This is a genomic window from Serratia sp. B501 (assembly GCF_051172315.1).
In the GTDB taxonomy this organism is placed as follows: Bacteria; Pseudomonadota; Gammaproteobacteria; order Enterobacterales; family Enterobacteriaceae; genus Serratia; species Serratia ureilytica.
This window is the reverse complement of the sequence record NZ_JBPIZB010000001.1, coordinates 670,794-728,464: the sequence shown is the minus strand read 5'-3', so window position 1 is coordinate 728,464 and position 57,671 is coordinate 670,794. Positions and strand designations below refer to the sequence as shown.

48 protein-coding genes (2 of these 48 cut by a window edge) are annotated in these 57,671 nt (G+C 59.1%); 29 read left to right on the top strand and 19 right to left on the bottom strand.

Features of this window, described 5'->3' with window-relative positions; all coding sequences use genetic code 11:
* From ACSBQV_RS03695 to ACSBQV_RS03680, 4 genes are all read right to left on the bottom strand, one after another.
* Window positions 1–440, bottom strand: partial view of a PLP-dependent cysteine synthase family protein gene (locus ACSBQV_RS03695; RefSeq protein ID WP_285160292.1) — the 5' end (the start) only. It extends 589 nt beyond the left edge of the window; the window shows 440 of its 1,029 coding nt (coding positions 1–440); its start codon is at window positions 438–440; its stop codon lies beyond the left edge, outside the window.
* 42 nt (window positions 441–482) lie between these two features.
* The gene (locus ACSBQV_RS03690; RefSeq protein WP_434991415.1) at window positions 483–1,211 is read right to left on the bottom strand and encodes a thioesterase II family protein; all 729 of its coding nucleotides are present in this window, start codon (window positions 1,209–1,211) and stop codon (window positions 483–485) included.
* A complete protein-coding gene (locus tag ACSBQV_RS03685) occupies window positions 1,208–2,812 on the bottom strand; it encodes an AMP-binding protein (protein WP_434991414.1) in 1,605 nt (534 codons plus the stop codon). The genes ACSBQV_RS03690 and ACSBQV_RS03685 overlap by 4 nt, the downstream gene beginning before the upstream one ends.
* Window positions 2,813–3,112: 300 nt before the next feature.
* Window positions 3,113–3,337 (bottom strand): hypothetical protein, encoded by a 225-nt coding sequence (locus ACSBQV_RS03680; RefSeq protein ID WP_033643087.1) that lies wholly within the window; start codon window positions 3,335–3,337, stop codon window positions 3,113–3,115.
* A gap of 136 nt (window positions 3,338–3,473) precedes the next feature.
* Between ACSBQV_RS03680 and ACSBQV_RS03675 the strand changes: the two genes are divergently transcribed.
* Both ACSBQV_RS03675 and ACSBQV_RS03670 read left to right on the top strand, forming a co-directional pair.
* A complete protein-coding gene (locus tag ACSBQV_RS03675) occupies window positions 3,474–5,615 on the top strand; it encodes a TonB-dependent siderophore receptor (protein ID WP_197785244.1) in 2,142 nt (713 codons plus the stop codon).
* Window positions 5,615–6,754 carry an ABC transporter substrate-binding protein gene (locus tag ACSBQV_RS03670; protein WP_434991413.1) on the top strand — a complete coding sequence of 380 codons (1,140 nt, stop codon included), beginning with the start codon at window positions 5,615–5,617 and terminating at the stop codon, window positions 6,752–6,754. The genes ACSBQV_RS03675 and ACSBQV_RS03670 overlap by 1 nt, the downstream gene beginning before the upstream one ends.
* 4 nt (window positions 6,755–6,758) lie before the next feature.
* On the opposite strand, the gene ACSBQV_RS03665 is transcribed toward ACSBQV_RS03670, so the two are convergent.
* Window positions 6,759–7,367 (bottom strand): TetR/AcrR family transcriptional regulator, encoded by a 609-nt coding sequence (locus ACSBQV_RS03665; RefSeq protein ID WP_033643085.1) that lies wholly within the window; start codon window positions 7,365–7,367, stop codon window positions 6,759–6,761.
* Window positions 7,368–7,488: 121 nt separating this feature from the next.
* Between ACSBQV_RS03665 and ACSBQV_RS03660 the strand changes: the two genes are divergently transcribed.
* Together ACSBQV_RS03660 and ACSBQV_RS03655 are read left to right on the top strand one after the other, a co-directional pair.
* Window positions 7,489–9,087, top strand: coding sequence for an MFS transporter (locus tag ACSBQV_RS03660; protein WP_434991412.1), 1,599 nt, complete (start codon window positions 7,489–7,491; stop codon window positions 9,085–9,087).
* A 2-nt stretch (window positions 9,088–9,089) separates the two neighbouring features.
* Window positions 9,090–10,475, top strand: a complete 1,386-nt coding sequence (locus ACSBQV_RS03655; protein ID WP_197799613.1) for an MmgE/PrpD family protein — start codon at window positions 9,090–9,092, stop codon at window positions 10,473–10,475.
* 24 nt (window positions 10,476–10,499) lie between these two features.
* Here ACSBQV_RS03655 and ACSBQV_RS03650 read toward each other — a convergent pair whose 3' ends face one another.
* Window positions 10,500–10,814 carry an ArsR/SmtB family transcription factor gene (locus ACSBQV_RS03650; RefSeq protein ID WP_197774899.1) on the bottom strand — a complete coding sequence of 105 codons (315 nt, stop codon included), beginning with the start codon at window positions 10,812–10,814 and terminating at the stop codon, window positions 10,500–10,502.
* 187 nt (window positions 10,815–11,001) lie between these two features.
* Between ACSBQV_RS03650 and ACSBQV_RS03645 the strand changes: the two genes are divergently transcribed.
* Window positions 11,002–11,424, top strand: coding sequence for an MAPEG family protein (locus tag ACSBQV_RS03645; protein ID WP_197774900.1), 423 nt, complete (start codon window positions 11,002–11,004; stop codon window positions 11,422–11,424).
* Window positions 11,421–11,777 (top strand): thioredoxin family protein, encoded by a 357-nt coding sequence (locus ACSBQV_RS03640; RefSeq protein WP_089191757.1) that lies wholly within the window; start codon window positions 11,421–11,423, stop codon window positions 11,775–11,777. The genes ACSBQV_RS03645 and ACSBQV_RS03640 overlap by 4 nt, the downstream gene beginning before the upstream one ends.
* Here ACSBQV_RS03640 and ACSBQV_RS03635 read toward each other — a convergent pair.
* The 5 genes from ACSBQV_RS03635 to ACSBQV_RS03615 all read right to left on the bottom strand — a co-directional run bounded on the left by ACSBQV_RS03635 (window position 11,758) and on the right by ACSBQV_RS03615 (window position 18,240).
* Window positions 11,758–13,293 (bottom strand): phospholipase D family protein, encoded by a 1,536-nt coding sequence (locus tag ACSBQV_RS03635; protein WP_033643080.1) that lies wholly within the window; start codon window positions 13,291–13,293, stop codon window positions 11,758–11,760. The genes ACSBQV_RS03640 and ACSBQV_RS03635 overlap by 20 nt on opposite strands.
* 86 nt (window positions 13,294–13,379) lie before the next feature.
* Window positions 13,380–14,171, bottom strand: coding sequence for an AraC family transcriptional regulator (locus ACSBQV_RS03630; RefSeq protein ID WP_033643079.1), 792 nt, complete (start codon window positions 14,169–14,171; stop codon window positions 13,380–13,382).
* 357 nt (window positions 14,172–14,528) lie between these two features.
* On the bottom strand, window positions 14,529–14,846 hold the full coding sequence (locus tag ACSBQV_RS03625; RefSeq protein ID WP_033643078.1) for a cupin domain-containing protein: 318 nt from the start codon (window positions 14,844–14,846) through the stop codon (window positions 14,529–14,531).
* Window positions 14,847–15,079: 233 nt separating this feature from the next.
* Window positions 15,080–17,050, bottom strand: a complete 1,971-nt coding sequence (locus ACSBQV_RS03620; RefSeq protein ID WP_434991411.1) for an FAD-dependent oxidoreductase — start codon at window positions 17,048–17,050, stop codon at window positions 15,080–15,082.
* 17 nt (window positions 17,051–17,067) lie between these two features.
* On the bottom strand, window positions 17,068–18,240 hold the full coding sequence (locus ACSBQV_RS03615) for an MFS transporter (protein ID WP_241900208.1): 1,173 nt from the start codon (window positions 18,238–18,240) through the stop codon (window positions 17,068–17,070).
* A 181-nt stretch (window positions 18,241–18,421) separates the two neighbouring features.
* On the opposite strand from ACSBQV_RS03615, the gene ACSBQV_RS03610 reads away from it, so the two are divergent.
* Window positions 18,422–19,291, top strand: coding sequence for a LysR substrate-binding domain-containing protein (locus ACSBQV_RS03610; RefSeq protein ID WP_033643077.1), 870 nt, complete (start codon window positions 18,422–18,424; stop codon window positions 19,289–19,291).
* A 90-nt stretch (window positions 19,292–19,381) separates the two neighbouring features.
* Here ACSBQV_RS03610 and ACSBQV_RS03605 read toward each other — a convergent pair whose 3' ends face one another.
* From ACSBQV_RS03605 to ACSBQV_RS03595, 3 genes are all read right to left on the bottom strand, one after another.
* A complete protein-coding gene (locus tag ACSBQV_RS03605) occupies window positions 19,382–21,160 on the bottom strand; it encodes a bifunctional diguanylate cyclase/phosphodiesterase (RefSeq protein WP_099783095.1) in 1,779 nt (592 codons plus the stop codon).
* Between the two features lie 4 nt (window positions 21,161–21,164).
* A complete protein-coding gene (locus ACSBQV_RS03600; RefSeq protein WP_099783093.1) occupies window positions 21,165–23,045 on the bottom strand; it encodes a diguanylate cyclase domain-containing protein in 1,881 nt (626 codons plus the stop codon).
* A gap of 196 nt (window positions 23,046–23,241) precedes the next feature.
* A complete protein-coding gene (locus ACSBQV_RS03595; RefSeq protein WP_089194745.1) occupies window positions 23,242–23,649 on the bottom strand; it encodes a MerR family transcriptional regulator in 408 nt (135 codons plus the stop codon).
* Between the two features lie 70 nt (window positions 23,650–23,719).
* On the opposite strand from ACSBQV_RS03595, the gene ACSBQV_RS03590 reads away from it, so the two are divergent.
* The 3 genes from ACSBQV_RS03590 (at window position 23,720) to ACSBQV_RS03580 (ending at window position 28,316) form a co-directional block, all read left to right on the top strand.
* Window positions 23,720–24,940, top strand: a complete 1,221-nt coding sequence (locus ACSBQV_RS03590; protein ID WP_099783091.1) for an NADH:flavin oxidoreductase/NADH oxidase family protein — start codon at window positions 23,720–23,722, stop codon at window positions 24,938–24,940.
* A 505-nt stretch (window positions 24,941–25,445) separates the two neighbouring features.
* Window positions 25,446–26,828, top strand: coding sequence for a diaminobutyrate--2-oxoglutarate transaminase (locus ACSBQV_RS03585; protein WP_071845182.1), 1,383 nt, complete (start codon window positions 25,446–25,448; stop codon window positions 26,826–26,828).
* Window positions 26,829–26,846: 18 nt separating this feature from the next.
* Window positions 26,847–28,316, top strand: coding sequence for a pyridoxal phosphate-dependent decarboxylase family protein (locus tag ACSBQV_RS03580; protein WP_042785705.1), 1,470 nt, complete (start codon window positions 26,847–26,849; stop codon window positions 28,314–28,316).
* Between the two features lie 77 nt (window positions 28,317–28,393).
* On the opposite strand, the gene ACSBQV_RS03575 is transcribed toward ACSBQV_RS03580, so the two are convergent.
* Window positions 28,394–28,921, bottom strand: coding sequence for a carboxymuconolactone decarboxylase family protein (locus ACSBQV_RS03575; RefSeq protein ID WP_099783087.1), 528 nt, complete (start codon window positions 28,919–28,921; stop codon window positions 28,394–28,396).
* 3 nt (window positions 28,922–28,924) lie between these two features.
* On the bottom strand, window positions 28,925–29,713 hold the full coding sequence (locus ACSBQV_RS03570) for a cyclase family protein (RefSeq protein WP_033643068.1): 789 nt from the start codon (window positions 29,711–29,713) through the stop codon (window positions 28,925–28,927).
* A 126-nt stretch (window positions 29,714–29,839) separates the two neighbouring features.
* Here ACSBQV_RS03570 and ACSBQV_RS03565 point away from each other — a divergent pair, with 126 nt between their 5' ends.
* Together ACSBQV_RS03565 and ACSBQV_RS03560 are read left to right on the top strand one after the other, a co-directional pair.
* Window positions 29,840–30,646: an AraC family transcriptional regulator gene (locus ACSBQV_RS03565; RefSeq protein ID WP_099783085.1), complete on the top strand. Its 807-nt coding sequence runs from the start codon at window positions 29,840–29,842 to the stop codon at window positions 30,644–30,646.
* Between the two features lie 67 nt (window positions 30,647–30,713).
* The gene (locus ACSBQV_RS03560; RefSeq protein WP_197774916.1) at window positions 30,714–31,619 is read left to right on the top strand and encodes a LysR family transcriptional regulator; all 906 of its coding nucleotides are present in this window, start codon (window positions 30,714–30,716) and stop codon (window positions 31,617–31,619) included.
* Window positions 31,620–31,659: 40 nt separating this feature from the next.
* Here the strand turns inward: ACSBQV_RS03560 and ACSBQV_RS03555 are convergent, their stop codons facing one another.
* A complete protein-coding gene (locus ACSBQV_RS03555) occupies window positions 31,660–32,301 on the bottom strand; it encodes a TetR family transcriptional regulator (protein WP_099783081.1) in 642 nt (213 codons plus the stop codon).
* Between the two features lie 94 nt (window positions 32,302–32,395).
* On the opposite strand from ACSBQV_RS03555, the gene ACSBQV_RS03550 reads away from it, so the two are divergent.
* The 9 genes from ACSBQV_RS03550 (at window position 32,396) to ACSBQV_RS03510 (ending at window position 42,423) form a co-directional block, all read left to right on the top strand.
* Window positions 32,396–33,058 carry an O-methyltransferase gene (locus ACSBQV_RS03550; protein ID WP_033650409.1) on the top strand — a complete coding sequence of 221 codons (663 nt, stop codon included), beginning with the start codon at window positions 32,396–32,398 and terminating at the stop codon, window positions 33,056–33,058.
* 81 nt (window positions 33,059–33,139) lie between these two features.
* Window positions 33,140–34,189, top strand: coding sequence for a dipeptidase (locus ACSBQV_RS03545; RefSeq protein ID WP_099783079.1), 1,050 nt, complete (start codon window positions 33,140–33,142; stop codon window positions 34,187–34,189).
* A 117-nt stretch (window positions 34,190–34,306) separates the two neighbouring features.
* Entirely contained in the window at window positions 34,307–34,384 is a 78-nt protein-coding gene (gene pqqA, locus ACSBQV_RS03540; protein ID WP_004937827.1) for a pyrroloquinoline quinone precursor peptide PqqA, read from the top strand.
* A 58-nt stretch (window positions 34,385–34,442) separates the two neighbouring features.
* A complete protein-coding gene (gene pqqB / locus ACSBQV_RS03535; RefSeq protein ID WP_033643061.1) occupies window positions 34,443–35,354 on the top strand; it encodes a pyrroloquinoline quinone biosynthesis protein PqqB in 912 nt (303 codons plus the stop codon).
* A gap of 9 nt (window positions 35,355–35,363) precedes the next feature.
* Window positions 35,364–36,119, top strand: a complete 756-nt coding sequence (pqqC, locus tag ACSBQV_RS03530; RefSeq protein WP_099783077.1) for a pyrroloquinoline-quinone synthase PqqC — start codon at window positions 35,364–35,366, stop codon at window positions 36,117–36,119.
* Window positions 36,119–36,397: a pyrroloquinoline quinone biosynthesis peptide chaperone PqqD gene (pqqD, locus tag ACSBQV_RS03525; RefSeq protein WP_099783075.1), complete on the top strand. Its 279-nt coding sequence runs from the start codon at window positions 36,119–36,121 to the stop codon at window positions 36,395–36,397. Before pqqC ends, pqqD begins: the two co-directional genes overlap by 1 nt.
* Window positions 36,390–37,526, top strand: coding sequence for a pyrroloquinoline quinone biosynthesis protein PqqE (pqqE, locus tag ACSBQV_RS03520; protein WP_099783073.1), 1,137 nt, complete (start codon window positions 36,390–36,392; stop codon window positions 37,524–37,526). Before pqqD ends, pqqE begins: the two co-directional genes overlap by 8 nt.
* A 2-nt stretch (window positions 37,527–37,528) precedes the next feature.
* On the top strand, window positions 37,529–39,838 hold the full coding sequence (gene pqqF / locus ACSBQV_RS03515) for a pyrroloquinoline quinone biosynthesis protein PqqF (RefSeq protein ID WP_099783071.1): 2,310 nt from the start codon (window positions 37,529–37,531) through the stop codon (window positions 39,836–39,838).
* 149 nt (window positions 39,839–39,987) lie between these two features.
* Window positions 39,988–42,423, top strand: coding sequence for a glucose/quinate/shikimate family membrane-bound PQQ-dependent dehydrogenase (locus ACSBQV_RS03510; RefSeq protein ID WP_099783069.1), 2,436 nt, complete (start codon window positions 39,988–39,990; stop codon window positions 42,421–42,423).
* A 284-nt stretch (window positions 42,424–42,707) separates the two neighbouring features.
* Here the strand turns inward: ACSBQV_RS03510 and ACSBQV_RS03505 are convergent, their stop codons facing one another.
* On the bottom strand, window positions 42,708–45,638 hold the full coding sequence (locus ACSBQV_RS03505; protein WP_241900209.1) for an autotransporter domain-containing protein: 2,931 nt from the start codon (window positions 45,636–45,638) through the stop codon (window positions 42,708–42,710).
* Window positions 45,639–46,662: 1,024 nt separating this feature from the next.
* On the opposite strand from ACSBQV_RS03505, the gene ACSBQV_RS03500 reads away from it, so the two are divergent.
* From ACSBQV_RS03500 to ACSBQV_RS03470, 7 genes are all read left to right on the top strand, one after another.
* Window positions 46,663–48,768: a putative bifunctional diguanylate cyclase/phosphodiesterase gene (locus ACSBQV_RS03500; protein ID WP_099783063.1), complete on the top strand. Its 2,106-nt coding sequence runs from the start codon at window positions 46,663–46,665 to the stop codon at window positions 48,766–48,768.
* A gap of 278 nt (window positions 48,769–49,046) precedes the next feature.
* A complete protein-coding gene (locus ACSBQV_RS03495; protein ID WP_099783061.1) occupies window positions 49,047–50,423 on the top strand; it encodes a glycosyl transferase family 2 in 1,377 nt (458 codons plus the stop codon).
* Window positions 50,424–50,499: 76 nt separating this feature from the next.
* Complete coding sequence (locus ACSBQV_RS03490) at window positions 50,500–51,777, top strand: glycosyltransferase family 2 protein (RefSeq protein WP_099783059.1); 1,278 nt, start codon at window positions 50,500–50,502, stop codon at window positions 51,775–51,777.
* The gene (locus tag ACSBQV_RS03485) at window positions 51,777–53,225 is read left to right on the top strand and encodes a radical SAM protein (RefSeq protein WP_099783057.1); all 1,449 of its coding nucleotides are present in this window, start codon (window positions 51,777–51,779) and stop codon (window positions 53,223–53,225) included. The genes ACSBQV_RS03490 and ACSBQV_RS03485 overlap by 1 nt, the downstream gene beginning before the upstream one ends.
* Window positions 53,226–53,228: 3 nt before the next feature.
* A complete protein-coding gene (locus tag ACSBQV_RS03480) occupies window positions 53,229–54,038 on the top strand; it encodes a hypothetical protein (protein WP_015377860.1) in 810 nt (269 codons plus the stop codon).
* Window positions 54,035–55,207, top strand: a complete 1,173-nt coding sequence (locus tag ACSBQV_RS03475; protein ID WP_099783055.1) for an MFS transporter — start codon at window positions 54,035–54,037, stop codon at window positions 55,205–55,207. The genes ACSBQV_RS03480 and ACSBQV_RS03475 overlap by 4 nt, the downstream gene beginning before the upstream one ends.
* 22 nt (window positions 55,208–55,229) lie before the next feature.
* Window positions 55,230–56,042: a hypothetical protein gene (locus tag ACSBQV_RS03470; RefSeq protein WP_099783053.1), complete on the top strand. Its 813-nt coding sequence runs from the start codon at window positions 55,230–55,232 to the stop codon at window positions 56,040–56,042.
* A 30-nt stretch (window positions 56,043–56,072) separates the two neighbouring features.
* Here ACSBQV_RS03470 and ACSBQV_RS03465 read toward each other — a convergent pair whose 3' ends face one another.
* Complete coding sequence (locus ACSBQV_RS03465; protein WP_099783051.1) at window positions 56,073–57,266, bottom strand: MFS transporter; 1,194 nt, start codon at window positions 57,264–57,266, stop codon at window positions 56,073–56,075.
* A gap of 149 nt (window positions 57,267–57,415) precedes the next feature.
* Here ACSBQV_RS03465 and ACSBQV_RS03460 point away from each other — a divergent pair, with 149 nt between their 5' ends.
* Window positions 57,416–57,671: the beginning of an ABC transporter substrate-binding protein gene (locus tag ACSBQV_RS03460; protein WP_099783049.1), read on the top strand. 662 nt of this gene lie beyond the right edge of the window; 256 of the gene's 918 nt are visible here — the first part of the coding sequence; the start codon lies at window positions 57,416–57,418; its stop codon lies beyond the right edge, outside the window.

The window sequence follows — 57,671 nt, the reverse complement described above, 5'->3', positions numbered from 1 at the left end:
GCAATGACGCCGAGCAGGAACTGATTGCGATCGACCAGAGTAACGATGGCTTTATCGGCTTTTAACGTGTCGATAAGCGGTTGCGGAGACGAATCCGGGATCACCACTTGCACCGCTATCCCGCACATATTGCCGAGCTTGGCCAGGGCTTTCGCCATATTGCCCCCCGAGGAATCGAGCAACTTCAATTCACCGGCGGCGAAGTCGTGTTGATTGATGGCATCGCAAAACAGACCGAACGCGGTGCGGTCTTTCACCGAGCCAAACGGATTCTCAAACTCAAACTTGGCGTAAATCGACGCCTTTCCCTTTGGCGACGGCACTTCAACCAGCGGGGTATTGCCTAACGTCGCATAGAATTTTTTCAACTGGGGGAACAGAGCGAAGGCTTTCTCCGTATCCGGTGCGCAATCCTGTGGGTTAAACAGCTCAAAATTCATCAGAGGTTCCTTTAAAGCCATACGTTGACAAATAAGCCAGCGTTACCGGAGCAGCTGGCGGAGAAACGCAGCGGTGTCCTGCGCGAAATAAAAGTGATCGCCCGCGAGGAATTGCACCCGGCTGCCGGGGAGTTCTTTTTCCCACAGCGACAGCGCGGCGCGGCTAACCAACGGATCGTTATCGCCGCCCAAAATGCGTGGCTGCATGTCGGGCAAAGGTTCTGCGCTGAGCGCGCCCAACAGCTGTAGATCTTGCTGTATCAAGCGGGCGACAAGCGGGCGAGTGATCTCATCCAGCGACAGTGCGCCGCTGCTTTCACTGAATGTCAGGATGTCGCCCAACACCTCTTGCCGCAGGCTTTCCTGTTGAAGTATTTTCAGTTCAGAGGGGGCGCGCTGGGCCGACAACACGGCGTCGATGTTAAAACGCGACGCTTGTAACGCCGCGGCAACCTGCAGGGCAAACAGCGCGCCCATGCTATGACCGAAAATCACCACCGGCGCGATGCCCAGCGAAGAATGCAGCGCATCAACGCAGCGCGTAATGGCTCGCGGCGCCGTTTCCCAAGCCGGCGCGTCTTGCGCGTCTTCTCGCCCGGGATACTGCACGATGAACAGATCCACCTCGTCCGGCAGCAGATCACGCCAGTGCTGGTAGAACGCAACGCCGCCGCCGGCATGTGGAAATACGACCAATTGTTTGCTGACCGGTGAACTGCATGGGCGGCTGAGCCTCACCACGCAACCGAGAGACGTGCGCAATGGCGTCATGAGTTCAACCCCGCCGTATTTTTGACCGACCGTTCCTGGCGCAGCATGTCGCGCAACGTCACGCGATCTATCTTGCCGATCCCTTTCATCGGAATGGTATCGATGACAATCAGCCGCTCCGGCGCCTTGAACGCCGCCAGCCCTTCTTTCTCAAAGAAGCGGCGCAATGCGCTGAGAGTCAGAGTGGCATCCGTGCTGGTGACAAACAGACAAGGCACCTCACCGTAGAGATCGTCCGGCATACCAACGCAGGCGGCTTGCACCACGGCAGGATGCTGTTCAGCCAACTCCTCTATCTCATTGGGACTGAATTTCTCTCCCCCGCGGTTGATCGAATCGTTTACGCGGCCGTCGATGAAAATGTTGCCCGCGCTATCGACGTGCGCCAGGTCGCCGGTACGGTAGAAGCCGTCCGCCGTAAACGCGCTACGATTAGCCTGGGGATTTTGGTAATACTCGGTGAGCGTATAAGGGCCGCGGGTGATCAGTTCGCCTGATTTGCCCACGGGCAAAGGACGGCCGTTTTCGTCGACGATCAGTACTTCATCATGCGGGCTCAACGGCCGGCCCTGAGAGCTGAATCGCAGAGTGTCATCATCGTTAATCGAGTTAAAACACAGCAGCCCTTCGCTCATGCCATAGCACTGCTGCAGGGTAATGCCGAGGTTGCGGGAGGCGGAGGCCGCTAGCTCAGGCGTCACCCTGGCGCCACCCACCTGAACATGCCACAAAGACGTCAGGTCGCGCGGGGTTTGCCGCTGCAGTTCGCTCCATTGAGACAGCAACGCAGGCACCAGCGTGGTGTGCGTCACGCCGCATTGCTCGATCACGTCCAACGCCGTTTCCGCCGACGGAGCGTCGGCGAGCGCAACGGCGCCGCCGCGGGAAAGCGTACCGAGTATACCGGGGCAATTGATGACAAACCCATGCGAAACCGGCATCGCGGCGAAATAGACCGAATGGCTGTCTAAAGCAAACACGTCACAGCCGCACTCGATCATATAGCTGTAGCCGCCATTTTTACGGGCAATCGCTTTAGGTAAACCGGTGGTGCCGCTCGAGAGCAACATGACGGCGGTATCCGACGGCGTCATGGTGGCGGCGTGAAGTGGCGGCGCGGGCGTCAAAGGCGAACAGAAATGTTGCAGGTTTAGGTAACGAGTGTCGTGCCCGGCGTCATCGTAGTCTTCGACCAATATCACATCGATATTGAGACCTTCGGCCAACAGCGTCTGCAAAGCGGCAAGTGGGTTATAGCGACGGGAACCTCGCTGCAGGGCAAATACTTTTGGCGCCGTCAGATGCAGAATGTGCCTCAGCTCTTTTTCTCGATAAGAGGGTAATATCGGCACCGGGATCGCACCGAGCATCAACGAAGAGAGCATGATGACAACCGCTTCACGGGTGTTGCGCAATTGATAGGCGATCCGATCGCCCTTCACCACGCCCAATTGACACAGCTTCAAAGCGGCTGAAGCCACCGCACCGTTCAGCCAGTCGTAAGTGTAAACCTCCCCGTGTTCAAAAAGCGCCGGGCGCTGTCCATGTTGTTGAAGGGCCAGCAATAAACGTTGGTTGATCGAATCCTCAACACTAACCATAGCGACTCCATAATGAGTTAACTCACTGTTTGACTGTTATCTTTCTCAATCACAATTCGTTAAACAAACAGCTTTCGGCACCTCGGTCAGGCGGCGCCATCACTTCTGTATTGGCTCAGAATGAAAAGCAAAACGGACTCAAAAACACTTCATTTTCTGGTCGACATCAAACACCATGACCGACCGTCAGTCAATTACCTTGGCGTTAATTATTTGTAGATCTTATGTTTCACCCCTATCATGTCGTTTTAATATCCTTTATAAACAACACATTATAAATAATACTTTTTTTATACTTGCTTATGACATTTCAGAAATAAGCTGTTCTAATGAATAGTCTCGCCCTCCCCACAGCGATGGCGCGTTAACACAGCGGGCTTTCAGCAGGGCTTGCAATGCCACCGTCTCCGCCGAGCTGAGTGCTAAATCTTGACGCAACTGCCAGCTGCCATCCGCCTCTTGCAGCACATCTTCAGGTACCCCCACCTCAGCCAACAGCGCCAACAAATCATCCAGAGTCTTCATAATGTTATCCAATCGTTAAATGGTATTGATAATTATTCATATTGACCGTCAGTCGGTCAATGAGTATTTTAACGCTTGCCTGAGATGACCAGACTCCCGCCCTCGCAGCGAGACTCTTACTTAAAGAGGTTTTTTTTTGAATAAATTCAACGGACTTCGCCTGCGTAAGGCTTATCTTTGCCCGTTGTTGCTGGGCATGATGCCCTGCCTGACCCTGGCGGCCGATGAAGAGTCGATCTGGGTGGTCGCAGAGGGTTCATCCTCAGACAATGCCCCACAGGGTTATGCCGCACAGCAAGCGACGGTGGCGACCAAAACCCGGTCACCGTTGGTCGATGTGCCGCAATTTGTCTCGGTGGTCAATCGCCAGCAAATGGACGTGCAGTCGGCCGACACGGTTAGCCAGGCGTTGCGCTACAGCGCCGGCGTTGCCGTGGAACGTTTCGGCGCCTTTTCCAGCGGCGTGGACTTCGCCAAAATGCGCGGTTTTGAGGCCGACTACTACCTGGATGGATTGCGCGTCATCGGCAATAGCGGCATTTGGGGACCGCAAATTGAAACCTGGGGAGTGCAAAGCGTTGAAGTCTTGCATGGCCCTTCATCCTCGTTATACGGCCAGGGGGGCACCGGCGGCGTAATTAATATGATTTCCCGACGCCCTTCCACCGCCGAGTCGAATCAGCTTAAATGGGATGTCGGCAATGACCGCTCGCATTCCCTCAGCCTCGACTCCACCGGCGCGCTGACCGATGACGAACGGTGGGTGTACCGCTTCGATGGCCTGGCGGCCACGCGCGGTTCGCAGATCGAAGACACCAGGCAAAAGCGCCTCTTTCTGGCGCCCGCAATCACCTGGCAACCCAATGATCGCACGCGCTGGACCGTGTTGGCTCACTATCTTCGCGAACCCCAATCAGGCTATTACAACACCCTTCCCGCCCAGGTTTTGGGGCTGTTGCCCAATCCGCACGGCAAGATAGATACCGATAGAAATTACAGCGATCCCGCGCACGAGCACTCGAGCCGTACGCAATACGATATGACCTCGCTGCTTGAATTCGAATTGAACGATCGCTGGCGCCTAAAGCAAAACCTGCGCTATTCCCACGTAGACTCGACGGTGCGGCGCGATTTTACGCGCGCCGTCACGCCGGACGAGGGACTTTTGACGGCGGTTTATCAGGACGCACCGAGTCAGGCGGACAGCATCGTGATGGATAACCAGGCCGAGACGACATTCGTTACCGGCGCCATCGTCCATCAGGGATTGGCCGGGATCGACTTTCAGGCCGGTAAATTGGATAAAGACTGGTGGGGATCGCAAACCGTGACGTTTGATCCCTGGTCCGAACAGTACCGCCCTTCATTCGAACCTATCCCGGTTTCACGCACGTCGACAACGCAACGCTTCCAGCGCACGGGCTTATACGGACAGGACGAAGCCAGCTGGCGCGGATGGCATTTGTTGTTGGGCGGCCGTCATGACTGGTCACGCATGCGTACCAGTGACAATCTGGCCCATACTCAAACGCAAACCAATGACGCAGCCTGGAGCTATCGCGCCGGGTTGAGCTACCCGTTCGACAATGGCCTGGCGCCGTGGGCCAGCGTCTCTACCGCCTTCGATCCGTTGACCGGCACAAACGCTCAAGGCACGCCGTTCAAGCCAACCCATTCCACTCAGTATGAGATGGGGATGAAACTGCAGCCTCCCGGCAGCGCAACGATGACCAGCCTGGCGGTCTACCAACTGACGCAGCGCGATGTGAACACCATCGATCCCCTTAATCCCAGTTATTACACCCAAACGGGTGAAGTGCGTTCTCGCGGCGTGGAGCTGGAATCACGGGCGGCGGTGACCGATAACCTTAATCTGATGCTGTCCTATGCCTGGGTCAACAACGTCGTGACGGAGGCTAACGATAGCACGCAGGGGAAACATCCGGTGGGGGTTCCGGCGCAGACCGGCTCGATGTGGCTGGACTATCGCTTTACTAAAGGGCCGCTGCAGGGGCTGCTGATCGGTGGCGGTACCCGCTACCTGGGGGCCAGTTGGGGAGATGGTGCCAACACCTTCAAAGTGCCCGCCGTTTGGCTCGGCGATATGACCGTCCGCTATACGCCGGGTGCCTGGGATCCTCGTCTGTATAATCTGGAGCTGGGATTGACGGTCAACAACCTGACCAACAAATCTTACATCGCCAGTTGCACCAGTGCGCCTTACTGCAGCATCGGCATCGAACGCCGCATCATCGGTTCGATAAGCTGGTATTTCTGATGCACAGACGACGTTTTCTTCAGGCGGCCGCTTTGCTGGCACTTTCTTCGCCTTCACGCTCTCTGCGCGCCCAGGCTGATACACAGATCGTGACCGATATCGTCGGGCGTACGGTGACTTTACGCTATCCTCTGCGGCGTATTTTCCTGGCGGAAGGCAACCTGTTTTATACCGTTGCGGCGCTCAACCCACGCGCGCCGATGGAAAAACTGGTGGGTTGGCGAGACAATTTCCGCACCGCCGACCTGGACAGCTACCGGCTGTATCTGCGTTATTTTCCCGAACTGGCCAAGCTGCCGGCCTTCGCCGGCGTGCAGCAAATGCAATTCGATCTGGAAAGGTTGATCGCCTTGCGGCCCGAAGCCATGTTGCTCAACGCGAATACGCGTTCTGTGCTGGAAACGAGCGGCCTGATGGCTAAGCTTACGGCGGCGAACATCCCCGTGGTGTTTGTCGATATGAGCATCGGCCTGATGAACAACAGCGCCAGAAGCATCGCCATCATGGGGCAGCTCTTTGATAATCCGCAAAGTGCACATAGCCTGATTCGCTTCCGCCAGCGTCATCTCGATACGATCCGCGACACGCTGATGAAACGGGCTCCGCCGCGCCCACGCATAATGATGGAGCGCGCCGCCGGATTATACGAGGATTGCTGCCTGTCTTGGGGCAATGGCAACTACGGCGAGATGGTGGATAGCGCAGGAGGATTCAATTTGGCTCAGACGCATATTCACGGCGTTTACGGCGCATTGAGTCAGGAAACGGTGATCGCTTCCCGGCCCGATAAAATCGTCGTGACCGGCAGCAACTGGAGTCATTACTCGCCCCACGGTGACTGGATCAACCTTGGGCCAGGCGCAGATTTGACGCTGGCAAAAACGCGGCTGGAAAAATTGATGCGACGCCCGGCTTATCGCACCCTGGCCGCGGCAAAGAACGGACAGGCGTACGCCATTTGGCACCCGTTTTACGATCACCCTTTTAATTTCGTCGCTATCGAACGTCTGGCCACTTGGTTCCATCCGTCGCTGTTCGCCGGCGTTGATGCCGAAGCGACTTTTGCTGAACTCTTCGCCCGCTTTCTTCCCATTCCGTATCAGCCCGGTTACTGGGTGTCGCTCAAGGCGGCGCCGTAAACGATCAGCGACATCCCAGCAAACGCATGAATTCCTGCGCCAGCGCAGGCCCCAGCCCTTGGCGGTCGGCGTCGGGGTTGACCATGACGTCATCCACGGCACCATGCATGCCGTGATACATCAAGATGGCGGTCAGATGCGGATTCTCCAGACGCCAGGCGCCCGCCGCTGCGCCATCGTTTAAAATCGTCAGGATCTGCTCCAGCACGGCATCACGATCCTGATTGCCTCGGGTATGATAATGATGATCGTGATACAACGCATCGTGCAGTTCCATGCCTTCAAAATAGGTCGCCACGCCGGCATCACACCAGGCTCTCAGACGCGCCAACCAGTCATCCGGCGCGCATTCATCGATAGCCAGCTGAATTTTCTCGATAAAGTGATTGGTGAAACGTATACGTAAAGCGGACAACATTTCATTTTTGGACGGGAAATAGTGGTAGAAGGTCCCTTTGGCGACGTTGGCGTCGCGGACGATATCGCTGATGGTGGTCGCTTCAAACCCTTTTTCGATAAACAGCTTCTGCGCCGCATCCATCAATTCATCCAAGCGCACTTCCGCCGGTTTGGTTCGAGGCTGTGTTTCTTTCATCTTCTCTTTTGTCTTCATATCAACATCCACTAGGAGTCCAGCGGCCATCGTAACCAATGTTGTTGCCATTGACCAGCCGGCCTATCTCAGTGAAATCAATATTTACGCTCCATTGACCGACGGTCAGTCATAATATAGGATGAGAATAGTTTTCACTATCACCCCCATCTCAATAAGGAGCCCCACTATGTCCGGTATGCGCAGGATTTCGCTCGTTGCCGCCATCTGTCTGGGTACATTTATGGCGTCGCTTGATATCAGCATTGTCAATGTGGCGCTGCCCACGATGCTGGAATCGCTGCAAACCGACATGTCGGGCCTGCAGTGGGTCGTTGACGCCTATGCCCTTTGCCTTTCCGCGTTAATCCTTTCCTCCGGTCCGCTGGGCGACAGATTTGGCCGCAAGCGTATTTGGCTGTACGGCGTTGCATTGTTTACCGTCGGTTCGATCGTTTGCGCATTCGCCACCTCTCTCGGCATGCTGCTGACGGGCCGGGTGATACAAGGGATCGCCGGCGCAGCCGTTATCCCTGGGGCATTGTCGTTATTGACTCATGCTTTTCCGGAGGAACAGCTGCGCACCCGCGCGATCGGGATCTGGTCTTCGGTCAATGCCCTTTCGCTGGTGATTGGCCCGGTTTTGGGCGGCTTGCTGGTGCATACCACCGGTTGGCCAGGCATATTCTGGATCAACATTCCGGTCGGGATCGTCGCGTTGATATTGGGCGGTTGGGGGCTGCGAGAAAGCTCGCATCCTGAGCACGCGGCGCTTGACCCGCTGGGGCAAGGGTTGAGCATCTTGTGGCTTGGCGCGCTGACCTACGGGCTGATTGCCGCCGGAGAATTCGGTTGGCACAGTGTGCAATCGCGTTTTCCGTTGTACGCCGCCCTGGCGCTGTTTGCGCTGTTTCTCTGGGTGGAAACGCGGGTCAAACGCCCCTTGCTGCAGCTGAGCCTGTTTCGCAACGCCGATTTTAGCGGCTATAACCTCGCCTCTTTTGTACTCGGTTTTTCCGCTTACAGCAGCGTCTTCTTCGTCTCGCTATTCCTGCAACAAGCCCAGGGCTGGAGCCCCGCCGACACCGGTTGGCGCATGGCGCCGGAATTTCTCGCCATGGCGCTGGCCGCTTCCGGTTTTGGCCGCCTGTCCGCCAAACTGAGCGTGAACTCGCTGATGATCGTCGGTTATGGCCTGATGGGCGTTGCCCTGCTGTTGCTGACGCAGCTGCACGCCGATTCGCCTTACGCTCTGGTGGCGCTCTATTTGGCCCTGCTCGGTTTCGGCATGGGGCTGTCCATGCCAGCGACAAGCGCCTTGGTGATGCGCACCGTCGCGCCGCAACGTTCCGGGATGGCGTCGGCAACGATGAACGCGCTGCGACAAACCGGCATGACGCTGGGCATCGCCTTGCTGGGCACGCTGATGAGCATGAAAGCGGTGACCACCTTGACTGCGGCTTTGCAAACGCAAGGCGTGGAACAGGCCGCCGCAATCGCCCGGACGGCGGTCATCGAACAACAGCAAACGGCCGTTGATGCATTGAGCACGAGCCGCATGCAAGCGCTGACGCACAGCGCCTTCGCCGATGGTTTCGGGATCGCCATGCTGTGTGCCGGATTACTCAGCATCGTGATGACCGTGTGGCTGCTGATCATGCTGCATCCGCGTTTCCGTCTGCATCCTCAGGCCGGAAACGCCGTGCTGAACAAGTCACCTGAACGACTGAACGAGGAATGAACATGACAAAATTATCGGTCGACCCGATCGAAGAATTGATCGCTTTCGCTTCGCAGGTAGATGCGTGCATGATTCCCCCCGCCGTCCTGGCATTCCAGTGTAAACGGCTCATGGATAATCTTGGCTGTCTCGCCGCCGGCTACGATCAAAGCGGCGTTGACGCGGCGCTGTCGCTGGCCAGACGCTGGAGCGGCAGCGCCGAAGCCAGCATTATCGGCAGCGAAGAACGGCTCGCCGCGCCGCAGGCGGCGTTTGTCAACGCCGTACGCGCTCGCGCGCTCGATTATTGCGACGTGCTTTCTCCTGGCTGGCACCCCAGCTCCTCGGATATTCCTGTGGCCCTGGCGGCTGCGGAACTGTCGGGCGCTTCCGGCCTCGACACCTTGGCTGCGTTGGCCGTTGGGCAAGACTTCGCTCAACGCATCAACCTCGCCGCGCAGGCGAACGGCTTTTTCTACCGCGGATTCGACTCGAACATCCTCGGCCTGTTTTCCGGCGCAGCGATCGCCGCCCGCCTGTTGCGCCTGGACCTGCACGCCTTTACCGACGCTATCGGCCTGGCGTTCGATTTTGGCATCGGCACCTTCCAACACTATCAGGACAAGACGCTGGCGGTACGTATCAGCCAGGGATTGGTGGCTCGCCATGCGCTGGAAGCGGTTTTAATGGCGCAGGCTGGAATAAGTGGCCCTAAACGCGTCCTGAGCGGCGAGAACGGATTTTTCAATCTCTATGCCCCGGGCGAACCCGACCTGGGATTGCTGACCCACCAATTGGGCTCCGCCTTTCTGGGTGAAGAAGCGACCTGTTTCAAACTCTACCCGCACTGCAGCATTCTGCTGGCGCTGACCGAAGCGCTGTTGAACGACGGCCCGCATCGGCAGTTGTCCGATCCCGCACGGGCGAAGATCACTCTGCATGCCTCGCCGACCATGCGCATGGTCTGCGGCGCGCCATACGAGCCGCAGAAAACGGCCGAAATCGATGCGCAATTCAGCGCGCGTTACATCATCGCCAACGCGCTGCTGCGCGGCCAGGCCAGCGCACGTGAATTCAGCGCGGCTTCAGCGACAGAACCTACGGTCGTTGCTCTGGCGCAGCGTATCGAAGTTCATGAACAACATGCCTTCGATAGGTTTGACCGCTTCGAACTACACATCACGCCGGAGCAGGGTGATACGCTGCGGCTCGAGGCCGAGTTTGGCCGCGGCTGGCCGGAGAATCCGGCCGACATGCAGGATATTCGTGAGAAATTTCTTCACTGCTGTGCGCAATCACCCAGTGAGGGATTACGCCTTAATGCGCGAAAACTGATGGCCTGCATCGAAAATCTGGTCGAAGCGCCTTCGTTACAAGCCTTGTTGGCCGCAACGCGAGAAGTGCGCTAGTCCCGACGCACTTCGCCGGCCCCCTCACTTCGGCGCGTAAATCTCTCTGAGCGTGGCGATCACTTTCGCCACGTTTGGGTCATCGATGCGGTAAAACAGGGTTTGCGCTTCGCGTCGGTACGTTACCAGACCTTCATTGCGCATTTTCGCCAGGTGCTGCGACAGCGCCGATTGGCTAAGCGGCACCAACTGTTGTAACTCCCCCACGGCGATCTCATCGTGTTTCAATAGCAGGCAAAGCATCAGCAAGCGGTGTTCGTTGCCTATCGCTTTCAACAGCCTGGCGGCTTCAATCGCCCCTTCATTCAAAAAGGGATCCTGCTTAGCTTTTGCATTCATGGTCAATCACGGCCCCGTCATCATTCAGCCGCATTATAGCGGCTTTCAGGCGCCGGCACAGCATTACATTAGCATCCGTTAAATTAGTTATTGCTAATTTATATAATCCTAATATAGCCTTGTATTCAAGCCGAGCGGCTCTCCCTGAGGCCGCAGGCTCTTTCCCAACTACAAGTGAGAATGCGTTATGAATATGCCAACCCTGGTACTGCTGGCGTTTGCCGGCTGGACATTATTGATTCTATTCGGCACCGTCGGCGTTTATCGCTGGTCCCGAATTTTAACCGGCCGCGCCACGGTCAGCGAATGGCAAGCGAATAAACCGCAGGGCAGCGATGGCTACCAGCGTGCCATTGCGGCGCATCGCAACTGCATTGAAAATTTGCCGGTTTATACCGCCCTCGTTGTAGCGATAGCCGTATTTCAGGTGGAAAGCACGACGCTGAATGTCTTGTCTCTGGTCCTGCTCGGCGCGCGCATGGCGCAGAGTCTGGTTCACATCGGTTTCGAGCAGACGGAGAAAGTCGCCACCTGGCGCTTCGCTTTCTTTTTCACGCAAATCGTCACGATGATTTGGATGGGGATAGAGATCGTCAGGAACCTGCCATGACGATCACGAACCTGGCAGAGCCCCATGAGGTGACCCGTTTCCTCTATGACGCAGACAAACCCGAGGGGCAGCGGGCCATCCTCTACTTTTCCGCCTCCTGGTGCCGCCCTTGTCAGAATATGCAGGGGATCGTTGAACAGCTGCACCGTCACGCCAACGAGATCGCCTTCGGCCGCATTGACGTCGCGCAGGCGCCGACGGTCGCCCCTGCGTTCGGCATCAAATCCGTGCCCTCCCTCGCCCTGTTTGAGGATGCGCGCCTCATCGCAATCATCGCGGGCGAGGTTCCCTTGCAACGGCTGTCACACCGGGTGGCGACGGCCTTCGCCGGCGTTACAGCATCCACTCGATAGGCAGCCAGCCGGCCACGGTAAGAACGATGCGTTTTACCCAGCCGGCGCCGGGTTCTTGCTGGTGCACCTCGGTGTGGCCGTCTTCGAAGGCTTCTTTCCACACCATTTTGCCTTCGGGCGTCAATACCGGCCGATAGGCGGCGTATTCGAGCGGGCCATCAAACAGTTGGCGGGTGTCGGCCGCCAGCGACGGGCTATCGATCAAGAATCCCATTTCGCAGTTCAGGTGCGCCGAGCGCGGATCGAAATTGAACGAGCCGATAAACACCCGTTTGTCATCGATGGCGAAGGTTTTAGCATGCAGCGCCGCACCGGACAGCCCCAGCGGCTTGAGTTCCTTGCGCCCCGTCGGTTGCCCGGCGCGCAGCTTCAGCTCGAACAGCTCGACGCCCGCCTGCAGCAGCTCACGCCGGTATTTGGCGTAGCCGGCGTGGACCACCAGCACGTCGGTGGTGTTCATTGCGTTGGTCAGCACGCGGATGGATTTTCCCTGCTTGGCGAGCGATTCAAAGAAGGTTGCCCCTTCCCGCCCCGGCACGAAATAGGCGGAGACCAGATCCAATTGCCGGCTGACGCCGCCGATGATCTTGCCCAGCTGCGTCACCATCAAGCGATCGCGCGACGCTTTGCCCAATCCTTTCGCCGGATCGTCGGCCACCAGCTCTACCTGGGTGAATTCCGGCTGCACGGCGCCATCGCGAAAGCGCACCGCACTGGTTTCCAGCTGCACCGCCAATTTACGGGCGCGCTCGCTGGTTTCGGTTGCGGCAGCCTGCGTCAGGAATGCCGAGAGGTTGCCCTGGCCCCGGATAATTTGCTCAACGCCGAATACCGAGGCGCTGTTCCAGTAGCGATCGAAGACATCGGCGGTCTCCGCCACCACGCTGCCGACGCTCAACACGTCGAGATCGAGGAAATAGTTCTCGTCGCCGACCTGGAAATACTCATCGCCAATGTTGCGGCCGCCGATGATCGCCACGGCGCCGTCGACGATGTAGGACTTGTTATGCATGCGCCGGTTCATGCGCATAAAGTCGAAGGCGTAACCGGCCAGCTTCGGCGTACGTACGGTAGACGGGTTGAACAGACGGATCTCGACGTTTTTCTGCGCGTTCAACGCCGCCAGCGTCTCATCCATGGCGACGCCGTTATCGTCCAGCAGCAGCCGCACACGCACGCCGCGTTGGGCCGCGTCATACAGGGTTTTCAGCAGGATCTGCCCGGAGGTGTCGTTATGCCAGATATAGTACTGGGCATCGATCGACCTTTCCGCCATCCGCGCCAACGCCAGGCGGCTGGCGAACGCATCGTGGCCGCTGACCAGCGGCACCACGCCGCTCAGGCCGGGGTGTGCCGCCATCTGTTCGGCGGCCCGCGCCGGCAATAGCGCGGCAGGATCCGCCGGCAAGGCCGCCTGCGGCAGACGCTGCGAAATATCCGGCAAACGAAAGATGACTCTTGCCGCAATAATGGCGATCGTCACGGCGATAATCAGATACACGACAATTTTTATCACGGGAAGCGGCCTCGGAGGTTGACTGCTTTGCTTTATACGTCATTAGGTTGCTTCAATCTATAGGAGAAGCGCGCTCTGCAATACGGCTATAGCGTAAAGCGCGAAGGCGAAACGCCAAACAGTTTTTTAAACGCCACCGAATAGGCGCTGTGGCTCTCATAACCGCTTTCGAAAGCGGCGTGTATGATGGAGTGGCCGGCCAACAGCAGCGGAATGGACGACAGCAGCCGCAGACGCTGTTTCCACTGGCCAAAGGTGATGCCGGTTTGTTGAGTAAAGTGACGCTGGAAGGTTTTCGCGCTGATCGACAGTGAATCCGCCCAGATCTCAATGCCGCGATCGTCGGCCGGCGTGATGACCAACTGCCGGCAAATGGCGGCCATTCTCGCTTCCATCGGCCAGGGGAGATGCAGCGCCAGCTGTGGCTGCAGGCTCAGTTCCTCGAGGAACAGCGCTCTGAGCAGCGCGTGGCGTTTGGTTTCCTCGCCCTCGGGCGCCAGCGTCGCCAATTGGGCGATCAGCTCCCGCAGCAGCGGTGACACCTGCAAAACGCCGTCGCGCAACGGCAACCGCGCGGCGGTGAATTCATCGACAAAAATCCCGTAAACGCAGATATTGCTCTGCATGACCAGTTGATGCTCCACCCCCGGCCGCAGCCAGACTGCGGTGGTTGGCGGCACGATCCAACGCCCGCTGCCCGCCTCGACCGCCATCACTCCCTGTTGCGAATAGAGCAAATGGCAACGTTTATGCGAGTGGAAAGGAACGACAAAGCCTGCCGGATAGTGTTTCACCAGCCCTGTCACCTCGAACGAGGAATTCTCGTGGCTGCTCAGGTTGATGCGTTTCGTTTCGGCGTTGTCGACTTCGAATCCCATGGTCGTTTGTCCCTTTTGATAACGCGAATGTCTTTTATTTGATAGAGAGGCCGCATGATCCTCCATATAGTGACGTTCTCGCAAGCCACACCAGGGGCCTTATGCGAATAAACTCACTATGACACCCACATTTCATCGTTCTGCGTGGTAACGGGGCGATGACATTGTGCATGCGCTGCACAATGGCGGCAACGTTGCGGGGGCGACGGAGGCCGAAAGTGATGGAAAGGGAAAGCGCGGCGGATTTAATCAGGAGGTTTATGCCTAGTCAGCAGGTAGCTTAGCCTGGGGGGCGGCTCAATGCTGAAGGGATAGGGAGAGCGCCTAGGCTCTCCGCTATCCCTTCTTGTCAATACGTCAACGGGCCAGTTCGGCGCCGTCCAGCTCGGAAATCGCCAGACAAATCACTTCCGTTATGGCCTCTACCGTATAGGCGGTATTGGCAGGAATGATTAACATCTCATGAGGTTGCAGCGTCTGATCGTCAACCTTCAGTTCACCGCTCAGCACCATCAGTTTCACCCATCCCGGATGAAAACGCGCCGGTTGTCGGCTGCCCGCATCCAGCTTCAGCAACGCCGTATGGCCCGGCGTCTCCCGTTTCAAAATATGAAAGCGCACCCCATCGTAAGGCATGTTTTCGTAATGCAGTGACGCCAGTGTTCTCTTATGCATGGTAAGTGTCCTCGTGACCTGTGAGTAGCTGCTCCGCCTTCGGTCGCCGTAAAAACGTTTGGCGGCTGTCCCTACCGAAAGCACCGTCTCGCAGCCTCTTGGCGAACGGATTAACTGTCGTGCTTGCAGCGGCCTGTACGGCCACCGCTTCATGCCTAACCTGCCTCAGGCATGCTAATAAATATATAAGAGCCTCGCCAACGGCGCAAAAAACCACTGTAACGTTGAGCGCATTACGGTGTTAATCCGTAGTCGGAAAGATTATCCAGCAGCCCGATCAGAGAGAAGAACAGCGCCGTTTGCCGAGGATCGCGCCAGCCATCGGCAAAGTCCGCCATCAGCCACAGGACTTCGTCGAGAAACAGATGCTCTACCGCCTGATGCCAGCTTTGCACTTCGCCGGCCGTCAACGCGACAGACTCACCGTACCCCGTCAAAAACAGCCGCCATTCCTGTACGGTGAACACGCGGTCGGGCGCCGAGTCCAGTGCGTTGTGGAACAGCAGCAGGACCAGCGCCAGATCGAACACGCGCGGCAAAAACAGCGCGTTATCGGGGTCGATCAGCACTGGCCTATCCTGCGCGACATAAATCAGATTATCGGCTTTAAAGTCATAGGGCGTTTCCACGCAAGGGAGACCCCGTGCGCTAAGCGCCGTCTGCCGCCCGGCAATCTGCAGCATACGCGTTTTTAGCGCCTCGATGTCGAGCGTCAGCCCCTGGCTTGCCGCATGACTGGCGATCTCGTCCAGATCCGCCGAGATATCGTCTTCAGTCAGTGCATACTCGTCATAAACCGCCAGCCCGGCGTTATTGTCTGCCGAAGATAACCCGTGGATCCTTCCCAACAGCCTGCCCGCCGCGATAATCTGCTCATCGCGGCCCGCATATTTTTCTCCCGCCACAAAGGGATAAACCACCCACATACTGCCCGCTATCTCTTGCGGACAGGCCGTCGGCGCCACGACGTCAACGCCCTGACGACGCAACGCGGTGAGATACGCCGCCAGCGCCTGGGCTTCGCCCGACGTCGGACGGGTGCGCTTCAGGACGTGCTCCCCTATCTTATAAACCGGCGCATAGGGATAAAGACTGAGCGGCGGCTGCGCGGTATCCAGCGCGAACCGACCGGCAATCGCGATGATATCCCCCCCTTCACCCCCATCATCAATAAATCGCGCCGGGCGGTAACCGTGAGGAATGGCGGGATTAACGCCGTGCAACAGCTCGTCGCTGACCAGTCGACCCAACGTCGGAGCGCACATCACGGCCGGATGCATCACCGCCACATAGAGACAGGTGGCGCCCAGCGGTCCGAGGATGGGATAACCGTCGCGCGGCCTGGGGCGCAGCCCCACCGAACACGCCTGCAGTTGCAATGGCGCCGAGCCGTGCAGGCGGTTTTGAATCGCCGATCGCGCGTCCTCTTCCACGCGTTTGACATCGCCGCCCGCAGGATAATCCTCCGCCGCGAGCAGATCGCCATTTTGCGCATGACGCGCTTCGATGTCGTCGCCCGCAATCAGCGTGTTCACCGCCTGCGCCGCCTCGTGATAGCGCAACAAAATTGCCGGCGACGCCTCGATCGGCAACGAAAATTCGCTGCCGTCCAGCAGCGCCGAGATCCCCGTACCGCAGGCGAGCACTACCCGTTCGGCGGCGATCGCGCCCTCCCCGGTAACGATGCCGGTTATCTGACCACCGGCCTCGCGCAGAAATCCGCTGACCGCACGTCCCAGAAGCAACTCGCCGCCCAACGCGCCTACCCGTTCGAGCAGCCGCTGTGTCACTTCTTGCGGATCGACCGCGCCATCGCGCGCCGCAAAATAGGCCTGGCTATCGGGCCGCCCGAGCGCCGGCTCCAGCGCCATCACCTCGGCGGAGGACAGACGCCGATTGTCGGGGTTTTGCGTCGCCGGCGCCTGACCATAGCTGAGCGCGCCGGACCAATTCACCCACAATTCCGGGATCTCCTGCGTCAGCCGCACCCAGTCAGCCACGATCTCGCGCCGCAGAAACGCGTCGGGAGCGCCCTCTGGCACGCCTTCGCTGATCCAGCCGAACGAGCTGCCTGTGGCACCCGCCGCGGAATGCGCCTGCTCAACGACGATAACGCGCTGCCCCTGACGCGCGAGATGATAGGCGATCGATGCCCCGACAATCCCGGCGCCCACGATAACAATGCGTGATGATGTTCCATTCATTTAATGATGTCCGTACCTCATTTCAAATGTTGTCGCCAAAGCAAGCAGGCCGCCAGACAGGCTACCCCGCCACCGCAGGCCAATACGGCATAAGACGCGCCCCAACTGTGGGTGGTATCCATCACCACGCCAAAGGAGAAAGGGGCGAACGAACCGATGCCGAACCCCAGCAACGATCGCCAGCCCATCACGCTGCCGAGCTGTTGCGGCGGTACGTTGTCCGCCATCGCGGCCGACAGCACGCCGGAGTCGCCGAGAATAAAGAAACTGCCGATGCTGACGAGCAGCAGCGTCCAGCCCGGCCCCCAGTTCGCCGACCCTCCCATCAGCAGCGAACCCAATGCGCCGGCGGCGCCCATAAACATCAGCACCGACGCGCGATTGAAATAGTCGGAAACGGTGCCGACAATCAGCGTGGCGATCATGCCGGCCAGGTGGATCACCGCCGCGACGATCAATCCGGCGCTGAGCGGATCCAGAGAGAAACCGCTCAACGCCTCGCTGACCAGGCTGGGCGCCCAGGCCCAGTTGCCGAGCAGTTCCCAGCTGTGGGCGATATACCCGATCAGCAACAGCAGGGTCGCATAGGTGATAGCATAGCTCTCGCGTTTCGTCTTCCTACCCAGCGTGCGCGGTTGCGGTTCCCGATAACCGACCAGGGCCAACGATCCCGCCAACGCTCCCAGTAACGCACCGGCGGCGCACAGAGAAAACGCCACGCCGGCGCCCCAGCGCATGGCGCTCCAACCGGCGATGAAAACCGACAGAAAATACCCCAACGAACTGGCCGCCAGCACCATGCCGATGGCATAACCGCGCCGCGCCGGACCGTTCATCCCCATCGCCAACAGCAGCGCCGGCGTATAAGCCCCGCCCTGCGTCAAACCGACGAGGGCCATCAACACCAACGCGCTGAGATAAGAATGGGCAAATACGGCGAACAGCATCAGCGCACCGGCGCCCAGCCAGGAGAACAGCAGATAAACCCGGCGGGCGCCCAACGAATCACACCACCAGGAGGCCACCAGCAACGCCAGGGCGTTGGTCAGGCTGAACACCGTCTGCACCGTGCCTGCGGAAGCGGCGTCGAGCTGCCACTCGCTCCTGATGGTCGGCAGCGCGCCGGCGAACATCATGGTGCCCAGACACAGACCCGCCCGGCTCACGCAAAGCAGATAAAAAGCCCGCATTTCAGCGCCGCCTCCCTGCCAACCGCAGGGGGAGAATAACGCCATTAACACGCATGACCGATAGCCAAAAGATCCGCATCATAAACTCAGCAATCAGAAGGAGATGCCTCATCATAGTGAGCAAAATCAAAGGCTGACAAACGATCTTTCTTCCCCCATTTGGTTGAGCTAGACTCAACCTATGAAAAAAATCCACTCCCTGCCGCACCTGTCCGCTTTCGAAGCCGCCGCCCGTCTCGGCAGCTTCAGCGCCGCTGCGGATGAGCTGTTTCTCACCACCGGCGCGGTCAGCCGCCATATTCGCAGTCTCGAAGCACAGCTGGGGATCACGCTGTTTTATCGCGGACACAAATCCGTGCGGCTGACGCAGGCCGGTGAGAACTTTTCCCGCACCGCGTCCCGGGTCATCGGCGAACTGTTTGCTGCGGAGAGCGCGCTGAAAGCGAGCGCCGGCCAGCAGCGGCTGGTGGTGCACAGCCTGCCGACGTTCACCATGCACTGGCTGATGCCGAAGCTGGCGGCATTCAATGAGCGTCATCCGGGGGTCGCGATTGATATCACCACCGGCATCGGCGCCGTCGATCGCAATACGCCGTTTGACGTGGCGATCCGGCGCGATCCCGCGCACTTCTCCGGGCTGAAAGCGATCCCTTTCCTGCAGGAAGACAGCCTGCTGGTCTGCAGCCAGAGCTATTTGCACGCCAGACCGGTCATTGCGCCGGACACGCTTGGCGAGCATACCGCCATCCGCATCCGTGCACGGGAAGATTTGTGGCGCAGCTGGCTGAATGCTTATCCGACGGCGCTGGACGCTTCGCCGCCGCCGCTCACGCTCGATCATACCTTCGCCGCCATTCAGGCGGCCGAAGACGGCCTGGGGCTGGCCGTTGTGCCTTATTTGTTCTGCGCCAAACACCTGTCGTCAGGCCGACTGGTGTCGCCTTTCCCGACGCTGACCATCCGAACCGGCGTCTATTCTCTGCTGCTGCGCGACCGGGACGATGACGTCGTGAGAACATTCGCCGCCTGGCTGCGCACTTACCAGGCCTGACCGGGTGACGACATTGACGGACAGTCATGGCCTGCGCCTGGGTGAGAATCGCCGGCGATTTCCGGTTGGCGCGCCATGAGCGGCGCTGCCTCAGGCATTTCGCCGCTGCTGCCCGTGAATGTCGACGAGCGCGCACAGCTTTTCCAACGTCACCGCCGGTGAAAAATAGAAGCCCTGTACGACATCGCACCGATACTCGGTCAGGTAGTGGAGCGACTCCAGGTCTTCCACCCCTTCCGCCAAGACTTCATAGTTGAGTTTATGCAGCATATCGATGATGCTTTGCACGATGATGCGGCTTTCCGCATCGCTCTTCAGCTTTCTTATCAGGGAGGCGTCCAGTTTGACGACGTCGGCGGGGATATGGCGCAGATAGTTTAAATTGCTGTAGCCGGCGCCGAAATCATCCAGCGCGATGCGATGCCCGTTGGCCTTGAGCGCATGCAGACAGGCCAACGCCGCGCTGCTTTCCTGAATGCGTTGCGACTCCAGGCACTCTATCTCAATGTCCCCCGCCTGCAGCCCGCGCCGGGTGATGGCTTCATTCAACCGCGCCGCAAAGTGCCGCTGGGCCAGATTGCCGGCCGTCACGTTGATCGAGATGGGAAACGCGATCCCCGTTTCACGCATCAACAACAACTGTTCAATCGACTGCGCGATGACAAACTCGGTCAACGGTTTGATCAGCGAGGTATTTTCCACCAGCGGAATGAACTCCCCCGTCGGGATCGCCCCCCAACGTTCATGCCGCCAACGCAGCAATGCTTCCGCGCCGACGATCCTGCCGCTCGCCAAATCAATCTGCGGTTGGTATTCCAAAAATAGCCCGCGATTATTTTCCTTCAGACTCTGCGCCAACTCATTAAAAATATTGAAATTATGCTTGCGCGCCGCATCCTTCGGCTCGCTATAGAGAGAGACGGCTCGCCCCTCGTCGATCGAATCATGCAGCGCGCTGGTCGCCTGGCGCAAAATCTCGGGAGGATCGGCATGCGGCGCGGAAAACAACGCATAACCGGCATTAAGCTCCAGGCGCAGCGGCACGCCGCCTCTCACTTCGTGATGCAAACGGTCGGCGCAACGCAACAGATCGCGCTTCGCCTGCGGCATGTGCTGCGCCTCGATAATGACGGCGAAACGTCCGGGCGCGATGCTGTACAGCATGCGCTCACTGAGAAACGTCTCTTTCAGGAAATGGCTGATATCCCCCAGCAGTAACTCTACCGTAGACAGGCCGAAGGAACGCGCCATCTCGTAGGCGTATTGGATATCTATCGTATCGAACAGCAATAACGCGTATTTGCCCGCGTCCGGTAAATTGCCGAGTTCACCCATCAGCCGCTGTCGATTGGGCAAGCGAGTGATGGCATCGACCAGGCCGATCTCACTCTGCGCTTCGATCAGCTCGCCGACGATGGTGGCCATGCTGCGCAGCAGTTCGACCTGACGGCGAGTCAGATGCTTTGGCTGCAAACCCACGAGGCAGAACGCGCCAATCGTATAGCCTTCGCGGGTGCACAGCGGGATGGCGGCGCAGTGGCGGATCGCCGCGGCGCCGTTGACCATGGGATCCGAGGCAAAGCGTTCATCCGCATGGGTGTCCGGACAAATCAACGCCTCGCCGCTCAGACGAACGAAATTGAACAAGGGGCTGACGAAATCGATCTCCTCGAACCCGACGTCAATGTGCTCGCGGATCCAAATCTTGCGCGTTCCGTGCAGGTAAATGAGGCAGCCCTCGGCCTGTAACAGCTTGCAGGTGATCGTCAGCACCTGATGGATCGCGTCGTCATGGCCGGCGCCCAACCCCGCCAGCGCATCGATGGCCGCCAGGCGCTCGTCTTCGTTCTTACTGAGATGTCGTAACATTGGCTCATAGCTCACAGATGGCGTAAGTGCCTTTGCCGGCGAATTTCGCCTGATACATCGCGCCGTCGGCGCTGGCCAGCAGCATTTCCGGCGTCACGTCCCCACTCGCAGAGATAGCGGCGCCAATGCTGGCGGACAGGCAGACCTTCTGCTGACCGATCTGCGAAATACCGGCCAGCTCCGCCAACACCTTTTCGCAAAACGCGCTGACCTCAGGCCGCGGCGCTGTCAGCGGCCACAGGATCACCGTGAACTCGTCGCCGGCCAGGCGCGAGACGCTGTGCCGTTCGTCGGCGCAAGCGCTGAGCAATTTGGCGAACGTCTTCAGGATCAGATCGCCGAAGTCATGGCCGTAACTGTCGTTCATGCCCTTAAAACCATCGAGATCGATGAACAACAGGGCCATCTGCCGCTGATGACAGCAGGCTTGCAACGTGCCCGACAACCGGCGCAGAAATGCGCGGCGGTTTGTCAACCCGGTCAGCATGTCGTGCGTGGCGTCATATTCCAATCGTTGCTGCAGCCGCTTCAACTCGGTGATATCCATGGAGAGAATGTAAAAGCCCTGAGCCTCGCACGGCACCAGCGTGGTATGGATCATCAGCAGCCCCTGCTGGGTCTGCAATTCGTTTTCGAAGCTGACCATTTCGCCCGCCAAAGCCCGCGCGATCATCGGCCGGGCCATCTGATACACGCTTTCCCCCATGAACTCGCGCACCGTCATGCCCTGTAGGCTGGCCTCTTCCAGACCAAACCAGGTCTTATAGGCGCTATTGGCGAACAGGTAGCGTTCATTGGCGTCGATCTGGCTGATTAACGCCGGCATATTGTCGGTAATGGCGCGCAGGCGTTCTTTTTCCGCACTGAGCTGAGATTCGGCGAGCACCCGGGTTTCTATCTCTTCGTTAAGCTGTTTGACCACCGCGTTAAGCTCATGCGTACGAATTTCGACGCGTTCTTCCAGCTCATGCTGCAAGGCATACAGGTCGGCCTCCGCCGCCTTGCGCTCGCTGATGTCGACGATGACCGAGATGAAATGATCCGGCTTGCCGTTCGGCAGCCGATTGAGCGCCACCGTCAGTTCCACCCATACGATCGTGCCATCGGCGCGGAAATAGCGTTTCTCCAGCGAGTAGGTGTCGATCTCGTTTCTCAGCAACTGCTGCAGTTTTTCCAGATCGATGTTGAGATCGAGCGGATAGGTAATGTCCTGAAAGGTGCGATCCATCAGCTCGCGCTCGGAGTATTGCAGCATTTCACAGATGCGCGGATTGACCCGCAGCCAATACCCCTGCAGCGAAACCAGCGCCATGCCCACCGCCGCCTGAGAGAAAGTCTGTTCGAATAACGCCTCCGTGCGCTGCAGATCGGATTTCAGGTTTTCGGTATAGACGTTGCGTTCGATGCTCTGCAGATACTCTTCCACCACCGCGGCGAAGTCACGCAGATCGGCCAGTTTATCTTGAGGAAACGGCTGCGGGTGACTGTCGATAATGCATAGCGTGCCGAGCGGCAACCCGTCGAGGGACAGCAGCTGTTGCCCGACGTAGAAGCCGATGCGCGGGCCACCGACCACCAGTGGGTTATCGAAAAAGCGCGGATCCTGCGCGGTATCGGGCACCACCATCGCTTCGCGTTGCAGAATGGCATGGCCGCAGAACGAGATGTTGCGCGGCGTTTCCCGGACATCCAGGCCATAGCGTGATAAAAACCATTGACGATCGCGGTCGATCAGTGACACCAGAGCAATGGTGACGCCGAAATATTTCGCAGCCAGCCGCGTGATGCGATCCAGCTTTTCTACTGAGTTCGAATCCAGCACGTTCAGCGAATCCAATACCGACAGGCGTTCGGCTTCGTTTTCGGGGAAGCATGGCTCGAGCATGTTGACTCCCATTGTGACACCCACGGCTCCGGTGCAGCCGGCCGGCGTGATTCCGTTCAGCCTATCCGTCGGTTAGCGGCAAATATCCTTGTCCATCATAGACTCACTCAGTATCAATCCGATTATGCATTCTCGCCAGCTGGAACAAGGCCTGTCGGCCGGCGTCGTCGCGGCGGCACAGGCCGGGCGCTCCCCGCTAAGCCTTGCAGGGCGGCAGTCCGCCGGCCAGCTTTTCATTTTTGACCTGGCACAACCCCGCCACGCCGGATTCCAACAGAATGCGCCGCGTCGCCATCAACGTCTCACGCTGCTCGTTCAGCGTCGCCATCATCCGCTCGATTTCCGCCAGCCGGCTGTCGACGCCTTGTATCAAACCATCCTGATAGGCGCTGCCCTGCAGCGCCAATACCCCGCGGATCGCCTGCAGCGAGAACCCCAGATTCTGGCCGATTTGGATCAGGTGCAGCCGCTCCAGCGCGCTTTCGCTATACACCCGATATCCGTTAACGCCGCGCACCGCTTTGGGCAGCAGACCCTGCTGTTCGTAGTAACGTATCGCCGAGGCGGCCATGCCGGCGCGCTCCGCCAACTCTCCGATTTTCATGCCCTATTGACCTTAAAGTTAACTTTAAACCTAGTATAGCGCCATTCCCCCTGCGACAGGAACGTACCCGATGTTTACCCCGCTGATTCTGCCCAACGGCAGCCGCTTACCCAACCGTTTGGCCAAAGCCGCGTTGGAAGAAAATCTGGCCGATGAAGGCCAACTGCCCGGCCCCGCGCTATGGCGTCTGTATCGCCACTGGGGTATCGGCGGCGCCGGCCTCATCATCACCGGCAACGTGATGATCGACGGACGCGCCATGACCGGCCCCGGCGGCGTGGTGCTGGAACAGGATACGCCGCTCGAGGCGTTCAAAACCTGGGCGGCGGCCTCGCGCCAGGAAGGCGCGCAGGTATGGATGCAGCTCAGCCACCCGGGCCGTCAGGTGATGGCCAACATGGGCGGCAACGCCTGGGCGCCCTCCGCCATCCCGATGGCGATGGGCAAGTACAGCAAGGCGTTCGCGCAGCCGGAGGCCATGAGCGAAGCGCAGATTGCCGAGGTGATCGCCCGCTTCGCCGCCAGCGCGCACGCCGCCGAAAAGGCCGGGTTTACCGGCGTGCAGATCCACGCGGCGCACGGCTACCTGATCTCCCAGTTTTTGTCGCCGTTGGCCAACCAGCGCAGCGATCGTTGGGGGGGCGAACTAACGAATCGCGCCCGTCTGCTGCTGGAGGTGGTGCGCGCGGTGCGCCAGCGTGTCTCGCCAGATTTTTGCGTGGCGGTGAAGCTCAATTCAGCCGATTTTCAGCGCGGCGGCTTTTCGCCGGACGAGGCCCGACAGGTGTTGTTGATGCTCAACGAACTGCCGGTTGATTTGGTGGAGTTGTCGGGCGGGAGTTATGAAAGCCCGGCGATGCAGGGGGAAGCCGCAGACGACAGCACCCTGGCGCGCGAAGCCTATTTTCTGACCTTCGCCCGCGATCTCGCCGCAGTAGCGCGCATGCCGGTGATGACCACCGGCGGCATCGCCCGCCCGTCGGTGGCACAACGGGTGCTGAACAGCGGCGTCGCGGTGGTCGGCATCGCCACCGCCATGGCGGAAATTCCCGATCTGCCGCGCCGCTGGCAAACCGGTGAAGCCCCTCATGCGCTGCCCGGACCGGTAAAATGGCGCGACAAAACGCTGACGCTGCTCGCCCGCATGGCGCTGATCAAGCGCCGCATGCACGCCCTGAGCCGCGATCGGACGCGCAACGTGCGTTATTCACCGCTGTGGTCGCTGCTCATCGATCGGTGGCGCACCCGCCGCACTCTGCGGCGCTATCATGCCTGGTTACGGCAACGTTAATGACCGCGGCGCCGGCAGACACGCCGGCGCCGCACAAAAATCCCGCTATTTTGATCGCGCTACGTAAAATCTGCAAGAAATCACCACCCTGGATACTGCGCTTTTAACGCTCGACTGCTTATATTCATCACAAATTTTGTGTATATAACCGCTATAGGACTTAAGGTGGTGAATAGATGAAAATAAGCCGCTATTTTCTATTTATGTTATTAATCGGAAATTCACCTTAATAATAAATGCATTAAAGAAGCAGCCAAAGGAAAGCAGAAAAGGATTTTTACGCAATGTTAAAGAAATGTTGTTTTTTGCCGGCAAAACCAACGGTCAACAAATCAACAACATATTGATGAGCCTAAGAAAAAACTAAACAATTCAAAACAAAATCGGCTATTGAGTCCCAGGCGAAAAAGCCATATATTGGTCGCGCTTTTCACAAGGCAGTTACTTTTCTAATTCATTAATTCAATCGTTGCGTCTTGAGACCTTCGGTTGTAGGAGAGATATGATGACGGATAAAGTCCGTATTGATACTTTAGTTGCAAACTCATTAAACGGAAACAATGAAACCTATTTGGCGCGTCAAGCCGAATTTGAGTCGAATGTTAGGAGTTATCCGCGCAAATTGCCGTTGGCAATTGCGAAAGCCCAGGGCGTTTGGATCACTGATGTTGAGAATAATCAATATCTTGATTGCCTGGCCGGGGCGGGAACGTTGGCTCTTGGACATAATCACCCCGACGTCCTGCAAAGCATCCAAAATGTCATTACCAGCGGCTTGCCGTTACATACTCTCGATCTCACGACCCCGTTGAAAGATCGTTTCTCCGACTACCTGCTCTCTCTGTTGCCGGGCGAAGGCAAAGGGTACTGCCTGCAGTTCTGCGGCCCGTCCGGCGCCGATGCGGTGGAAGCCGCGCTGAAGCTGGCGAAAAAACACACTGGCCGTTCCGGCGTGATCAGCTTCTCCGGCGGCTACCACGGCATGACCCACGGCGCGCTGTCGGTCACCGGCAACCTGTCGCCGAAAGCGGCCATCAACGGCATGATGCCGGAAGTGCAATTCATGCCTTATCCGCATGAATACCGCTGCCCGCTGGGCATCGGCGGCGAAGCCGGCGTCAAGGCGCTGACCTACTACTTCGATAATCTGATTAACGACGTGGAAAGCGGCGTGCGTAAACCGGCGGCGGTGATCCTGGAAGCCGTTCAGGGCGAAGGCGGGGTTAACCCGGCCCCGGCCGAGTGGCTGCAGCGCATTCGCAAAGTGACGCAGGAACACGGCATTCTGCTGATCATCGACGAAGTTCAGGCCGGTTTCGCCCGTACGGGCAAGCTGTTCGCCTTCGAACACGCCGGCATCGAGCCGGACATCATCGTGATGTCGAAAGCGGTCGGCGGCGGCTTGCCGCTCGCGGTGCTGGGCATCAAAAAAGAGTTCGACGCCTGGGAACCGGGCCACCACACCGGCACCTTCCGCGGCAACCAGCTGGCGATGGCCACCGGCCTGACCACCCTGCAGTACCTGAAGGAGCATAAGGTCGCCGACAAAGTGGCCGCTCAGGGCGAATGGCTCAAAGGCAAGCTGGCCGAGCTGCAGAAACGTTATCCGGTGATCGGCCACGTCCGCGGTCTGGGCCTGATGATCGGCATCGAGATCGTCAAGCCGAACGAAGCGCAGGATCACATGGGCTGCTACCCGGCCGATGGCGAGCTGTCCGCGCTGCTGCAGAAAAAATGCTTCGAATCCGGCTTGATCCTGGAGCGCGGCGGGCGCAATGGCTGTGTGCTGCGCCTGTTGCCTTCCCTGCTGATCACCAATGATGAGCTGGGTATTTTCCTGGATAAATTTGAGCAGGCGCTGTTGGCCGCCGGCGTCAAGCCAGTCTGATTGGAGCGAATGACCGCGATGTCCAAGTTAAACCCGATTCTGGCTTCCTCGGCGCACAGCGCCGAGGCTTACCGCCAGGCGATCGCACAGAGCAGTGAAGCCGTCGTGCAGTGGCTGCAACAGCCTGAGATGTATCAGGGCAAAAGCGTTGCCGAACTGCGCGAGCGCATCCAGCTCGACTTTACCCCGCAAGGCCTGGGCAACCAGGCGGCGATCGAGCGCGCCATCGAGTACTTTTTGAAAGACAGCCTGTCGGTGCACCACCCGCAGTGCGTGGCGCACCTGCACTGCCCGAGCCTGGTGATTAGCCAGGCCGCTGAAGTACTGATCAACGCCACCAACCAGAGCATGGACTCCTGGGATCAGAGCCCGTCGGCCACGCTGATCGAAATGAAGCTGATCGAGTGGCTGCGCGCCCAGGTCGGTTACCAGCCCGGCGACGCCGGGGTGTTCACCAGCGGCGGCACCCAGAGCAACCTGATGGGGCTGATGCTGGCGCGCGATGCATTCTTCGCGCGTCAGGGCCACTCCGTGCAGCAGGACGGTCTGGTGGGCGATCTGCGCAAGCTGAAAGTGTTCTGTTCTGAAAACGCCCACTTCTCGGTGCAGAAGAACATGGCGCTGATGGGCCTCGGCTACCAGTCCGTCACGCTGGTGAAAACCGATCGCTTCGCCCGCATGGACGTGAACGATCTGGCGGAAAAACTGGCGCAGGCCAAGGCTAACGGCGAGCAGGTGATGGCGATCGTCGCCACCGCCGGCACCACCGATGCCGGCGCGATCGACCCGCTGCGCGATATCGCGCGGCTGGCGGCGGAGCAGAAAATTTGGGTGCACGTGGATGCGGCCTGGGGCGGCGCGCTGCTGCTCTCCGAGCAGTACCGCGACTACCTGGACGGCCTGGAGCTGGTGGACTCCATCACCCTGGACTTCCATAAGCAGTTCTTCCAGACCATCAGCTGCGGCGCCTTCCTGCTGAAAGACGAGCGCCACTACGAGCTGATGCGCTATCAGGCGGCCTACCTGAACTCCGAATTCGACGAAGCGCAAGGCGTGCCGAACCTGGTCTCCAAATCGCTGCAGACCACCCGCCGCTTCGATGCGTTGAAGCTGTGGATGGGGCTGGAAGCGCTGGGGCAGAAGCAGTATGCCGAGATCATCGATCATGGCGTCTCGCTGGCGCAACAGGTGGCGCGTTACATCGCCGATCAGGAATCGCTGGAACTGGTGATGCAGCCGCAGCTGGCCAGCGTGCTGTTCCGCTACCGTCCGGCGCAGCTGGCGGCGAAAGGCGACGCGGCCGTCGCGCTGTTCAACCAGCGCATCGGTGACGCCTTGCTGGAGTCGGGCCGCGCCAACGTCGGCGTGACCGAGTTCGATGGCGTGACCTGCCTGAAGATGACGCTGCTGAACCCGATCGTGACGCTGGAAGACATCAAGCTGCTGCTGGCGCTGGTCGAGAAAACCGCGCAGCAGCTGCCGGCGTAACCCTCCGCCACTGCGCATTAAAAGCCGATAACCCCCAGGTTATCGGCTTTTTTATCGCGCTCACGCCGTGCACGCACTCAATCCGTAGACATGTTTTCCCACGACGTTGCTTGCTCGTCCAACTCGATTTCCAGAGTTTCCAAAAAACGCGCCGTCATCATGTAGTGCCCAATAATTAATGACAGCTCAGCAAGTTGAACCTCATCATAGTAATGTCTGACCGCGTTAAATGTTTCGGCAGAAACCTTCACCCGCTTCACGCATTCATCGACAAAATGCAAGATGGCCGTCCCTCTGGCATCGACGCCAACTCCCTGCTCTATTTTCTTGATATCGTCATCGTGCCACCCTGCAAGGATCGCCAGCGGATAGTGTTGCATACGCTCATAAGCGCTGTGGCTTAACGCGCCAACCCTTAATATGATCATTTCCCGATCTTTATCACACAGTCGCCCGGCCGGAAAAGAAGCTCCCAGGGACAGATATCCCTGCGCCGAGCGACTGGTTTTCAACAGACCCAGCGTAAGATTGGCGGGAAAACGGGCATATTGTTGCTGTTGCTCAGCCGTTAATTCACTCACTGCCGGCAGTTTTATTCTGGCCATCGCTTATTCTCCCGCTTGAGCTTCGATAATTGCAATCGGGCGCGCCCATCCGGCGGAAGCCTGATAAACCTTGACTGGCAGACTGATCACGCTAAATCCGCAGGGCGGCAGCAATTCAAGATTGCACAGCTTTTCAATCTGACAATAAGGATATTTACTGCCGGCATAGTGCCCTTCCCAAATAAGCGAAATATCGCCGCTTTGTTCAAATTTGGTGCGCGTATGGCTGAATGGCGCGTCCCAGCTCCAGGCATCGGTGCCAACCACTCTGACGCCGCGTTCAGTAAGATACAACGTCGCCTCACGGCCCATGCCGCAACCGCGATGAATGAAATCTTCACTACCGTAACGCCCACCGGCCGCCGTATTGACCAGAACAATATCGCCGACGGCGAGCGGATGATCTATTCTTGCTAATTCACTCTCAATATCACGTGCAGTGACCACATAACCGTCGGGAAAATGACGAAAATCCAATTTGACGCCAGGGCCGATACACCATTCCAGCGGTATTTCATCAATGGTTTTTGACGCAGAGCCGTCGTCCATATGCGAATGGTAGTGATACGGGGCGTCCATATGCGTCCCCGCGTGGGTGCTCATGCGGACGAACTCCACCGCCCAACCCTCCTGGCGTGGCAGCGCCAGGGGATCAAGACCGGGAAATGATTCCGCCAGTTGCAACGCTCCGTGCTTGTTATCAACATACTCGATTTCCGGCAGAAAACTTTCCGGATCGGAGGCGATCCCGCTCATCAGCGGCACCGAAAGATCAATGATTTTACCGTACATATTGTTACCTTTATCCAGGGGATGACCTGCCCAGAATAGGTTTTCCCCAAAGAATAGAAATGCCGATTATCAGACAACTTATTGTTATAATAGGAAGGCGCAGCCATTAGCGGACAGGAATGAGCGATGAAATCGTCAGAATTGACCGGCGAAGCCCCAATATCGATTTGGTTCAGAAATAAATCCTGGCCGGCAGGAACGCATTTCCCTTTACAGGCGTTGCCCTGGGGTAAACTGATGTATTCCATGAAAGGGTTGGTGGAAATAAAAATTGAGAACAATATTTATTTATCCACACCGGAATATGCCATTTGGCTCCCCGTTAATACCGAGCATGAATCCGTCGCAAAGAGTGCAATTAACTATGTCATTCTTCATGTTAGTCCCTCGCTATGCCAATCCTTACCGAGCAAACCGCAAACCCTACGGCTGAATAAGGTCGCCAAAGCGGTGTTGGCCGATTTTTCAGAAAGGCACATTGGCTATCCGCAAACGTCTCAGGACCAGACGTTGGTAACCGCGTTGCTTGAGCAGCTGGCGCTGTCGGAGCGTTTTGACAGCTACCTGCCACTCGGCAGCGACGACGTTATCAAGATCATGACGGAAAAGATGAGCGCCGCCCCGCACCATCTCAACACGCTGGCACAATGGTCGGGCATGCTGGGATTGAGCGAACGCACGCTGTCGCGGCGATTTCTCGCCGCCACCGGCATCTCCTTCAATGAATGGAAGCTGAGAAGCAAAACCCTGACGGCGATGACGCTGTTGCAGGAAGGGAGAGCCGTCAAATATGTCGCCTCTACCTTAGGGTATAACGATCCTTCGGCGTTTATCGCCATGTTCAGACGACAAACGGGCCAGTCCCCCTCCGGTTTTTTAGCGGTATGTTATGGCATACGGAAAACAGGCTCAGGCATAATGCATGGCGAGTGATACAGTATTCGCACGCACAAACTGCAGTAAACGCCTTCTCTTATTTCCGGCGCCACAGGATAAATGCATGACCGACCCTGATTTCAACCTGCTGACCGCGCTCGACGCGCTGCTGTCGACGGGCAGCGTAGCCGGCGCGGCGCGACGTCTCGGTTTAAGCGCCTCGGCGATGAGCCGCACCCTCAGCCGACTGCGCACGGCCACCGGCGATCCGCTGTTGGTGCGCGCCGGGCGTCATATGGTGCTGACGCCTTATGCCGAAACGCTGCGCGAGCGGGCGCGGCACGCGACGTTCGAAGCCCGCGCTGTGTTGCGTCCGGCGCAGGGAGCATTGGATCCCGCCGCGCTGGATCGTACCTTCACGCTGCGCGCCAATGACGGCTTCGTCGAGGCCTTCGGCCCGGCGCTGATCGCCGCCGCCGCCGAACAGGCGCCGCGGGTGCGGTTGCGCTTTGCGCCCAAGCCGGAGAAAAGCGACCGCCCCCTGCGTGAAGGTCTGGTCGATCTGGAGATCGGCGTGTTGGGTGACATGGGCCCGGAAATCCGCCTGCAGGCGCTGTTCCGCGATCGCTTCGTCGGCGTGATGAGAACCGCACACCCGCTGGCGCAACAACCGGAGATTGGCGTCGCCGACTACGCCGCCTGCGGCCACGTGGTGGCCTCGCGCAGCGGGCGCATCCTCGGGCCGGTAGACGCCGCGCTGGCGGAGCTGGGGCTGGCACGCCATATCGCCGCCGTGGTGCCGAGTTTTCCGGCCGCGCTGGCGGTAGCGCAAGCCTCAGACCTGCTGGCGCTGTTGCCCGCCTCCTTTGTGCATGCTCATCCGGACGACGGCCCGCTGCGCATGTTCGAGCTGCCGGTGAAAACGCCGCCCATTACCGTCTCGCAAATGTGGCACCCGCGCCTGGACGCTGAAGCGGAGCACCGCTGGCTGCGGCAGTTGGTGTTGGCCGTCTGCCGTCAACGGGCGTAGGCACCGCGCCCATCAAGTGACAATGTCACCAAACATTCCCTTACGGCACCGCTCGCCCGTTTAAATCGGCCAGATAAGCGCAAAACATGTCCGCCATCGCATCGGCATAAGCCACAATTTCCGCATCGCTGCGCGGCGTTTCGGAGAATTGCTTGCCCGCCGCCCCCAGCGTGCCGACGATCAGCTCGCCTGCCAACGTACGGACGCCTTCCGCCGCATCGGGCAACGCTTCGCCCATAAACACCTGCACGATGTCTTTGCCGGTGGCCTTCGCTGCCTGCGCCTCCGGCGCATCGCGGTACAACGGCGCCGCATCGTTCAGCGCCACGCGCATCTGCGCCTCTTCACATTCCGAACGGATAAATGTCTGCACCAGCAACCGCAAACGCTCGAACGGCGCAGTCTCTCGATCGGCCAGAATGCCGCTCAGCATGGCGGTGGTCTGCCGCCATTCGTCGCTTTGCAAACGGAACAGGATCGCCGCTTTGTTGGGAAAATACTGATAAAGCGAACCGATACTGACGCCGGCGCGTTCAGCCACTCTGGCGGTAGTGAAACGCGCGGCGCCCTCCTGCGCCAAAACCTGAATAGCGGCGGTCAAAATGGCGGAGACCAATTCGGCGGATCGCGCCTGTTGCGGTTGTTTTCTCGAGGAAATTTGCTTACTGCGGCGTTCAGTCATAGCGGGCGGCCAATGCGAATAGTGAAATGCGAATAGTTCGTCATATTATAGCGGCACGCGCTTTCGCGCTCACTTTTTCTACGGGAGTTTTGCCATGAGTACCCTGACCACCGCGCCGTTGGCACCGCTGCTAAGCACCCTGTTCCAGCAGGCCGCCGGCCGTTCACCGGCGCTCGCCGCCCTGTTCCGCGACGTGCCTGACGAAGAGCAAAATCGACTGATGCAGAGTAAAACCGACTATCGTGAACTCTATCATCGCCTGAAGGATTTCCCCCTGGCGGTGTCGCCGGAAACCGGCGCATTGCTGTACATGCTGGCGCGCGGTTGTCGGGCGCAAAACATCGTCGAATTCGGCACGTCGTTCGGTATTTCAACGCTGCACCTGGCCGCCGCGCTGCGCGACAACGGCGGCGGCCGGTTGATTACCTGCGAATTTGAACCGAGCAAAGCGGCGCAGGCGCGCCACAACCTGACCGAAGGCGGCGTCGTCGATCTGGTGGAGATCCGCGTGGGCGATGCCCTGGAAACGCTGCGCGACGATCTGCCGGCCACTGTCGACCTGCTGTTGCTGGACGGCGCCAAGGGGCTTTACCCCGATATCCTCGCGCTGCTGGAAAATCGTCTGCGCCCCGGCGCGCTGATCGTCGCCGACAACGCCGATTACAGCCCGGATTATCTGGCGCGCGTGCGTTCTCCGGCGTCGGGTTATCTCTCCACGCCGTTCGCGGATGATGTCGAGCTGTCGATACGCCTTTAACTCCCTCATCGCGCGGGGGTTGTTCCCCCTCGCGCGATCGTACAACATAGCGTGCATGATGCCTGACACAGTGAAACGCCCATGACGCTTCCCCCTCTTTGGCCGGTGTTCGACGGCCATAACGACCTGCTGCTCAACCTGTGGCTGCAGCACGATGACGATCCGGTCACCGCCTTTTATTCGCACGTCACGCCGGGCCACCTCGACTTTCCACGCATGCGGCGCGGCGGATTCTGCGGCGGGCTGTTCGCGGTGTTTATTCCTCCGGTCAGCTATATCGCCCAAATGCGTAATCAAACGCTGGAGGAAGCGCAGGCCGCGTTCGATCCGCTGGCGATAGCCGAACGGCAGATAGCCATCCTGCACCAGTTGGAACGTGCCTCTCAGGGGCAGTTGCGCCTCTGCCGCACGGCTACCGAGATAGAACAGTGCCGCCTCGACGGGCAAATCGCCGCGGTGCTGCATATCGAAGGTGCCGGCATGATCGACGCGGCGCTGACGCAGCTGGCGGCCTTCTATCGGCTGGGCGTGCGCAGCATCGGGCCGTTCTGGAATCTGCCGAACGCCTTCGGCACCGGCGTCAGCGGGCCGTTCCCCGGCTCACCCGATACCGGCCCCGGCCTGACGCCGGCCGGTGAAGCGCTGATCCGCGCCTGCAACCAGCGCCGCATCATGATTGACGTCTCACACATGAACGAGAAAACCTTCTGGCAAACCGCCGCGTTGAGCACCGCACCGCTGGTCGCCACCCATTCCAATGCCCACGCCCTCTGCCCGCAGCCGCGCAACCTGACCGACGCGCAGCTGGACGCTATCGCCCAGAGCGACGGTATGGTCGGCGTCAATTTCGGCACCGCCTTCCTGCGGGCTGACGGAAAACGTGACAGTGCAACGACCGGCTTAACAGAAATTGTTAAACACGTTGAGTATTTGATCGCTAAACTTGGTGAAGATCGCGTGGGATTTGGCTCTGATTTTGACGGGGTTAACGTACCGCAACCGTTGGAGGACGCCGCTGGCCTGCCGCGCCTGACGCAAGCGCTCAAGCAGGCGGGGTTTGACGACCGGCTGCTGGAGAAGCTGACCTGGCGCAACTGGCTGAACGTGCTCTCCGCCACCTGGGGTGAATAACCCGGTTACGCTTTAACGGTTGCGATCTCCGTCACATTTCGTCAACATTGAGCCAGCCGAATGCGAATTTTTCTCATTGGCTTCGAACTATCACGATGCATGCAAAGGAGCACCGCTATGACTACCTGGACCAAACCTGAGTTTGTTGACCTGCGTCTGGGGCTGGAAGTGACGCTGTACATTTCCAACCGTTAATCGCCTGTCTGCCCGCCTTTCGCGCGGGCATTTCTTTCCTTCTTTTTCTGGTTCAGACATGCAGATAAAAGTTCTCGGCTCGGCAGCGGGCGGCGGCTTTCCCCAGTGGAATTGCAACTGCGACAACTGCCGGGGCGTTCGCAGCCACAGCATCAACGCCACGCGCCGCACACAGTCTTCCATCGCCGTCAGCGACGACGGTAAAAACTGGGTGCTGTGCAACGTTTCCCCGGACATTTGCCACCAGCTGCTGGCCTCGCCCGAATTGAACAATCCCGACGTGCTGCGCGGCACCGGCATCGGCGCGATCGTGCTGACCGACAGCCAGATCGATCACAGCGCGGGCTTGCTCAATTTGCGTGAGGGCTGCCCGCATCAGGTCTGGTGCACCCCCGAAGTGCACGACGATCTCAGCACCGGTTTCCCGGTGTTTCCCATGCTCTCTCACTGGAACGGCGGGTTGATCCATCACCCGGTGACGCCCGGCGAACCGTTCCACACGGCGGTCTGCCCAAACGTGCGCTTCACCGCCATTCCGCTGCTCAGCAACGCGCCACCCTATTCGCCGTACCGCGATCGCCCGCTGCCGGGCCACAACGTGGCGCTGTTTATCGAAGATACCGCGCGCGGGGTCGGTCTGCTGTACGCGCCGGGCCTGGGTGAGCCGGACGAGGCTTTGATGCCCTGGCTGCGCCGGGCGGATTGCCTGCTGATCGACGGCACGCTCTGGCGCGACAACGAGCTGGCCAACGCCGGCGTGGGGCGCAATACCGGCAAAGACATGGGGCACCTGGCGCTGGCGGAAGAGCACGGGCTGGCTGCCCTGCTCAGCACCTTGCCCGCCAAACGCAAGATCTTGATCCATATTAACAATACCAACCCGATCCTCAATGAAGACTCCGCGGAACGGCAGAGCCTGAGCGCCGCCGGCATCGAAGTGAGCTGGGACGGCATGAATATCGAACTGTAGGGAATCGCCATGACGCAACCACTCCCCCTGACTCCGCAGGCATTTGAAGCGGCGCTGCGCGCCAAAGGCGCTTATTATCATATCCATCACCCGTATCACATCGCGATGCACAACGGCGAAGCGACCCGTGAGCAGATCCAGGGCTGGGTGGCCAACCGTTTCTACTATCAGACCAGCATTCCGATCAAGGATGCGGCGATCATGGCCAACTGCCCGCAGCCGGAAACCCGTCGAAAATGGGTGCAGCGCATTCTGGATCACGACGGTTACGGCGGCAGCGAAGGCGGCATTGAGGCCTGGCTGCGCCTCGGCGAGGCGGTTGGGCTGCAGCGCGACGCCCTGCTATCCGAGCAGCTGGTGCTGCCCGGCGTGCGTTTCGCGGTGGATGCCTACGTCAACTTCGCGCGCCGCGCCTGTTGGCAGGAAGCGGCCTGCAGCTCGCTGACCGAACTGTTCGCGCCGCAGATCCACCAGTCGCGCCTCGACAGCTGGCCGCAGCACTACCCGTGGATCGACGCCGCCGGCTACGACTATTTCCGCAGTCGCCTCGGCCAGGCCAACCGCGACGTGGAGCACGGACTGGCGCTGGCGCTGGACTATTGCGATACCGTTGAAAAACAGCAGCGCATGCTAGAAATCCTGCAGTTCAAGCTGGATATTTTGTGGAGCATGCTGGACGCCATGAGCATGGCCTATACCCTGAACCGCCCGCCTTACCACAGCGTGACCACCGCGCGGGTCTGGCACAATCAGAGGCTGGTGTAATGACACTGAATCCTGAACACACCCCCGTCTTCCGCCGCGGCTACCGCCTGCAATGGGAGCAGGTGCAAAACAGCCACGTGATCCTCTACCCGGAAGGCATGGCCAAACTAAACGACAGCGCCGCCGCCATCCTGCTGCTGGTTGACGGCAACACCACGCTGAACGGCATCATCGCGCAGCTGAACGCCCGCTTCCCCGGCGCCGAGGGGCTGGCGGACGACGTGCTGGCGTTTTTCCAGCGCGCCTACGAACAAAAATGGGTGACCTTCCGTGACTGAGCCACGCGCGCCGGCGGTAAATCCGCCGCTCTGGCTGCTGGCGGAGCTGACCTATCGCTGCCCGCTGCAGTGCCCCTATTGCTCCAACCCGCTCGACTTTGCCGCTCAGGAAAAAGAGCTGACGACCGAGCAATGGATCGCGGTGTTTCGCCAGGCGCGGGCGATGGGCAGCGTACAGCTCGGTTTCTCCGGCGGCGAGCCGTTGGTGCGTAAAGACCTGCCCGAGCTGATCGCCGCCGCGCGCGATCTCGGGTTTTACACCAACCTGATCACCTCCGGCATCGGCCTGACCGAGAAAAAGCTGCAGACCTTCGCCGACGCCGGGCTGGATCATATTCAGATCAGTTTTCAGGCCAGCGATGAAACGCTGAACGCTGCACTGGCGGGCTCCGCCAAGGCGTTTCAGCAGAAGCTGGCGATGGCCAAGGCGGTCAAGGCGCTCGGCTATCCGATGGTGCTTAACTTCGTCTTGCATCGCCATAATATCGACCAGATCGACCGCATCATCGAACTGGCGATCCAGCTGGATGCCGACGACGTCGAGCTGGCGACCTGCCAGTTCTACGGCTGGGCGCACCTGAACCGTGAAGGCCTGCTGCCGACCCGCGAACAGATCGCCGATGCGGAAGCCGTGGTGAAACGCTATCGCGAGCGCATGGCTGCCGACGGCAAGCTGGCCAACCTGCTGTTCGTCACGCCGGATTACTATGAGGAACGCCCCAAAGGCTGCATGGGCGGTTGGGGGGCTATTTTCATGAGCGTGACGCCGGAAGGCATGGCGTTACCCTGTCACAGTGCCCGTCAGTTACCGATCGCCTTTCCGTCGGTGCTGGAGCACGATCTGCAGCATATCTGGTATCACTCCTTCGGCTTTAACCGCTATCGCGGCTATGACTGGATGCCTGAGCCCTGCCGTTCCTGTTCGGAGAAAGAGAAAGACTACGGCGGCTGCCGCTGCCAGGCGTTCATGCTGACCGGCGACGCCGACAACGCCGATCCGGTGTGCGGCAAGTCGCCGCACCATGGCACCATTCTGGCGGCGCGTGAAGCGGCGAATCGCTCGCAGATCGGCATCGATCAGCTGCGTTTTCGCAATCAGACCAACTCCCGACTGATCTTCAAGGGCTGACGATGACACTCGCCGCCTCGTGGCAGCTCGATAACGGTTTGGCCGTCAGGGCAATAAGCACGCCGGACGCCGAGGCCGCCGCCGCGCTGGTGCGCATCGAGGCGGGCAGCTTTCAGGCGCCTGCCGCCTGGCCGGGCCTGGCGCATCTGCTGGAGCATATGCTGTTTCGCGGCAGCGTGAACTTTAGCGCGCAGGATGGGCTGATGGGCTGGACGCCGGCGGTCGGCGGCCGGTTAAACGCCACGACCCAGGCCACGCAAACCGCATTTTTCTTTGAGGTGAGCGCCGAACAGCTGGCGGAGGGGTTGGCCAGGCTGATCGATATGCTCGCCGTCCCACAGCTGACGGCTGAGTCAATCGCCCAGGAGATCGAGGTCATCGACGCCGAATATCGCCTGCTGCGCGCCGACGGTGAAACCCGCTGCGAAGCGGCGCAGCGGCAGATGTTCAGCGGCATTGACGCGTTGCACCGCTTTCATATCGGCAGCCGCGCCGCTTTCGGCAGCGATATTCCCGCGTTGCAGCGGGCGCTGCGGCAGTTTCACCACCACTATTACCGCGCGCCGAACATCACGCTGTGGCTGCAAGGCCCGCAATCGCTCGAGCAGTTGCATGCGCTGGCGCAGCGCTACGGCGGCGCCTTGCCGCCGGGCAGCGTCGCGCCGCCCGAGGCATTGCCGCCGCTGGCCGCCGGGCAAGATTACACGCTGTCTCTCCCCGGCGCGCCGCAGCTGCGGTTGGTGTTTGCCCTGCCGCACTCCCGTTCACGCGGCTGGCTGCGGCGGCTGGAGCGCTTATTACTGGACGAAGCCCCTGGCGGGCTGCTGGCACGGCTGCGCGCTCACGCGTGGGCCGACGCCGTTAGGCTGGATTACGCCCGCTGCGCTGAAAACAGCGCCCTGCTGAGTTTTATTTTTACCGTCAATCACGGCTCGGCGTCTGAAGCCGCCCACATCGAAAGCGCCTTGCTGGCCTGGTTGCAGGCGCTGATCGCGCTGACACCGGCTCAGCTTGCGCATTTCGGGCAACTGGCAAACCGCGATTTCCACCGTTTGGCGCCGCTCGATCAGTTGCGCGCCAGAGCATTTGGGCTGCCGCCGGTGGAGCCGAACGACGATTGGCCACGGCATATTTCGGCGCTGATTAGCGCGCCGCATCGCCGTCTGGCCGTGCTGCCCGAGGGAGGCGGTGAAGCGCGTGAAATTCAAGGGCTGCCGTTGGCGCTCGCGCCCTTCGTCCGCACCGTGCCGACGCCCACGATAGATCCTTTCCGCTTTTTCTCTACCTCAGCGGCGCTGCCGATCCCGCCCCTGCCGGCCGGCCAGACGCCGCTGCGGCATCTGCGCCCCGACGAAGCGCAGCCGGTGCTGCTGCTGCGCCCATCGCCGCATGGCGCTCTCAGCGAAGAACAGGCCTGTGGTTTGCAGGCGGCATTGCGCCCTGGAGCGGCCGAGTTAGCGCATCGGGAGGGACATTTAAGCTTCGAGCGCCACCAGGGCGTGTGGTTATTACAGCTGGCGGGCAGCGCAGCGCTGATCTGCCACGGTCTGAACGTCGTGAATCGGGCCCTGGCGGCGCCGCCGCCGGCCGTCATCAACGAGGCGGCGAGAAACCTGCGCCACGCGCAGCTCAAAGCGCAAAACGATATCGCCATTCGCCGCCTGTTAGCCCAATTGCCGGCGGCGTTGAGCGTATCAACGGCAACGGCCCCGCTCTGGCATGCCACCCTGGTCGGCGGCGACGGCGAGTTAAACCGGCGGCTGTCGCATTTGCTGTATGACTTTCCTTTTCCCATAACCGACGAGGCTCAGCGGCCGACGCCTCTGCATCACCACCCCGTCACCCTGACGGAAAGCGGCGCAGAACACGCCTTGCTGCAATTTTACCCGCTGCCGAACGACCAAGCCGAAGGCCGTTGGGCGCTGCGCGTGCTGGCCCGGCTTTACGCGCCGCGTTACTTCCAGCAGTTGCGCGTCGAGCGCAACGTGGGTTACGTGGTGCAATGCGCCTTTCATCGCAGCGCCGATGCCGAAGGCCTGCTGTTTGCGCTGCAATCCCCGACGTTCGCCGTTGAGCAGCTGCAGCAGTTAACCGACGAATTCTTGCTGCAGATGCGCCATGAACTGGCGCACCTCGGCGCCGGCGAACTGGAGCTGGCGCAACAGGCGCTGCGGCAAAGCGTGCAGCGCCTCAGCGCCGAGCCGTTGCAACGCGCCCGGGAAATCGCCCTGGAAAATCGCCACCGGGTGGCGCAGGTTGCCTCTCTGCCTGCCGCGCAGCTCGTACACTGGCAGAAACGGATATTCCTCTAAGCCAAACCGAGGTTGTGCCGATAACGTCGGCTTTTCCCTCATAAAAACAGTTACATATCCTTAACAAGCGCACCTCCATCAATGTTACAATAGTCGCCAATAACGACCTTTTCACCTTTAAGAATCAGTATGTTATTGGAGATTATTCAATGTCAGATGCCAATGCACGTTCGGGCATAAAACTTACGCTGTGGTGTTGCCTGTTAGGCATCATCCTGGCCGCCACCGGCCTGTTCTTCACCGTCGCCGGCGGCAAACTGCTCTCGCTGGGCGGCAGCGCCTACTTCCTGATTGCCGGCCTCGTCATCCTGCTGTCGGCCATTCAGTTTTTCCGCCGCAAGTCCTCAGCGGTTTGGCTGTTCCTGGCGGTGTTCATCGGCACCGTCATTTGGGCGCCGTTGGACGCCGGTTTTGATTTTTGGCCGTTGATTTCCCGTCTGATGGTGCCGACCGGCCTGATGCTGCTGGCCTTCCTCACCTGGCCGGCGCTGCGCAAGCGCGAAGGCAAAGCGCCGTTGGCCAAGCCGGCTTACCTGCTCTCCGCCTTGCTGGCGGTCGGCATGGTCGGCGCCTTTGTCCAAATGTTCCAGCCGCATCCCACCGTTGCCTTCAGCGGCCAGCCGCTGCCGCTGATCCCGGTTGATAAAGCGCAACAGCAGAAAGATTGGGATAACTACGGCAATACGCCGGGCGGCAGCCGTTTCGTCGCGCTGGATCAGATCACCCGCGATAACGTACGGGAGCTGAAAGTCGCCTGGACGTTCCATACGGGTGACATCCCTATCAGCCCTGATGGCAACGGCGCGGAAGATCAGCAAACGCCGCTGCAGATCGGCAACCGCATTTTCCTGTGCACGCCGCATAACAATGTGATCGCCGTCGACGCCGACAGCGGCAAAGAAATTTGGCGACGAGAAGTCAACGCCAAGTCGCAGGTATGGAATCGCTGTCGCGGCCTGGCCTACTTCGACGTCAACAAGCCGTTGCCCGCGCCGAGCGTGCCGGGTTCAACCCCCGCCGCGCCCGTCGCGCTGGCGGCCGGCGACAGCTGCCAACGGCGCATATTGATGAACACCATCGACGCGCGCCTGATGGCGATTAACGCCGACAACGGCGAATTCTGCCAACACTTCGGCAACCAGGGCGTGGTGGACCTGAAGGCCGGTCTGGGCGACGCCGCCGATCCGAAATATCAACTGACGTCAGCGCCGACGCTGGCCGGCACCACCGTGGTGGTCGGCGGGCGCGTTGCCGATAACGTGCAAACCGATATGCCCGGCGGCGTGCTGCGCGGCTTCAACGTGGTCACCGGCGAAATGCGCTGGGCGTTTGACCCGGGCAATCCGCAGCCGAACGCTGCCCTGAAACCGGATCAACACTTCGTGCGCAGCACCCCGAACTCCTGGGCGCCGATGTCGTACGATCCGGCGATGAACACGGTCTTCCTGCCGATGGGCAGCTCCTCCGTCGATCTGTGGGGCGCCAACCGCAACGCGCTGGATCACCGATACGGCGCCTCGGTGCTGGCGCTCGACGCGACCACCGGCAAAGAGAAATGGGTCTATCAGACCGTGCATAACGATCTGTGGGACTTCGATCTGCCGATGCAGCCCAGCCTGCTCGACTTCCCGATGCAGGACGGCACCACCCGCCCTGCGTTGGTTATCGGCACCAAAAGCGGGCAGATCTTCGTGCTGGATCGCCATACTGGCAAACCGCTGACCGAAGTGAAGGAACTGCCGGTGAAGACCCGCACCATTCCGGGCGAGCAATATTCCGCCACGCAGCCGTTCTCCGTCGGCATGCCGCAGATTGGCGCACAGAAGCTCAGCGAGTCCGACATGTGGGGCGCTACGCCATTCGATCAATTGATGTGCCGCATCAGCTTTAAATCGATGCGTTATGACGGCCTGTTCACCGCGCCGGACACCGACGTTTCCCTCAGCTTCCCCGGCTCGCTGGGCGGCATGAACTGGGGCGGTCTCTCTACCGATCCGAACAACCGTTATATTTTCGCCAACGATATGCGTCTGGGCCTGTGGGTGCAGATGATCCCGCAGAAAGCCGACGCAGGCGCACCGGCCGGCAACGGCGGTGAAGCGGTGAATACCGGCATGGGCGCGGTCCCGCTCAAAGGCACGCCGTATGCCGTCAATAAGAATCGCTTCATGTCGCCGCTGGGCATTCCTTGCCAAAAACCGCCGTTCGGCACCCTCTCCGCCATCGATTTGCAGACGCGCAGAGTGGTGTGGCAGGTTCCGGTAGGAACGGTGCAGGATACCGGGCCGTTCGGCATCAAAATGCGCGCGCAGATGCCGGTCGGCATGCCGACGCTGGGCGGCACGCTGGCGACTCAAGGCGGCCTGGTGTTTATCGCCGGTACGCAGGATTATTATCTGCGCGCCTTTGATTCATCCACCGGGCAAGAGCTGTGGAAAGCGCGCTTGCCGGTCGGCAGCGGCGGCACGCCGATGAGTTACGTCTCGCCGACCACCGGTAAGCAGTATGTCGTCATTTCCGCCGGCGGCGCACGTCAGTCGCCGGATCGCGGAGATTACGTCATCGCCTACGCGCTGGATAAATAATCGCCTGAACGCCGGTTAAATAAAGCGGCGAACCGCGCTCAATGGGGCATTTCGAGGGAGACGTTGCATGACGTCTCCTTTTTTTGGGGTTTATTGCCTGAACAGCAGAATATTAACCATCCGTTTCATTTTCATGCCTTTTCCTCTTTTCATTAGAAACATCCTGTTCTAACGCGCCTTTATCCTGTGAAGACACCGCCGCCCGGCCAGTCGCTTCCGCGCGCCCCATAAAAAACCCCATCGTTGCGATGGGGGCTGAGTAGCGCGAAACGGGTCAACGGCTATCAGAAGCGCCAGGTCAGACCGGCATTGACGCTGTTGTCCTGATGGTTGGACGACAATTGCCCGCCGTAACCAAGGGACAACACGGCGTTTTTGTTAACCCAAACATCGACGCCCGCCTTCAGAACCGCCCCGTCACGGGAAACGGGGACGCTGTTCACGTCGAACGCCGCATCGCTGCGTTTGAACATCAGCTGTGTTTTACGCTCCAGCTTGCCGTACTGATGTTGCCAACCCAGCTCGCCGCGCAGCGCGATCGCCACGCTGTCGGTCTGCCATTGCGTATCGGCGCGCAGGCCCAGCGTCGAAGCGGTGGCGGACTGACTTTGCTTATCGCCGCGCAGCGCCGCCGCCCCGCCTTGCTCGTTGATCCCCTCGTTGCGATAGTGGGTGTACGCCAGGTTGGCGAACGGCTCAAGATTGACCACGTCGTTGCTCCAATCGTAACCGCTTTCGATAAACAGCTGACCGGTGCGCGCGTTATAGCGGGCCTTTTCGCGATCCGCCTGCGCGCCGTAGTTTATCGAGCGCGACGTGTCGATGCGATGCCAGGTGTAGGTGCCGCCCGCTCGCAGCGCCAACGCGCCGAAACGTTTGTCGCCGTACAGCCCCAGATGGTAGTTGTCGCTGTGAGCATCTGACTGATAGCCGCCATCCAGCGACGTGCGGGTATACCCGGTCATCACGCCCAGCCGGCCGTCGTCAAACAGTTCACTGTCCAGACCCAACAGCACGCCATAGGTGGATGTCTGGTAACCGGTGGCGTTGTCGTTGCCGGAAGCATGCCCCCAGTTGCCCAGCAGTTTCGCCCAGGCGCCATTATCATCCGCTTTGATATCGGAAGCGGTGCGGCGGCCTTCAGCCTGGCGCAAGCGCTCGGTGGCGGTATCGCGCAGATTACGGCTTTCGTTGATCTGGGCGGAAGCCATATCCGCGTGGATCTGGCCGGACAGTTGACGGGTCGCCTGTTGCAATTCTCTGGCCGAGGTGAAGCCGAGGAAGCTTTCATAAACCGGGTGGCCGGCCACGGGGCTCGTCGCTTCGGTAACGGCTGTCGCCTCGCCTTCAACGCCCTGCAGTGCGGTTAGCGCTTCAGCGGTAGGCGCCGCGACGCTGCGTTTGGCCGTTTCCGTGACCGGTTCCGTGGCGTTGAGCGTTTCTACCGCGCGGGCGACCGCTTTCTCGTTTTCGGTGCTGGCCAGGCTGTCAAAACGGGCGGCGGTGCGCGTGATCCCAAGGCCGACGTCATTGCTCTGATAGTCCAGCGTCACGTTGACAAACGGATACGAAGGATTGGCATTTTCGAAGCGGCCGGTCACGCCATCCGTCGTCGTCAGGATGGTGTATTTGTTGCCCAGCAGGCTTTGCGCCTCATTTTGCGACAGCAGGTTCTTGCTGTGCTCCAGGCTGACGTTCACACTGCCGCCGTAGAGGAAAGCGCGCCGCGCTTCGATTTTATCGCTGCGGCCATTGTCTGCGACCTCGACGTTATACTCCGAGCCGCGATCAAACACGGCGTCATGCAACACGTGCAGCGTACCGATGCCATTTCCCGGCGTCACGCTGCCGCCCCGAACCGCTCTGAACGCCCCCACCGTGCCGTCGCCGGCCAGCGTGCCGCTATTTTCGATATAGACATTGGACGCCACCGAACCGTTGATCGCCAGTACGCCCTGTTTCACCCAGGTGTCACCGCTGTAAGTATTATTGCCTAACAGCGCCAGCGTACCGGCGCCCGTTTTGGTCAACCCGCCGTGGCCGCGGATGTCATTGCTCCACGAATCGAAGTCGCATTCGCCCGACGTGCAACGCCGCTCAACCGGGGTTCCGGCTTCGACGATATTCCCCAGACCGGGGATATTCACCACAAACTGTTTTTCACTGTAGGAACCCGGCACATAGAATTCCTGCGGAATATCCTCTTGGGTGATAAACATCTTCGGCCCGTTGATCGCATCGCGTAAATTGACGCGGCCCCAGCCGAATAAATGATCAATGCCGGCCTCGCCTAAATCGGTGGCGGTGGTTTTGATGACCGCGGATATTTGAGCGGCGCTCATATAAGGGAAGCGCTGCATCAATACGGCGGCAAATCCGGTGACGTGCGGCGCCGCCATTGAGGTGCCCGACATATTTCCGTAATCGGGTTTAACCGTCAGCTCGCCCTTATTATAGGCTTCGCGGTTCACCGCCCCGCCGGTATTGGAAACCAGCTCTCCTACGCTGCTGTAAATACTGCTGCCCGGCGCTGACACGCAAAAACTGGCCGTATGTCCACAGCTGGTTGAGGAAACGCTTAACTTATCGTTATTACTCAGATTGGTCACGATCAGATAATTGTTTAATACCTCAGGGAAAGCATAGGGAAGTGACTTTTGCGCCTCAGGAATATTGTAGTTATTGTAATTGCCTGCCGAGAAAACGATCAGCTTGCCATGCTTGGCGGCGCGCAGCAGCGTCGCCATGGCGCTGTGCCCGCCGGTGGGCACGGGTTGCTCGCTGCCCCATTCCAGGTTGGACTTATTGCGCATCACTTCATTGATGACGTCGGTTTTCACCCACGCCACATAGTCAGGCCGCCCGTTCGGCAGCCAAATGGTGTTGCCATTGGCATCCTTTCTGACCGCCGGTGGGATCCCCCAGCTGTTATTGATAACCCGGGCTGGGCTCTGGATCAGTTCTTCGCGGCCGTTGCGATTGCCGAAGTCGTTCAACTTGGCGCCGATAATGTCCGCGTCGTAGGCGACGCCATGCATACCGGAGCCGTCTCTTTTGGCGGCTGCAATACCGGCGACATGCGTGCCATGCGTGCCGAATGACATATTATCTTGTTTATCATACGAGAAATTATAGCTGCCGTTATCCAGCCGCGTCAGTTTACCGGCGAATTCCGGATGAGAGAGAATGGCATCATCAATAACGCCAATCGTCACGCCTTTTCCGGTATAGCCTCTGGCATAGGCGAACTCGGCGGAAATAGCCTCAAGCCCCCATTGGCGATTAAATTCTGCGGTTTTCCAACTATCGGGCGAACCTAATTGCCCTGGTTCCCGATAAGCGGCAAGAGATGAATGAAGAGACAAGCCATAACAACCCAGAAACACGCAATACGCTAACTTCAATTTTTTATTAAGTATCATTTTACGCTCCATGTTTATTTATACCCAGAAGAAAACTGACGTTTTAACCGCGCTGAAACCTCCTATGATCGTGAAACGACAGATAACGCATGCCTGCCCGACGCGGGCCGCATAAAACAGGCTGAGTGATAAAAATTCGGGCGTGCGGACATGAAGATGTCACCACGCCATACGCTTAGGGCGCAGAAGTGCAGACAGGTGGCGAATGTACGTTTGCCAGCGATAAACCCGGCGCCGTTATACCGGCACGGCTCGGCCATCCGGCCGAAGCGCGAGAATCAGGCTGTGGGTGCACCCCGCTCAATCATCCAGTTTTGTTAATGATTTTCATTCGCGAGGCTATCTTATACGTAAGCAAAGTGTCAACAGATGAAACAAAACATTTCTTGATTTGCATCATAACTTTCACCGCAAACGTCGGCGACAAGTGCGTCGGCCACCGCTGAGCCGGGCATAACATGGCGCTTTTTACCGCCCGGCATGCGGATTTTGTCAGTCATGATGCATAAGAGAGGCGGTATGACGAGTGAAAGAGCAGCAGAAAGACTGAACATTTCCTCAAAAAGAAACATCAGGTTTGATTACTTTTTTGCGGTTATTAAACCGCCTGGTCGGAGCACTTATTTTTCGATGCAATATAAGAGGGGCTTATAAATAACAGGAGTATTCCTAATGCGTTCTTGCGTAATCTATTTCATGCTACCAGGCCGATTTTTAGCCGCGCCCGCTGGCTATTCCCATTTTCATTGGCAAGACTATATTGAAAGAGGCTCTGCTATAGAGCAAGAATATGGGTAATTTTCCGAGGAAATACCGCATGAGCCTGTTGCCCGAGCAGACCAATAACAAAAATCCGATCGACCTCTACAGCGAAATCGTAGACGACTTGCCGGGTCTGATCTGCTTCGGCAACCGCCTTGGCGGTTACTTCAACAAGCAGTGGCGCGACTATACCGGCGCAATCGCCGGTGAGCACGGCGCCGCAGACTGGCTCGAGGCCCTGCACCCTGACGATCGCGAACGCCTGGCCGCGCAATGGCGCCAGGCCATCGTTGCCCTCTCCTCGTTCGCCGGCGAAGCCCGTCTGCGCGAGCGCAGCGGCGCCTACCGGTGGTTTATGCTGGCGTTTAACGCCCGCCAGGACGGCAAGGCGCTGGAGCCCAGCTGGTACCTCACCGCTACCGACATCCATCCGCAAATGCTGCAACGCCAGCAAAACGTTCAGGCGCTCTCTATCCAGCAAGACATGCTGGACGCCAGCGTCGACTGCATCAAAGTGATCAATCGCGACGGCACGCTGCGCCACATGAACCGCTCCGGCAGCCTGGCGCTCGGCCTCGATCCGGCGCAAAAAGAGTTTGGCATGCCCTGGCTGGGGCTGTTGTCGCCCGAAGTTCGCCGCCGCGGCAGCAAAGCGTTGCGCAGCGTCAAAGCCGGTAAGAATGCGCGTTTCGCGGGATTGAGCGTGACGCCGCAGGGCAAAAAACAGCATTGGGACAACATCCTCTCTCCCGTCAGCGATGAGCACGGGGTCGTGGCCGAGATCTTGTGCGTCTCACGGGATGTGACGTCGCAGCGCGTGATGGAGCAACGCCTGCTGCTTGCCAGCGAGTATGACGAACTGACCGGCCTGCCCAACCGGCGCCTCTTCAAGAAAAAGCTGAAGCAAGAGATGAAGCGCGCCCTGCACGGCAACAAGTCGCTCGGGCTGATGCTGCTGGATCTTGACCATTTCAAACTGGTGAACGATACGCTGGGCCACGCGGCGGGCGATCATCTGCTGCGGGTGCTGGGCAAAAGGCTCAGCGCCTGCATGAATACCCATTCGTTCGTCTCTCGCCTCGGCGGCGACGAGTTCGCCGTCGTGATCAGCGACGTCGAAAACGAGCAGGATATTTTCCGCATCGCCAACAAGTTTCTGCTGCAGCTGGAGACGCCGATCACCCACGGCGGCAAGACGTTGCATTGCGGCATGAGCATCGGTGGCGCCATCTATCCCAAAGATGCCCGCGATGCGTCAGAGCTGATGAAGTGCGCCGATACCGCGCTGTATGAACTGAAAGAAGGCGGCCGCGGCGGCGTCTACATGTTCGACAGCAAGATGATGGACAAAGCCCGCGCCCGCGCCAGTCAGCTCAACTACGCGCGCCAGATCGTGCGCGATAATTGCATTCGCCCCAACTACCAGCCGAAGGTCAGCCTCGCCGATGGCAGCATCGTCGGCTTCGAAGCGCTGCTGCGCTGGCATTGCCCGCAAAACGGCATACAGCTGCCGGCGACGGTCAGCGAGGCCTTCAACGACTACGAACTGGCGACCAAAATCAGCGAAGCCATGCAGCTGAAAGTCTTCGCCGATATCGCCCGCTGGCGTGCGGCCGGCGTGGCAGTGCGGCCCGTTTCGCTGAACGTGTCGCCGATCGAGTTTTTACGCGACAACTACGCCGAAACCTTCCTGCAACGCCTGCTGAAGTTCCACATTCCCCACCACCTGATCGAACTGGAAGTGACCGAACACGCGTTCAACAAGCACGGTTCGAAATACGTACTGCGCGCGCTGCACATGCTCAAAGAGATGGGTATCCGTATCGCGCTGGACGACTTCGGCACTGGCCACTCCTCGTTCAGCCATATCATGGACTACCCGCTGGACTGCATTAAGCTGGACTGCGACTTCATTCAACGCATGAACACCGAACCGGCGATCCTGGCGATCGTGGAAAGCATCGGCATTCTCGGTCAAAAGCTGTCGATCGATATCATCGCCGAAGGCGTGGAAACCGAGCAGCAGCGCCAAACGCTGTGCGAAGCCGGTTTCCATATCGGCCAAGGGTTTTTGTTCAGCCCGGCGGTGGGATCCCAGCAGGTGCCGACGCTGCTGCAGGCGATACTTCAGCCTGCCGAAGGCGGCATGGCGAATCGTTAAATCGGCATCGCATGCCCCACATTCGGGGGGCTTGATCCCCCCCTCTTTTCCTCTGCTTGTTTCACGCCTCCCGCACCGGAATATTTGTGAGAGCCCTCACAAAGCATAAACGTATCTTTACATTTTTGAACGGTTAAGCTTCCGTTCTGTCAGATTTGAGTGTATTCCAGAGCGTCAAAACGATTCTTTTTCCACTCAATTGGGAACGTTACCGGAGACTTGTTAAGAAATAGTTAATTTAAATCAATGCACTACAAATAATAGCAGGAGGTACTGCGATGCACGAAAGGCAAGAGAAGAATGCAATGTTCATTTCGTTCGATGCCGTCTCGGTCTCGGGGATCACGGTGGAAGCAATGAAGATTGCCAAACGACTGCAAGCCTGTGGATTTCGCTCTTATCTTGATTTGGGATACGACATCAAGATTGATAAGGGAAACTTTAATAAACCCTATCAGCATGAGCATGACATCTACCGCGATGTCTTTACGCTGGTCCGCCTGGACGACATCACGTCGATTCCAGATTACCACCCCGCCTTTCTCGACTACGCGCACGCGGCGTTGATCGGCCAGAAAACGCCCATTGACGAGCAAGAAAAAACCGCTTTGTTGCATACCATCGCGTTGACGGCGCGGCAGCTGGCGGATCGCCTCATCGCCCAATGGGAAGCGCTCGCAATCAGCCATGTGGTGGTGGAAAACGGCACGCTGCCGGAAAACATCATCTATACCAAAGCGCTGTATCTGGCGATCGAAGATTATGGCCGACGTTATCGACTGACACGTTTCGTCATCTGGCGCGATCATGACCTGATGTGGAACAGCGAAAAAAAGGTGCTCAAATACGGCCCGCCGCCTTATTCTCACGCCATCAAACCTATCCCTTCAAAATACATTACCTATGTCACGCTCAATCACGATCTGAAGCAAAAGCTGGAGGCCTGGTGCAATCATGATGTCCATGTCGAGGTAAAGAAAAATACCTATGACTTCTCGGACAGTCACGAAAGAACGAATGTCAGAAAGCAGATGAATATTCGCGACAATGATCTTCTCATTGCCAGAACCACCCGCATCATCCCTCAGAAAAGATTGGATCGCGATATTATGCTGATCAGCCGGATTAACGATTTATTTATCCGCGACCACAACACGCGACGCGCCTATTTGGCGATCGCCGGCAATGAATATGAAAATCCGTCATGTTATCTGCAACTCGCCAAATTGGCGCAGGAACTGAATGTTCTCCCCTATGTCAAATTCGTCGGCATGCTTCCCCATGTCGATATGCGCTCGGAAAACGACGCGTTTTGCATAGAGGACCTCTATCACTCTTGCGACCTGGTCTCTTTTCTCACCTCGTATGATTATGATAGCTATGGCAATCCTATCGGCGAAGCGATCAGTTGCCGCCGTTGCTATATCACCACTCGCTACGAATATTATCACGAAGTCTACGGCCGGCATGGGTTTGAAGCGCCCGTCATGCCGATCTCCGAGTTACAGGATGGGCCGCCGAACGACGAATTCATCCAGCAAGTCTACCGGTTCATTAATAACAAGGAGAAGATGAAGCGCGTGGCGGAAAAGAATTACGCGCTGGGCAAGCGGATTTTATCCAACAACGTCATGGAGTTCTTAAATATCAGCTAATCATCGAATGACGTGACATTTCATTTTCAGACAAACCATTTCTAACTGTGGACTTTCATTAGCCCTTGGAGGATCTATGCGTGATACTGTTTTTGTGTCTGTCGTACTGCCCGTTTATAATGAAAGTGACCGTATTGAGGCGGTTTTACTTTCGCTGTTCAATCAGCACGCCAAGAATGAATTAATCACCCACGACACTTACGAACTGATTGTCGTTGATAACAACTCCACCGATGATTCCGTCGCTAAAATAAACGCGTTTAGTGAAAGGCATCCGGCTATGGCCATTCATGTTATCGCCGAATCGGTGCAGGGTGTCTCCTCGGCCAGAAAACGCGGCATGGACTATGCGTCGCTGCGTTCTAAAGCCCGCGACAGCCGGCTGGGAAATAAACGCAAGCACTATATCGTTTCCGCCGATGCCGATTGCACCGTGGATGCATTTTGGCTTTACGAGCTGGTGAATACCATGATCGAGCAACAAGGCGACCTGGGCACCTGCAACTATTACTACCCTCCCGCAGAGTTTGAGCACCGCCCCAACCTGTTCCGCGAGATCCAAAAAACGCTGCGTCTGCGCGAATTTTCGTTCTCCCTGTTCGGCGGCTTCCCCGACGGCAAAGGGTTCGGGGTGGAGCGCAGCCTGTATGAGGCGGTAGGCGGCATCGAAATCTTCTACCAGCTCAACCATGGCCGCTTTGTCGAACACCTGTCCGACGACTGGGACTTCGGCATTAAGGTCATCGCCTACGGCGGCAAGCCGGTTTACGCTCGCCATGCTTACGTTGAGATCAACAGCCGCCGGGTGGACACCATTCTCGATGAGGTGATCAACGGCATCGCCTACGGCAAGGACGGCATCATTATCATGAAGGACGTCCGGCCGGACGTTGAGCGGCAGAAAACCGCGCTGGCGGACGCCACATCGGCGGAGGCGAAACTGGCCTGGGACTACTCGGTCAAGGACTACACGCCAAAAAATATCTTACTGCCGGTGCTGCTCAATCCGTATCTGCTGTTGGAAAACAGCGAAGTGCGCGATTTCTTCTCCGGCCCGCTGGCCGACAGCCTCTACCGTCGCATTCACGAGCTGAAACACGAGATGCGCCTCATCGATTTCAAACCGATCCATGCCTACAAAACCCCCGCCTATCGGCTCTACCTCGAATTTCGCGATGCGCTGTTTGCCGCCATGCGGCGCGCCGTCGGTGACGATATCGGCTTCCCGCCCGCATTGCCGGCCTGCTTCGATACGGTCAAAGACGAAGATTTCACCCGCTTTGTTTATTACTTCTGTGAAGACCGCGAGTCCGGCGAAGCCCACAACTATTTCGGCAACGGAGGGGTATTCTGATGAACGACGAAGCCTTGCACTCATTGCTGGATATCGATGAAAACTATCCCACGCCGCGGGTGAACGCGTTCCTGGCGCAACCGGAAAACCGGGCCTTTCTGGAGTACGTCCATAAGGATCCGTTCGGCTGTCACGTGTTCCCCGGCGATCTCGTCGATTACCCGCTGGCCGCGTTTTTTGCCGATATGGAGGCCGACATTCGCCAGGCGGGCAAAATCCACCTCTGGGCCTATATCCCGACCTGCCGCTATCGCTGCCATTTTTGTCAGTACCCCACGGTGATCCTCAATCCCAAGGCGCCCGCCTCTCAGGCGGTATTCCGCGATTTGGTCGATTTCAACATCAAGGAGGCGCAAATGTGGCTGGCGCGCGTGCCCAGCCTGGCCGAAGTGGAAATCGGCGAATTCAACGTCTTTGGCGGCACGCCGTCCTTGCTGCCGGAGCCGGAACTGCGCCGCATGATGGCCTTCTATTTCAGCCACTTTAACTTCACCAACGCCACCCTGCGCTTCGAAGGGGAGCCCGGCACCCTGAACAAAGCCTATCTGGCACTGCTGAAAGAGCTCGGCTTCAGCAAAATCAGTTTCGGCACCCAATCCTTCAATGACGACATCATCACCGCCTGCGGGCGCATGCACTCGGCCGAAGAGTGCGTGGAGACCATTCATCATGCGCGCGCGCTCGGCATTGATTGGGTCAGCGTGGATCTCATTTACGGCATGCTGGGCCAAAGCGTGGACGACGTGAAATACGACATGGAAAAAACCCTCGAGCTGAATCTGTCGCACGTCGTCTGCACCAAGCTGCACATGGATGAGTTTATTAAAAATCGCACCGGCGTCTCGGGCGAGCGCGAAAGCCTGTGGCAGAAAAAGGGGCTGATCAGCATCAACAACCTGCGCTTCCCTGGGCTGGGCAAACAGTACCAAATGCGCGAGCTGGTCGAGAACTACCTGAATGGCGGCTATACCGAACACCCCACCATGTATTTTCACCGCAATGATCAACAGCCGGAAAAGTGGAAAGCGCTCATCACCGATCTCGACAAGCAGTATCCGGAAGTGGCGATCGGTTTGGGCGGCAGCTCCAAATCGACGCGATCCGAAGCCATCAACATCACCGGTTACAAGAAGTACAAGGAGGCGCTCAACCAAGACCGCCTGCCCATCGAAGAAAGCCGCGGTTTCTCCCCGATCCAGCGTGAAGTGAACGCCTTCAAAATGGCGCTCTCCACCTTGTTGCCGGTGGACGATCGGGTGTTTAAACGGCGCTTTGACGGCAACAGCCTGTTTGCTAACCCGGTCATCCGCCGCACGTTGAAAATCCTGGTAGATAAAGCGCTGGTCACCGTCGATGGTCCGTGCGTGACGCTCACGCCCATCGGCGTCACGCTGGTCGAAGCCATTATCAATACCCAATTTTCCGCCGCATTCGCCAATCAGGAGTGAAAGATGACGACGACAGTCTCCGATCCCAAACCGGTATTCAGCTTCTATTACATCGGCATCGATACCGAAGCAGGCGTCACGCCACAACAGTTTGAAACCTTCGTGCGCGAACAAGGCGTGCATATCCCCTGTTATCCCGGCTGGCGCTGGACGTTGCTGCGCGGCCTGCGCGGCGAACGCGTCGGGCAATACCTGATGCTGTACGAGATTGACAGCGCCGAGCAGCGCGATCGTTACGTCACCGCCACCGGGCAGCGAACGGCGCACGCGCACGAATTCTGGCGGCGGCATGCCGCCGCGCAGGAAATCCTCGCCGAGTGGCGAAAACTGGGCACCTACAGCCTGCTGCCGACGCTGTTCAGCGATTATCGCCTGCTGGCTGAGAACAGAAAAAGCGACGTGCCGCCCGGCCCGCGCTACCGGGAACGGCCGGGCGAACCGCCCGAGGCGCGCATTATCGGCATCCACAATCTGGCACTGCGCGAAGGCGTAACCCCGGCGCAATTCGAACGCTTTATCGCCGAAAATCACCATCGCATTGAGGATTATCCGGGCTGGAAGTTTCACTTGCTGAAGGGAGAGCGCGGCAATCGGCTCGACCAGTACGCGGTGATGATGGAAATCGTCAGCCTGGCGGCGCTGGACGTGTTCTATCCGGAGCCCGATATCGCCACCGCCGAAGCGGCAACCTTCGCCAAAGCGCATCGCGACACCAAGCAAATGTATGAAGAGTGGAAGCAACTGGCGTCATTTTCCGGTTCACCGCAGATTTATACCGATTATCTGTCCGTCGCGCAGAGCCGATCGTCATGATGCTGCCTTGGCTAACCGGCGAGGCCGCAGAGAATCATCGCCGGCAAATCGCCACCCGAGCGATCTTCTTCCTCGCCGGGTTGGGCATGGCCGCCTGGGCGCCGTTGATCCCTTTCGTGAAAGCGCGATTGGGCATCGATGACGGCGCGCTCGGTTTGCTGCTGTTTTGCCTCGCCGCCGGCTCCATGGCGATCATGCCCTTCGCCGGTTATTTGATCGCCAAACTGGGGTGCCGCGCCGTGTTGCTGGGCGCTGGCGCCTTGCTGTGCATCGACTTGCCGCTGTTGGCGTTACTCGATGCTCCGCTGTTGATGGGGGCGGCATTGGGGGTATTTGGCGCCGTCAACGGCATCATGGATGTGGCGATGAACTCACAGGCGATAATCGTCGAGCGGGAGAGCGGCCAGGCGAAAATGTCCGGTTTTCATGGCTTCTACAGCCTTGGCGGCATTGCCGGCGCCGGCGGCGTCAGTCTGTTGCTGCTGGCGGGCCTCACCCCGGCCCAGGCCATCTGCCTGATCGCCCTCCTCATCGCGATCCTGCTGCTGATCGTCGCCGGCGACTTACTGGCGCACGGCGGCATCGGCGAGCGGCGACAGGGCGGCGCGCGGTGGGCGCTGGCCCACGGCAAGATCCTGTTTATCGCCCTGCTCTGTTTCTTCGTGTTCCTGACCGAGGGGGCGATGCTCGACTGGTCGGCATTATTCCTGCATGCCGAGCGCGGCGTGGCCAAATCGCAGGCGGGGATCGGGTTCACGCTGTACGCCGTCGCCGTGGCCTGCGGGCGGCTGTATGGCGACAGGCTGATCGGCGCCGTCGGGCGCTTTCGCACTCTGCTGCTCGGCAGCCTGTGCGCCGCGGCGGGCGTGCTGTTGACCGTCACCGTCCCTCTGGCATCGGCCGCCTTTGGCGGGTTGATGCTCGCCGGCCTGGGCATCGCCAACATCGTTCCCATTCTGTTCAACGCCGTCGGCAATCAAAAACAGGTGCCGCCCGGCCAGGCGTTTCCGGCCGTGACGCTGGTCGGCTATCTCGGCTTATTAACCGGCCCGGCGCTGATCGGTTTTATCGCCAATTACACCACCCTGGCCCTGGCTTTCGGCTGCACGTTGCTGTGCCTGTTGCTGGTCAGCATCAGCGCCAAAGCCGTGACGAACACATCTCACTAACTTAACTTGCGAGGATCGTTTAATGCATGCATCAACCACGCCGGTTTTCTCCCTGCACTACGTGGGAATCAACCTGAAACGGGGCGTCGCCTCGGAGCGTTTCGAAGCGTTCGTTCGCCGTAAAGGCGTCGCCATCCCGGCCTATCCCGGCTGGCGATGGACGCTGCTGCGCGGCCTGCGCGGCGAGCGTGAAAATCAGTACCTGATGGTTTATCAGGCTAAAGACGCCGCCACCTACGCGCGCTATATCGACGGCAACGGCGAGCTGACCGACGAGGCGCACGCCTTTTGGCGGCAGCGTCCTGAGGCCGCTGCGTTGATTGAGGAGTGGAAAACCTTCGCGACCTTCGCCGAACTGCCGACCCTTTACACCTGTTACCGTCTGGTGGCCGAGAATAGCCGCAGTTCATTGCCGCCCGGCCCCAATTACCGCAGCGAACCGGGGAAGGAAAGCATTCAACGTGTCATCGGCATTCATAACCTGGCGCTTAAAGCGGGCGTCTCGCCCCAGCGGTTTGAACGGTTCATTACCGACAACATCCACCGCGTGGAAGACTACCCGGGCTGGAAGTTTCACCTGCTGAAGGGCCAGAGCGGCAACCGGCTGGATCAATACGCGGTGATGCTGATCATTGAAAGTCTGGCGTCACTCAACGCGTTCCATCCGGAGCTCGATGTCTCAACCGAGCAAGCGCTCAGGTTCGTGGCCGAGCATCAGGACACCGAACGCATGTACGACGAGTGGAAAACACTGGCGTCGTTCTCCGGCGCGCCGCAAATCTACACGGATTACCTGGCGATTGGCGGCAACGAGAATGACGCGGATCCGGCGTAAACCGCGCGGCGGCGTTGAGCGCCGCCGCTTTCACGGCCGCCGTTCGCCGAACGGCGCCAGCTTCATGCCGATAAGCGTCACCACGCAGATGAGCGCCCCGGCGTAGAAGGTGGAGGCGGAACCGAACAGCTCCCACAGGGTTCCAGCCCCGAGACTCGCCAGCAGCAGCGCCACGCCGCTGATCAGATTGAACATGCCGAACGCGGTGCCGCGCAGGTGCGCCGGCGCGGTATGCGCCACCATCGCCGCCAACAGCCCCTGGGTCATGCCCATGTGCACGCCCCACAGCGTGACGCCAAACAGCACTCCGCCCCAATGATCGCTCAGCGCCAATACCAGGTCGGCGGCGATCAGCACCAGCAGTCCGGCTTTCAGCAATCCTTCATGGCTCATGCGGTCGGACAGTTTTCCGAACGGATAGGCCGAGCAGGCATAGACCAGATTCATGGCGACCATCACCAGCGGGATCAGCGCCAGCGGCGTGCCGCCCTGCTGCGCCTTCAACACCAGGAACGCTTCGCTGAAGCGCGCCAGCGTGAAGATCGCGCCGATGCTCACCACCCACCAATAGCTGCGCCCCAGCAGCCGCAGGTTGGCGCGGGTGATCGGGTTGGTGCGCTTGTGGGTTATCGCGGCGGCCGGCTCTTTCAGGCCGAAAAACAGCAGCGCAATCGCCAGCGCCGCCGGGATCGCCGCCACCCAGAAGATGGCGCGAAAATCGTTGTGCCACAGCAGCATCAGGCCGACGGCCAGCAGCGGCCCTAAAAAGGCGCCGACGGTATCCAGCGACTGGCGCAGCCCGAAAGCCGCGCCGCGAATCTCCGGCGGCGTCACGTCGGCCACCAGGGCATCACGCGGCGCCCCGCGGATGCCTTTGCCCACGCGATCCAGCAGGCGCGCGCTCATCACCATGCCGGACGACGACGCGATGGCGAAAAACGGTTTGCTGATGGCGCCCAACCCGTAGCCCAGCAGCGCCAGCCCTTTGCGTTTGCCGAGGTAATCGCTGAGCACGCCGGAGAACACTTTGACGATCAACGCCGTCGCCTCCGCCAGCCCTTCGATCAGCCCGATGACGATCACGCTGGCGCCGAGCGTCGTCGCCATAAACAGCGGCAACAGGCTATGGATCATTTCCGAGGAAACGTCCATCAGCAGGCTTACGCCACCTAATACCCACACGCCGCGCGGTATGCGGCCCAACGTAACGAAACGCGACGACATGATTCATCCTCGATCGATTCAGCGCCGCCAGAGGCGCCTCATGATTTTTCCAAGATTGGTTAGTTGATTTTGTTCGTTCACAGATCTGCAGCCTTTAGAGATAGTGCAACGACCGTGTGACACCCATAATAATGAAGGTAATTAACATAATGATATATAGCAAAAAGATGATAGTGATTGCGGCGCTGCTGAGTTTTTCCGCCGCCGCCGCACCGGGCGTGGATCTCGTCGCCAACGAAACGCCGATCCACACGGTGAAAAACGCCGAAGCCGTGGCCAAAATCCCCGCCGGCTTCCGGTTCGTGGAACCCGGCACGCTGACGGTGGCCATTTCCCTGCTGGGCAGCGGCCCGCCGTTCGGCCTGTACGCCCGCGACAATAAAACGGTGATCGGCAGCGAGGCGG

Coding starts and splice junctions, on each gene's coding strand:
- ACSBQV_RS03690 (WP_434991415.1), bottom strand. CDS start 1,211: ATGACGCCATTGCGCACGTCTCTCGGTTGCGTGGTGAGGCTCAGCCGC.
- ACSBQV_RS03685 (WP_434991414.1), bottom strand. CDS start 2,812: ATGGTTAGTGTTGAGGATTCGATCAACCAACGTTTATTGCTGGCCCTT.
- ACSBQV_RS03680 (WP_033643087.1), bottom strand. CDS start 3,337: ATGAAGACTCTGGATGATTTGTTGGCGCTGTTGGCTGAGGTGGGGGTA.
- ACSBQV_RS03670 (WP_434991413.1), top strand. CDS start 5,615: ATGCACAGACGACGTTTTCTTCAGGCGGCCGCTTTGCTGGCACTTTCT.
- ACSBQV_RS03665 (WP_033643085.1), bottom strand. CDS start 7,367: ATGAAGACAAAAGAGAAGATGAAAGAAACACAGCCTCGAACCAAACCG.
- ACSBQV_RS03660 (WP_434991412.1), top strand. CDS start 7,489: ATGAGAATAGTTTTCACTATCACCCCCATCTCAATAAGGAGCCCCACT.
- ACSBQV_RS03655 (WP_197799613.1), top strand. CDS start 9,090: ATGACAAAATTATCGGTCGACCCGATCGAAGAATTGATCGCTTTCGCT.
- ACSBQV_RS03650 (WP_197774899.1), bottom strand. CDS start 10,814: ATGAATGCAAAAGCTAAGCAGGATCCCTTTTTGAATGAAGGGGCGATT.
- ACSBQV_RS03645 (WP_197774900.1), top strand. CDS start 11,002: ATGAATATGCCAACCCTGGTACTGCTGGCGTTTGCCGGCTGGACATTA.
- ACSBQV_RS03640 (WP_089191757.1), top strand. CDS start 11,421: ATGACGATCACGAACCTGGCAGAGCCCCATGAGGTGACCCGTTTCCTC.
- ACSBQV_RS03630 (WP_033643079.1), bottom strand. CDS start 14,171: ATGGGATTCGAAGTCGACAACGCCGAAACGAAACGCATCAACCTGAGC.
- ACSBQV_RS03625 (WP_033643078.1), bottom strand. CDS start 14,846: ATGCATAAGAGAACACTGGCGTCACTGCATTACGAAAACATGCCTTAC.
- ACSBQV_RS03620 (WP_434991411.1), bottom strand. CDS start 17,050: ATGAATGGAACATCATCACGCATTGTTATCGTGGGCGCCGGGATTGTC.
- ACSBQV_RS03615 (WP_241900208.1), bottom strand. CDS start 18,240: ATGCGGGCTTTTTATCTGCTTTGCGTGAGCCGGGCGGGTCTGTGTCTG.
- ACSBQV_RS03610 (WP_033643077.1), top strand. CDS start 18,422: ATGAAAAAAATCCACTCCCTGCCGCACCTGTCCGCTTTCGAAGCCGCC.
- ACSBQV_RS03605 (WP_099783095.1), bottom strand. CDS start 21,160: ATGTTACGACATCTCAGTAAGAACGAAGACGAGCGCCTGGCGGCCATC.
- ACSBQV_RS03600 (WP_099783093.1), bottom strand. CDS start 23,045: ATGCTCGAGCCATGCTTCCCCGAAAACGAAGCCGAACGCCTGTCGGTA.
- ACSBQV_RS03595 (WP_089194745.1), bottom strand. CDS start 23,649: ATGAAAATCGGAGAGTTGGCGGAGCGCGCCGGCATGGCCGCCTCGGCG.
- ACSBQV_RS03590 (WP_099783091.1), top strand. CDS start 23,720: ATGTTTACCCCGCTGATTCTGCCCAACGGCAGCCGCTTACCCAACCGT.
- ACSBQV_RS03585 (WP_071845182.1), top strand. CDS start 25,446: ATGACGGATAAAGTCCGTATTGATACTTTAGTTGCAAACTCATTAAAC.
- ACSBQV_RS03580 (WP_042785705.1), top strand. CDS start 26,847: ATGTCCAAGTTAAACCCGATTCTGGCTTCCTCGGCGCACAGCGCCGAG.
- ACSBQV_RS03575 (WP_099783087.1), bottom strand. CDS start 28,921: ATGGCCAGAATAAAACTGCCGGCAGTGAGTGAATTAACGGCTGAGCAA.
- ACSBQV_RS03570 (WP_033643068.1), bottom strand. CDS start 29,713: ATGTACGGTAAAATCATTGATCTTTCGGTGCCGCTGATGAGCGGGATC.
- ACSBQV_RS03565 (WP_099783085.1), top strand. CDS start 29,840: ATGAAATCGTCAGAATTGACCGGCGAAGCCCCAATATCGATTTGGTTC.
- ACSBQV_RS03560 (WP_197774916.1), top strand. CDS start 30,714: ATGACCGACCCTGATTTCAACCTGCTGACCGCGCTCGACGCGCTGCTG.
- ACSBQV_RS03555 (WP_099783081.1), bottom strand. CDS start 32,301: ATGACTGAACGCCGCAGTAAGCAAATTTCCTCGAGAAAACAACCGCAA.
- ACSBQV_RS03550 (WP_033650409.1), top strand. CDS start 32,396: ATGAGTACCCTGACCACCGCGCCGTTGGCACCGCTGCTAAGCACCCTG.
- ACSBQV_RS03545 (WP_099783079.1), top strand. CDS start 33,140: ATGACGCTTCCCCCTCTTTGGCCGGTGTTCGACGGCCATAACGACCTG.
- pqqA (WP_004937827.1), top strand. CDS start 34,307: ATGACTACCTGGACCAAACCTGAGTTTGTTGACCTGCGTCTGGGGCTG.
- pqqB (WP_033643061.1), top strand. CDS start 34,443: ATGCAGATAAAAGTTCTCGGCTCGGCAGCGGGCGGCGGCTTTCCCCAG.
- pqqC (WP_099783077.1), top strand. CDS start 35,364: ATGACGCAACCACTCCCCCTGACTCCGCAGGCATTTGAAGCGGCGCTG.
- pqqD (WP_099783075.1), top strand. CDS start 36,119: ATGACACTGAATCCTGAACACACCCCCGTCTTCCGCCGCGGCTACCGC.
- pqqF (WP_099783071.1), top strand. CDS start 37,529: ATGACACTCGCCGCCTCGTGGCAGCTCGATAACGGTTTGGCCGTCAGG.
- ACSBQV_RS03510 (WP_099783069.1), top strand. CDS start 39,988: ATGTCAGATGCCAATGCACGTTCGGGCATAAAACTTACGCTGTGGTGT.
- ACSBQV_RS03500 (WP_099783063.1), top strand. CDS start 46,663: ATGAGCCTGTTGCCCGAGCAGACCAATAACAAAAATCCGATCGACCTC.
- ACSBQV_RS03495 (WP_099783061.1), top strand. CDS start 49,047: ATGCACGAAAGGCAAGAGAAGAATGCAATGTTCATTTCGTTCGATGCC.
- ACSBQV_RS03490 (WP_099783059.1), top strand. CDS start 50,500: ATGCGTGATACTGTTTTTGTGTCTGTCGTACTGCCCGTTTATAATGAA.
- ACSBQV_RS03485 (WP_099783057.1), top strand. CDS start 51,777: ATGAACGACGAAGCCTTGCACTCATTGCTGGATATCGATGAAAACTAT.
- ACSBQV_RS03480 (WP_015377860.1), top strand. CDS start 53,229: ATGACGACGACAGTCTCCGATCCCAAACCGGTATTCAGCTTCTATTAC.
- ACSBQV_RS03475 (WP_099783055.1), top strand. CDS start 54,035: ATGATGCTGCCTTGGCTAACCGGCGAGGCCGCAGAGAATCATCGCCGG.
- ACSBQV_RS03470 (WP_099783053.1), top strand. CDS start 55,230: ATGCATGCATCAACCACGCCGGTTTTCTCCCTGCACTACGTGGGAATC.
- ACSBQV_RS03465 (WP_099783051.1), bottom strand. CDS start 57,266: ATGTCGTCGCGTTTCGTTACGTTGGGCCGCATACCGCGCGGCGTGTGG.